Origin of the sequence: Micromonospora jinlongensis, from assembly GCF_013410645.1 — a bacterium.
GTDB lineage: Bacteria > Actinomycetota > Actinomycetes > Mycobacteriales > Micromonosporaceae > Micromonospora > Micromonospora zamorensis.
Genome location: NZ_JACCHK010000001.1, coordinates 1,711,777 through 1,767,908, shown reverse-complemented (window position 1 = coordinate 1,767,908; position 56,132 = coordinate 1,711,777). Strand labels below are relative to the sequence as shown.

Annotated in this window: 55 protein-coding genes and 1 riboswitch (2 of these 56 only partly in view); of the genes, 33 read left to right on the top strand and 22 right to left on the bottom strand. The window is 71.1% G+C overall.

Annotated features, from left to right (window positions below; translation table 11 throughout):
• Positions 1–1,786: the 3' portion of an LLM class flavin-dependent oxidoreductase gene (locus HNR22_RS07525; RefSeq protein WP_179779726.1), read on the top strand. The gene continues 491 nt to the left of window position 1, outside the view; only the last 1,786 of its 2,277 coding nucleotides appear in the window; its start codon lies beyond the left edge, outside the window; it ends in the stop codon at positions 1,784–1,786.
• A gap of 9 nt (positions 1,787–1,795) precedes the next feature.
• On the opposite strand, the gene HNR22_RS07520 is transcribed toward HNR22_RS07525, so the two are convergent.
• Positions 1,796–2,506: a DNA alkylation repair protein gene (locus tag HNR22_RS07520; protein ID WP_179779725.1), complete on the bottom strand. Its 711-nt coding sequence runs from the start codon at positions 2,504–2,506 to the stop codon at positions 1,796–1,798.
• A gap of 228 nt (positions 2,507–2,734) precedes the next feature.
• Here HNR22_RS07520 and HNR22_RS07515 point away from each other — a divergent pair, with 228 nt between their 5' ends.
• Positions 2,735–3,448, top strand: a complete 714-nt coding sequence (locus tag HNR22_RS07515) for a GAF and ANTAR domain-containing protein (protein WP_179779724.1) — start codon at positions 2,735–2,737, stop codon at positions 3,446–3,448.
• A gap of 104 nt (positions 3,449–3,552) precedes the next feature.
• Here HNR22_RS07515 and HNR22_RS07510 read toward each other — a convergent pair whose 3' ends face one another.
• Together HNR22_RS07510 and HNR22_RS07505 are read right to left on the bottom strand one after the other, a co-directional pair.
• The gene (locus tag HNR22_RS07510) at positions 3,553–4,134 is read right to left on the bottom strand and encodes a hemerythrin domain-containing protein (RefSeq protein WP_179779723.1); all 582 of its coding nucleotides are present in this window, start codon (positions 4,132–4,134) and stop codon (positions 3,553–3,555) included.
• The gene (locus tag HNR22_RS07505) at positions 4,127–5,341 is read right to left on the bottom strand and encodes a hypothetical protein (RefSeq protein WP_179779722.1); all 1,215 of its coding nucleotides are present in this window, start codon (positions 5,339–5,341) and stop codon (positions 4,127–4,129) included. The genes HNR22_RS07510 and HNR22_RS07505 overlap by 8 nt, the downstream gene beginning before the upstream one ends.
• Positions 5,342–5,675: 334 nt before the next feature.
• Between HNR22_RS07505 and HNR22_RS07500 the strand changes: the two genes are divergently transcribed.
• Positions 5,676–6,209: a hypothetical protein gene (locus HNR22_RS07500; protein ID WP_179779721.1), complete on the top strand. Its 534-nt coding sequence runs from the start codon at positions 5,676–5,678 to the stop codon at positions 6,207–6,209.
• 63 nt (positions 6,210–6,272) lie between these two features.
• The gene (locus HNR22_RS07495; protein ID WP_179779720.1) at positions 6,273–7,157 is read left to right on the top strand and encodes a pyridoxal-phosphate dependent enzyme; all 885 of its coding nucleotides are present in this window, start codon (positions 6,273–6,275) and stop codon (positions 7,155–7,157) included.
• An 11-nt stretch (positions 7,158–7,168) separates the two neighbouring features.
• On the opposite strand, the gene HNR22_RS07490 is transcribed toward HNR22_RS07495, so the two are convergent.
• Positions 7,169–7,807 (bottom strand): HD domain-containing protein, encoded by a 639-nt coding sequence (locus tag HNR22_RS07490; RefSeq protein WP_179779719.1) that lies wholly within the window; start codon positions 7,805–7,807, stop codon positions 7,169–7,171.
• 162 nt (positions 7,808–7,969) lie between these two features.
• On the opposite strand from HNR22_RS07490, the gene HNR22_RS07485 reads away from it, so the two are divergent.
• Both HNR22_RS07485 and HNR22_RS07480 read left to right on the top strand, forming a co-directional pair.
• Positions 7,970–8,953, top strand: a complete 984-nt coding sequence (locus tag HNR22_RS07485; protein WP_343059723.1) for a GlxA family transcriptional regulator — start codon at positions 7,970–7,972, stop codon at positions 8,951–8,953.
• A gap of 138 nt (positions 8,954–9,091) precedes the next feature.
• Positions 9,092–9,721, top strand: coding sequence for a VOC family protein (locus tag HNR22_RS07480; RefSeq protein WP_179779717.1), 630 nt, complete (start codon positions 9,092–9,094; stop codon positions 9,719–9,721).
• A 30-nt stretch (positions 9,722–9,751) separates the two neighbouring features.
• Here HNR22_RS07480 and HNR22_RS31810 read toward each other — a convergent pair whose 3' ends face one another.
• Positions 9,752–10,360, bottom strand: a complete 609-nt coding sequence (locus HNR22_RS31810) for a TetR/AcrR family transcriptional regulator C-terminal ligand-binding domain-containing protein (RefSeq protein ID WP_179779716.1) — start codon at positions 10,358–10,360, stop codon at positions 9,752–9,754.
• A 115-nt stretch (positions 10,361–10,475) separates the two neighbouring features.
• Between HNR22_RS31810 and HNR22_RS07470 the strand changes: the two genes are divergently transcribed.
• The gene (locus HNR22_RS07470) at positions 10,476–11,486 is read left to right on the top strand and encodes an aldo/keto reductase (RefSeq protein ID WP_179779715.1); all 1,011 of its coding nucleotides are present in this window, start codon (positions 10,476–10,478) and stop codon (positions 11,484–11,486) included.
• A gap of 8 nt (positions 11,487–11,494) precedes the next feature.
• Here the strand turns inward: HNR22_RS07470 and HNR22_RS07465 are convergent, their stop codons facing one another.
• On the bottom strand, positions 11,495–12,322 hold the full coding sequence (locus HNR22_RS07465; RefSeq protein WP_179779714.1) for a GNAT family N-acetyltransferase: 828 nt from the start codon (positions 12,320–12,322) through the stop codon (positions 11,495–11,497).
• Positions 12,322–13,923, bottom strand: a complete 1,602-nt coding sequence (locus HNR22_RS07460) for a helix-turn-helix transcriptional regulator (protein ID WP_179779713.1) — start codon at positions 13,921–13,923, stop codon at positions 12,322–12,324. The genes HNR22_RS07465 and HNR22_RS07460 overlap by 1 nt, the downstream gene beginning before the upstream one ends.
• Before the next feature lie 355 nt (positions 13,924–14,278).
• On the opposite strand from HNR22_RS07460, the gene HNR22_RS07455 reads away from it, so the two are divergent.
• The gene (locus tag HNR22_RS07455; protein ID WP_179779712.1) at positions 14,279–14,476 is read left to right on the top strand and encodes a hypothetical protein; all 198 of its coding nucleotides are present in this window, start codon (positions 14,279–14,281) and stop codon (positions 14,474–14,476) included.
• Positions 14,477–14,489: 13 nt separating this feature from the next.
• Entirely contained in the window at positions 14,490–15,623 is a 1,134-nt protein-coding gene (locus HNR22_RS07450; RefSeq protein WP_179779711.1) for a cupin domain-containing protein, read from the top strand.
• Positions 15,624–15,687: 64 nt separating this feature from the next.
• On the opposite strand, the gene HNR22_RS07445 is transcribed toward HNR22_RS07450, so the two are convergent.
• The 4 genes from HNR22_RS07445 to HNR22_RS07430 form a co-directional block, all read right to left on the bottom strand.
• Positions 15,688–16,254, bottom strand: coding sequence for a copper resistance CopC family protein (locus HNR22_RS07445; RefSeq protein ID WP_179779710.1), 567 nt, complete (start codon positions 16,252–16,254; stop codon positions 15,688–15,690).
• A 22-nt stretch (positions 16,255–16,276) separates the two neighbouring features.
• The gene (locus HNR22_RS07440; protein WP_425488095.1) at positions 16,277–17,491 is read right to left on the bottom strand and encodes a Dyp-type peroxidase; all 1,215 of its coding nucleotides are present in this window, start codon (positions 17,489–17,491) and stop codon (positions 16,277–16,279) included.
• A gap of 23 nt (positions 17,492–17,514) precedes the next feature.
• Positions 17,515–18,114 (bottom strand): copper chaperone PCu(A)C, encoded by a 600-nt coding sequence (locus HNR22_RS07435; RefSeq protein WP_179779708.1) that lies wholly within the window; start codon positions 18,112–18,114, stop codon positions 17,515–17,517.
• A 65-nt stretch (positions 18,115–18,179) separates the two neighbouring features.
• A complete protein-coding gene (locus HNR22_RS07430) occupies positions 18,180–20,225 on the bottom strand; it encodes a copper resistance protein CopC (RefSeq protein WP_179779707.1) in 2,046 nt (681 codons plus the stop codon).
• Positions 20,226–20,356: 131 nt separating this feature from the next.
• Positions 20,357–20,571, top strand: a riboswitch (cobalamin riboswitch).
• A gap of 189 nt (positions 20,572–20,760) precedes the next feature.
• Here HNR22_RS07430 and HNR22_RS07425 point away from each other — a divergent pair.
• Complete coding sequence (locus HNR22_RS07425; RefSeq protein WP_246381549.1) at positions 20,761–21,204, top strand: acyl-CoA thioesterase; 444 nt, start codon at positions 20,761–20,763, stop codon at positions 21,202–21,204.
• 135 nt (positions 21,205–21,339) lie between these two features.
• On the opposite strand, the gene HNR22_RS07420 is transcribed toward HNR22_RS07425, so the two are convergent.
• On the bottom strand, positions 21,340–22,023 hold the full coding sequence (locus HNR22_RS07420; RefSeq protein WP_343059722.1) for a hypothetical protein: 684 nt from the start codon (positions 22,021–22,023) through the stop codon (positions 21,340–21,342).
• Positions 22,024–22,557: 534 nt separating this feature from the next.
• On the opposite strand from HNR22_RS07420, the gene HNR22_RS07415 reads away from it, so the two are divergent.
• The 3 genes from HNR22_RS07415 (at position 22,558) to HNR22_RS31200 (ending at position 24,578) form a co-directional block, all read left to right on the top strand.
• The gene (locus HNR22_RS07415) at positions 22,558–23,769 is read left to right on the top strand and encodes a helix-turn-helix domain-containing protein (protein ID WP_179779704.1); all 1,212 of its coding nucleotides are present in this window, start codon (positions 22,558–22,560) and stop codon (positions 23,767–23,769) included.
• A gap of 336 nt (positions 23,770–24,105) precedes the next feature.
• On the top strand, positions 24,106–24,285 hold the full coding sequence (locus tag HNR22_RS07410) for a hypothetical protein (RefSeq protein ID WP_179779703.1): 180 nt from the start codon (positions 24,106–24,108) through the stop codon (positions 24,283–24,285).
• On the top strand, positions 24,282–24,578 hold the full coding sequence (locus HNR22_RS31200) for a hypothetical protein (protein ID WP_343059721.1): 297 nt from the start codon (positions 24,282–24,284) through the stop codon (positions 24,576–24,578). Before HNR22_RS07410 ends, HNR22_RS31200 begins: the two co-directional genes overlap by 4 nt.
• Before the next feature lie 329 nt (positions 24,579–24,907).
• On the opposite strand, the gene HNR22_RS07405 is transcribed toward HNR22_RS31200, so the two are convergent.
• Genes HNR22_RS07405 through HNR22_RS30950 form a run of 5 tightly spaced genes read right to left on the bottom strand, consistent with a single transcriptional unit; the run spans position 24,908 to position 30,041 of the window.
• Positions 24,908–25,588, bottom strand: coding sequence for an ATP-binding cassette domain-containing protein (locus tag HNR22_RS07405; protein WP_179778422.1), 681 nt, complete (start codon positions 25,586–25,588; stop codon positions 24,908–24,910).
• Complete coding sequence (locus HNR22_RS07400; RefSeq protein WP_179779702.1) at positions 25,585–26,589, bottom strand: oligopeptide/dipeptide ABC transporter ATP-binding protein; 1,005 nt, start codon at positions 26,587–26,589, stop codon at positions 25,585–25,587. Before HNR22_RS07400 ends, HNR22_RS07405 begins: the two co-directional genes overlap by 4 nt.
• The gene (locus HNR22_RS07395) at positions 26,586–27,470 is read right to left on the bottom strand and encodes an ABC transporter permease (protein WP_179779701.1); all 885 of its coding nucleotides are present in this window, start codon (positions 27,468–27,470) and stop codon (positions 26,586–26,588) included. The genes HNR22_RS07400 and HNR22_RS07395 overlap by 4 nt, the downstream gene beginning before the upstream one ends.
• The gene (locus HNR22_RS07390; RefSeq protein WP_343059720.1) at positions 27,463–28,482 is read right to left on the bottom strand and encodes an ABC transporter permease; all 1,020 of its coding nucleotides are present in this window, start codon (positions 28,480–28,482) and stop codon (positions 27,463–27,465) included. Before HNR22_RS07390 ends, HNR22_RS07395 begins: the two co-directional genes overlap by 8 nt.
• Positions 28,452–30,041 carry an ABC transporter substrate-binding protein gene (locus tag HNR22_RS30950; RefSeq protein WP_218907370.1) on the bottom strand — a complete coding sequence of 530 codons (1,590 nt, stop codon included), beginning with the start codon at positions 30,039–30,041 and terminating at the stop codon, positions 28,452–28,454. Before HNR22_RS30950 ends, HNR22_RS07390 begins: the two co-directional genes overlap by 31 nt.
• A gap of 224 nt (positions 30,042–30,265) precedes the next feature.
• Between HNR22_RS30950 and lspA the strand changes: the two genes are divergently transcribed.
• Positions 30,266–30,766: a signal peptidase II gene (lspA, locus tag HNR22_RS07385; protein ID WP_179779699.1), complete on the top strand. Its 501-nt coding sequence runs from the start codon at positions 30,266–30,268 to the stop codon at positions 30,764–30,766.
• On the opposite strand, the gene HNR22_RS07380 is transcribed toward lspA, so the two are convergent.
• From HNR22_RS07380 to HNR22_RS07365, 4 genes are read right to left on the bottom strand one after another with little or no spacing between them, the layout of a single operon-like run.
• Complete coding sequence (locus HNR22_RS07380) at positions 30,755–31,363, bottom strand: LutC/YkgG family protein (RefSeq protein ID WP_343059719.1); 609 nt, start codon at positions 31,361–31,363, stop codon at positions 30,755–30,757. The genes lspA and HNR22_RS07380 overlap by 12 nt on opposite strands.
• Positions 31,360–32,805 carry a LutB/LldF family L-lactate oxidation iron-sulfur protein gene (locus tag HNR22_RS07375; protein ID WP_179779698.1) on the bottom strand — a complete coding sequence of 482 codons (1,446 nt, stop codon included), beginning with the start codon at positions 32,803–32,805 and terminating at the stop codon, positions 31,360–31,362. The genes HNR22_RS07380 and HNR22_RS07375 overlap by 4 nt, the downstream gene beginning before the upstream one ends.
• A complete protein-coding gene (locus HNR22_RS07370) occupies positions 32,802–33,512 on the bottom strand; it encodes a (Fe-S)-binding protein (RefSeq protein ID WP_179779697.1) in 711 nt (236 codons plus the stop codon). The genes HNR22_RS07375 and HNR22_RS07370 overlap by 4 nt, the downstream gene beginning before the upstream one ends.
• Before the next feature lie 28 nt (positions 33,513–33,540).
• Positions 33,541–34,260 carry a GntR family transcriptional regulator gene (locus HNR22_RS07365; RefSeq protein WP_179779696.1) on the bottom strand — a complete coding sequence of 240 codons (720 nt, stop codon included), beginning with the start codon at positions 34,258–34,260 and terminating at the stop codon, positions 33,541–33,543.
• 124 nt (positions 34,261–34,384) lie between these two features.
• Here HNR22_RS07365 and HNR22_RS07360 point away from each other — a divergent pair, with 124 nt between their 5' ends.
• The 11 genes from HNR22_RS07360 to HNR22_RS07310 all read left to right on the top strand — a co-directional run bounded on the left by HNR22_RS07360 (position 34,385) and on the right by HNR22_RS07310 (position 45,812).
• Entirely contained in the window at positions 34,385–35,434 is a 1,050-nt protein-coding gene (locus HNR22_RS07360) for a sugar ABC transporter substrate-binding protein (protein ID WP_218906225.1), read from the top strand.
• Positions 35,434–36,522, top strand: a complete 1,089-nt coding sequence (locus tag HNR22_RS07355; protein ID WP_179779695.1) for a mandelate racemase/muconate lactonizing enzyme family protein — start codon at positions 35,434–35,436, stop codon at positions 36,520–36,522. Before HNR22_RS07360 ends, HNR22_RS07355 begins: the two co-directional genes overlap by 1 nt.
• Positions 36,519–37,592 carry an ABC transporter permease gene (locus HNR22_RS07350; protein WP_088948838.1) on the top strand — a complete coding sequence of 358 codons (1,074 nt, stop codon included), beginning with the start codon at positions 36,519–36,521 and terminating at the stop codon, positions 37,590–37,592. The genes HNR22_RS07355 and HNR22_RS07350 overlap by 4 nt, the downstream gene beginning before the upstream one ends.
• The gene (locus tag HNR22_RS07345; RefSeq protein ID WP_179779694.1) at positions 37,589–38,539 is read left to right on the top strand and encodes an ABC transporter permease; all 951 of its coding nucleotides are present in this window, start codon (positions 37,589–37,591) and stop codon (positions 38,537–38,539) included. Before HNR22_RS07350 ends, HNR22_RS07345 begins: the two co-directional genes overlap by 4 nt.
• On the top strand, positions 38,536–40,068 hold the full coding sequence (locus HNR22_RS07340) for a sugar ABC transporter ATP-binding protein (RefSeq protein ID WP_179779693.1): 1,533 nt from the start codon (positions 38,536–38,538) through the stop codon (positions 40,066–40,068). The genes HNR22_RS07345 and HNR22_RS07340 overlap by 4 nt, the downstream gene beginning before the upstream one ends.
• On the top strand, positions 40,065–41,042 hold the full coding sequence (locus HNR22_RS07335; RefSeq protein WP_179779692.1) for an aldo/keto reductase: 978 nt from the start codon (positions 40,065–40,067) through the stop codon (positions 41,040–41,042). Before HNR22_RS07340 ends, HNR22_RS07335 begins: the two co-directional genes overlap by 4 nt.
• Positions 41,039–41,881, top strand: a complete 843-nt coding sequence (locus tag HNR22_RS07330; RefSeq protein WP_179779691.1) for an amidohydrolase family protein — start codon at positions 41,039–41,041, stop codon at positions 41,879–41,881. The genes HNR22_RS07335 and HNR22_RS07330 overlap by 4 nt, the downstream gene beginning before the upstream one ends.
• Entirely contained in the window at positions 41,878–42,717 is an 840-nt protein-coding gene (locus HNR22_RS07325) for a fumarylacetoacetate hydrolase family protein (protein ID WP_179779690.1), read from the top strand. The genes HNR22_RS07330 and HNR22_RS07325 overlap by 4 nt, the downstream gene beginning before the upstream one ends.
• Positions 42,717–44,021 carry an L-fuconate dehydratase gene (locus HNR22_RS07320; protein ID WP_179779689.1) on the top strand — a complete coding sequence of 435 codons (1,305 nt, stop codon included), beginning with the start codon at positions 42,717–42,719 and terminating at the stop codon, positions 44,019–44,021. The genes HNR22_RS07325 and HNR22_RS07320 overlap by 1 nt, the downstream gene beginning before the upstream one ends.
• 72 nt (positions 44,022–44,093) lie before the next feature.
• A complete protein-coding gene (locus HNR22_RS07315) occupies positions 44,094–44,891 on the top strand; it encodes an SDR family NAD(P)-dependent oxidoreductase (RefSeq protein ID WP_179779688.1) in 798 nt (265 codons plus the stop codon).
• A gap of 138 nt (positions 44,892–45,029) precedes the next feature.
• A complete protein-coding gene (locus HNR22_RS07310) occupies positions 45,030–45,812 on the top strand; it encodes a hypothetical protein (protein WP_179779687.1) in 783 nt (260 codons plus the stop codon).
• A gap of 130 nt (positions 45,813–45,942) precedes the next feature.
• Here HNR22_RS07310 and HNR22_RS07305 read toward each other — a convergent pair whose 3' ends face one another.
• Positions 45,943–46,728, bottom strand: coding sequence for an FCD domain-containing protein (locus HNR22_RS07305; RefSeq protein ID WP_179779686.1), 786 nt, complete (start codon positions 46,726–46,728; stop codon positions 45,943–45,945).
• A gap of 136 nt (positions 46,729–46,864) precedes the next feature.
• Between HNR22_RS07305 and HNR22_RS07300 the strand changes: the two genes are divergently transcribed.
• The 8 genes from HNR22_RS07300 to HNR22_RS07265 form a co-directional block, all read left to right on the top strand.
• The gene (locus HNR22_RS07300; RefSeq protein WP_343059718.1) at positions 46,865–48,151 is read left to right on the top strand and encodes an ABC transporter substrate-binding protein; all 1,287 of its coding nucleotides are present in this window, start codon (positions 46,865–46,867) and stop codon (positions 48,149–48,151) included.
• Between the two features lie 74 nt (positions 48,152–48,225).
• Entirely contained in the window at positions 48,226–49,176 is a 951-nt protein-coding gene (locus HNR22_RS07295; RefSeq protein ID WP_179779685.1) for a carbohydrate ABC transporter permease, read from the top strand.
• Positions 49,173–49,988, top strand: coding sequence for a carbohydrate ABC transporter permease (locus HNR22_RS07290; protein WP_088948826.1), 816 nt, complete (start codon positions 49,173–49,175; stop codon positions 49,986–49,988). Before HNR22_RS07295 ends, HNR22_RS07290 begins: the two co-directional genes overlap by 4 nt.
• 7 nt (positions 49,989–49,995) lie before the next feature.
• On the top strand, positions 49,996–51,144 hold the full coding sequence (gene dgoD, locus HNR22_RS07285; RefSeq protein ID WP_179779684.1) for a galactonate dehydratase: 1,149 nt from the start codon (positions 49,996–49,998) through the stop codon (positions 51,142–51,144).
• A 35-nt stretch (positions 51,145–51,179) separates the two neighbouring features.
• Positions 51,180–52,409 carry a D-mannonate dehydratase ManD gene (gene manD, locus HNR22_RS07280; protein ID WP_179779683.1) on the top strand — a complete coding sequence of 410 codons (1,230 nt, stop codon included), beginning with the start codon at positions 51,180–51,182 and terminating at the stop codon, positions 52,407–52,409.
• Entirely contained in the window at positions 52,399–52,965 is a 567-nt protein-coding gene (locus HNR22_RS07275; RefSeq protein ID WP_179779682.1) for a gluconokinase, read from the top strand. The genes manD and HNR22_RS07275 overlap by 11 nt, the downstream gene beginning before the upstream one ends.
• A 37-nt stretch (positions 52,966–53,002) precedes the next feature.
• A complete protein-coding gene (locus tag HNR22_RS07270; protein ID WP_179779681.1) occupies positions 53,003–54,709 on the top strand; it encodes an ABC transporter transmembrane domain-containing protein in 1,707 nt (568 codons plus the stop codon).
• A protein-coding gene (locus HNR22_RS07265) for an ABC transporter ATP-binding protein (protein WP_179779680.1) crosses the window boundary here: on the top strand, positions 54,706–56,132 show its 5' portion. 424 nt of this gene lie beyond the right edge of the window; only the first 1,427 of its 1,851 coding nucleotides appear in the window; its start codon is at positions 54,706–54,708; its stop codon lies beyond the right edge, outside the window. Before HNR22_RS07270 ends, HNR22_RS07265 begins: the two co-directional genes overlap by 4 nt.

The following is a 56,132-nucleotide window of genomic DNA, read 5'->3' as shown; positions in this document are numbered from 1 at the left end:
CGCCCCGGCCCACGACATCGACATCTGGCTCGGCGCGTACCAGCCGAAGATGCTGGCGTTGACCGGTCAGAAGGCCAACGGCTGGTTGCCGACCCTGGAATACCTGCGGTCCCCGGACCGGGTGACCGCCAACCGGCTCATCGACGAGGCGGCGGTCGAGGCGGGACGTGACCCTCGGGAGATCCGGCGACTGCTCAATCTGTTCACCGTCGACGTCTCGTCGCGCAGCCGTGGCTTCCTCCAGGGCCCCGCGGAGCAGTGGGTCGAACAACTCCTTCCGCTGGTTCTGGACGAGGGTTTCAGCACCTTCCTGATCGGCCGGGACGACCCGCGGCTGATCCAGACCCTCGGGCAGGAGATCGCCCCCGCGCTGCGGGAGGCGGTCGCCAGGGAGCGGGCGGGGACCGCGTCCGGCACCGGACCGACCCCCGCGGTCGCTGCCCGGTCCGAGCGGCACCCGGGCCTCGACTACGACGCCCTGCCCGCATCGCTGACCACCGGTGCCGTCGAGCCCGGCCATCCGGAGTACGAGGGTGTGCGCCACACCTACAGCTGGCAGGGATCACCGGCTCTGGTGATCCGGCCGCAGACCGCCGCCGAGGTGGTCGATGCCGTGTCGTACGCGCGGACCCAGGACGTCCCGTTGTCCGTGCGCAGCGGCGGGCACGGCATCAGCGGCCGGTCGACGAACGACGGCGGGATCGTCATCGACATGTCGAGGATGAACCGGGTCGAGGTGCTGGACCGGGCGACTCGCCGGATCCGGCTGGAGCCGGGCGCCCGCTGGGGGGAGGTGGCCCAGGCACTCGCCCCGTACGGCCTGGCGATGAGCTCGGGTGACTACGGTGACGTGGGCGTCGGTGGCCTCGCCACCACCGGAGGCGTCGGCTATCTGGCGCGCCGGCACGGCCTGACCATCGACCACGTCGTCGCTGCCGAGATCGTCACCGCCGACGGCCGCCTGCTCCGGGTCGACGACGAGCACCATCCTGATCTGTTCTGGGCCGTCCGTGGCGCCGGTGGCAACTTCGGCGTCGTCACCGCCCTCGAACTGGAGGCGTACGACGTGGACAAAGTCGTGTACGCCCACCTCGTCGCGGACGCCACCGACACCGCGCAGATGCTGCACCGTTGGGGCCGGCTCGTCGAGGACGCGCCGCGGGACCTGACGAGCTTCCTGTCCCTCTTCCCGGGCCGCCGTGGAAATCCCCCGATGGCCCAGGTCACCCTCGTGTACGCCGGTGACGACGTCGAGGCGGCGCAGTCCGCGCTGAGCCCGTTCCTGGAGATCGGCCCGATTCTCGATCAGCAGGCGCAACTCGTGCCGTATCCGGCGACCGTCGTGCCACCCGGCAACGACCATCGGGGTCAGGGTCTGCGGGACACCCGCAGCGGGCTGTTGCACCACGTCACACCGGAGGCGGCCGACCTCATGGAAGACATGATCCGTTCCGGCGACGTGATGATCATGCAGCTCCGATCCGTCGGCGCGGCGGTCAACGACGTCGCTCGCGACGCGACCGCCTACCCGCACCGGGAGCAGAACTTCTCGGTGCTCGCCGCCACGGTCCCGGATCGCAGGCCTCAACTCGACAAGCTGTGGGCCGAGCTGTACGCGCATCTCGACGGCATGTATCTCAGCTTCGAGTCGGACACCGACCCGGCTCGACTGCTGGATGCCTGGCCCGAGCCCACGCTGAGCCGACTGCGCGCGATCAAGGCCGCGTACGACCCGGACAACGTCTTCAACCGGAACTTCCCGATCTCACCGGCGACACCGGGCTGACCCGGTCGTCTAGAGCGTGCCGGACAGGTACTCCCTCCGTCGCTGCGGTTCGAACTTCTCGATCGCGTACCGCAGCATGACCCGGGGCATGGCGTGGTAGCGGCGGAGCAGGAACTCCTCCTCCGCCGCTCTGTCCCGGTTGCCCACTTCGCGCAGCATCCAGCCCACCGCCTTACGGACGAGGTCGTGCGGGTCGTGCAGGAGCCGGTCGCTGAGCCGGAAGGTCCAGTGGAAGTCGTCGGCCTTGATGAAGGCGAAAGTCGCCATGATGGCGATGCGCCGGTCCCACACCAGGTCGGACCCGGCCAGCCCGTCCAGGACACCGCGCTCCTTGTCGACGAGCCAGGGGCCGATGATGTACGGCGCCGACGAGTCGACCAGGTCCCAGTTGTTGATGCGGTCGGTGTTGGCCAGGACGAGGCGGTAGATCTCGCCCCGTTCCTGCTCGGGGCCCCTGGTGAACTTGCGCACCAGGATGAGAAGCGACGTCAGCCTCTCCTCGTGCACGTCGGAGTGCAGCAGCGTCGTTGTCTCGGCCAGGGAGAGGTCCCGCCAGTATCTGCCGGCCACCGTGCGCTGGTCCGGCACAGAGACGCCGATGGCCCGGTCGCCCTCGCCGTAACCGCCGGGGACCATCTGCAGAAAACGGCTCGACGATTCGGCGCGACGTGGGTCGGCGCGGCTGGCGAGGTCTCGACGGACGTCGACGCTCGTGGCCATGACCTGCAAGCTACCGTGCCGGTCGGTGCCCCGGTGCCCCGGTGCGCCGTGCACAGCGAGCCGCCGCAGCCCGCCAGGTGCCGAGCGGGGTGTGAGTGGGTGATTCGGGGGGTAGGACCAAGATTGATGACGACCGCCCCGGAGCGGAGCAGCAAGGCATCTGACGGGGTGCCGGCCATGCCGGGATGTGGCATTCCGCTGGATGCCGGTCGAGGAGGGCGTACTGCGATGACGCAGCCGACGATGGAACCCGCTGACGCGTTGGCAGAGCTGGGCCGGGTCAGACTCGACGAGATCAGCCTCGACGACATGCTGCGTCGGATCGCCGAACTTGCCAACCGGAGCATTCCCGGGACCAGGGAGGTGACGGTCACTCTGGTTCGGGGTCAGGTCGCTTCGACCGGGGCATTCAGCGGCGAACTGGCCCGTCAGTTGGACGAGTGGCAGTACGAGGAGCACCGCGGCCCGTGCCTGGACGCTTCCGCCAGCGGTGACACCGTCTCGGTGCCGGACATGGCCACTGAAGAGCGCTGGCCGACATGGGCGGACAGGGCTCGCGCCGCCGGGGTGCAGAGCTCTCTCTCGATCGGGCTTCCCATCCAGGGGTCGGTGGTCGGTGCGCTCAACGTCTACAGCGACTCGCCGAACGCCTTCGATTCGTCCTCGATCGCCAACGCGGAGGGCTTCGCCGCGTACGCGGCGGTGGCCCTGGCCAACGCGCACCTGTACGAGAACGCCGCCACGCTGGCAGCGCAGATGCAGGAGGCGATGCGCAACCGGGCGGTGATCGAGCAGGCCAAAGGGATCATCATGGGGGACCGGCGGTGCTCGTCGGAGGAGGCGTTCGCGCTGCTGTCGAAGATCTCCCAGGACACCAACCGGAAGGTGCGCGAGGTCGCGGAGGCCCTTGTCGCCCAGGCGGTCGGAAAGAAGCGCGGGTGAGTCACGCCCCGACTGCACGCTGCTCACCGACAGGGCCACCCGCGCGACGCGGGTGGCCCTGTCGATAGATCACGCGGAACGGACTACCGCCCGCCTGATTCCGGTCAGCTCTCCGACGGCTTGCGCACCGCGTCGCGTACCCGATCGATGACGGCCAGCACCGGGCCGGCGGCCAGGTTGCCCTTCGCGGACTGGGCGCTGGGATGCGGCCGCGTCGGCGCGGACGCCTCCGCCGCCCGGACGGCGGTGGCGAGGCTGCGCAGCCGGCCGACCGGGACGTGCTGGCGCAGTTGGGGGAACTCGTAGCGTTCCTCGTAACGGGCGTGGGTGAGTACGGCCTCGCGCAGCAGGACGATCCCGGTGTCGAAGCCGTCGGCGTCCACACCGCCCTTGATCAGGGTTTGCAGGGTCTCCTTCGCCTGCCGCTCCTCGTCGAGCCGGTCGTCGACCATCGCGTCACCACCCCCACCGGGCAGCGTCCGGGCGAGTGGGTGGACGACCTCCTCCTCGGCGGTCTCGTGCGCGGCGAGGAGCTTGACCAGATCGTCGAAGGCATCCCGCCGGGTGTCGCCGGTGCTGCCGATGACCAGCAGGAAGAGCTGCTCGATCTGGGCGTGCTGTGCGAGCAGCAGGTCGACCACGTCCTCCTCGGGCCCTGGCGTGGTCGGGGCGTCGGTGTCAGGCATGGCTGCCTCCTTCGGCGCGCAGCGCCTCGACCGGGTGCGGCCCCTCGGTCTCCATGCGGTACTCGTCGCCGAAGCGTTCCCGGTGCATGTCGATGACCTGCTCGCTCGGCGGCTTCTGGCCGTCGTGCAGTTGCTCCTGCATCCACTCGAAACGCTCGTGGGCCTCACGGACGTAGCCCTCACCCAGCTTGGTGAGGTCCATCTGAGTGGCCAGCAGGTGGCGCAGGTAGTCCTTGTTGGGCTCGAAGGTCAGCGGCTCCGGCAACCCGGCCGTGCCGACGATCTCCTCGGGTTCCCTGCCGTCGTGCCGGCGCAACAGGTCGGCGGCCTGCTGGAGGTGAGCCAGCTCCATCTGCAGGTGCAGCTCCCAGACCGCCTTGATCCGGGGGTCGCTCTCCTGTTGCAGGAAGGAGTAGTAGAGCCAGCACTCGTTGTACTCGTGGGTGAGCAGCCGCTCCCACCAGTTCTCGCCCGGGTCCAGCAGTGACTCGTAGTGGGTGACGTGCTCCTGCTCGATGAGGCTGATCTCCTGGTAGAGCTGGCGCGCGATCGGTTCCATGTACTGCGGGCCGACGTTCATGTAGTAGAACATCACCTGCTGCTCGGCCGAGAGGATCGTCAACGCGTGCAGCTTCGAGCGCGGGTCCACGGAGTTGCGGTCGTACGGGGTGCGGACCTCGTCGAAGGGGTGCCGGTGCTCCTGAATGGTCGGCCGACCCGGCATGACCTCGGTGAGACCGTTGACGATCTTCTCCGCCTTACGCCGTTCGACCATCTCGTAGAGGTTGGCGTAGCGGTACAGGTGGTCGAAGTCCTCCAGCACGCCGAACTCGTACGCCTGCTTGAGGTAGGGGTCGGGTTCGTGTCGGGCCACCCAGGCGGTGAGGTCGACGGCCACCTGTTCGTAGCCCAGTGTCGTCTCGAGCACGCTGGCGACGCCGGGAAGCAGCCAGTTCACCACCCGCTGCTGCTGGCTCTCCACGTACCGGACATAGGCGAGCTGCCGGCGAACCTCCTGGTCCGGACAGTTCCGGGCGAACTGGTGCGAGAAGTTGATCGCCTCGACCTCGATGCCGTTCATCGTGATGATCCGGCACCGGGTGTACGGATCGACCGCCTCCGGGTCGATCGGCTCGACGTTCAGTTCACGCCAGTTGCGGATCTGACCGTCGAGCGGGATTCCTTTGTGGTCCAGGGGATTGAACATCTCTCTCCTTAGTGGGGGAGGTGGGACGTACCCGGAGTCGCGGACGGCACGGTGCGGCGCCACCCGGGCCGCGCTGAGGACACGGCCGTGCGGTGGTGGCTGCGGAAGAGGAATCCGGTCCGTCACGCGCTGCCTCCGCCATCGACGAGGGTGCCCACCCGGCGCGGGTGGCGCGAGGCAGGGTTGACCATCGAAGGGCGCGTGTCTTGACCCGAGAATCAACCTACCCACGACAAGCGGACACAAACCACGCAGGTCCTCCGGGATCAGGACCGGCGCCCGCGCGAGGCTGGGTGCGGGTGTGAGTGCCCGTTCGCTGGGTAGGGCGTCCACCATGCTGAAGAGAGCGGTGTGGCAGGGAGTGGTGGCGGGTCTGGTGGGGGCAGCCGTGATGACGGCCGCCGAGAAGGTCGAGCAACGGGTGACAGGCCGACCCGACTCGTACGTGCCGGCCCGGGTGCTGGCACGGCTGACTGGCCTGCCGGAAGGTCCGCGGGAGCAGCCGCGGTGGCAGAACCTGGCGATGCACTACGGGCAGGGCGCGCTGGTCGGCGTGCTGCGAAGCGTCATGGCGCAGGCCGGCCTGCGCGGCACCTGGGCGTCGGGAATGTTCACGGCGGTGCGCCTGACCAGCGACCAGATCCTGGAGAACGCCACCGGTGTCGGAGCGCCCCCGTTGACCTGGCCACGTGCGGAACTCGCCATCGACATGGTGCACAAGTCCATCTACGGTTTCGCCACCGGCGCGGTGGCGGATGCGCTCGCCGCCCGCGACGGCGCCGGACCTGGGCAGCGGCACGCGGCGCTCCGGCCCGGTCGCCACTCGGACGTTGGCCCGCTCCCGCGTGCCGCAGCCCGTCGGGGCTGACGCGTCGCCTGCCACTGTCGGCCAGGTGCTGCGCGCGGGGCAGTGGGGTGATTAGCTGCACGGATGATCGCCCCCGTTTCCCTCGGCACCTGGCCGACTCCGCTGGAGGCCGCGCCCCGGCTCGCCGCCCGGCTGGGCCTGGCCGAGCTCTGGTTCAAGCGTGACGACCTCAACGGCCTCGGCGGGGGCGGCAACAAGATCCGCAAGTTGCAGTACACCTGCGCCGAGGCGCTCGCCGTCGGCGCCACCACCGTGATCACCTCCGGTGCGCCGCAGAGCAACCACGCCCGGCTCACCGCCGCGGCGGCGGCCCGGCTCGGCCTCGCCTGCGTGCTGGTGCTCGACGGCCCGCCCCCGGACGACCAGCGCGGCAACCTGCTGCTCGACGGGCTTGCCGGCGCCGAGATCGTCTGGGGCGGGCACCGACCGCTCGCCGAGGTGGTGGCGCACGAGGCGGAGACGCGATCGGCGTACCTCATCCCGTTCGGCGGCACCTCGCCCGCGTCCACCCAGGGTTACGTGGACTGCGGTCGGGAGCTGCGCGCCCAGGTGCCGGACGTCGAGGCGGCCGAGGTCGTGGTCGCGCTCGGCTCCGGTGGGACGATGGCCGGCCTCGTACGGGAACTGGGTGCCGAGCGGGTGATCGGGGTGAGTGTCGGGGCCGTGCCCGACCCGCGCGCGACTGTCGCCGGGCTGCTCGTCGGCGAGGTCGAGCCGGACGCGCTGCGGATCGACGGCTCCCAGGTGGGCGCCGGGTACCGCACGTTCACCGACGCGGCACGGGCGGCGTTGGAGACGACCGCGCGCGACGAGGGGGTCTTCCTGGACCCCACATACACCGGTCGGGCGATGGCTGCGCTGCTGGCCGGCAGCTTCCCGCACGGCGACCGGGTGATCTTCCTGCACACCGGCGGCCTTCCCGGTCTCTTCGGCCACCCGCAGGTCTAGGGCCCCGGGCCTCATTCGGGCCAGGCGGACTCCTCGATGACCCGGACGAAGTCGATGTGGCGGTAGCCGGGCACCCGGTGTTCCAGCACGTCGCCGTTGACGGTGCCGAAGGTGGTGTCCGGCCGGTGCCGGAAGCCGTCGGCGAACGCGTCGACGATGGCTCGCTTGAAGTTCGGCCGCGGGTGCGCCGTGGTGACCGCCGCGATGTCGGCGGGTGACAACGCGTGGTATCCGATGCCGAGCACGTCCGTCTCGACCCCCGCGGTGACGAGGGCGACCTCGGGCTCCAGGCGGTACGGGACCTCCGGTGTGGTGTGCAGGGCGATGCCCTCCCACACGAGCCGCGCCTCGTGCTCGCCGATGCCGTTCGACCGGAGGAAGCGGCGTGCCTCGTCCGCGCCGTCGAGTTCGAAGCGCTGATCGTCGCGGCGGTAGCGTTCGGTCAGCCCCAGGTCGTGGAACATCGCGCCCACGTAGAGCAGCTCGGGGTCGGCCCTCAGGCCGAGCCGCCGACCCTGGAGCGAGCCGAAGACGAAGACCCGCCGGGAGTGATGGAACAGCAGGTCGTCGGTGGCCTGGCGGACGAGCTCGGTGGCGTCGTTGGCGAGCCGCGAGTCGGGGATCTCGATGCCGGCGATCGTCTGGCTCATGGAGGTTCCTGTCGGTCCGGGAGCCCGGCCGGGCTCCGATGCGTCAAGCGTCACCCGAGCGGACCGACCAGCGCCCCGTCCCATCTGCCATGCTTCCCTCAGATCGGGACATGGGTGAAGGGGGTCGAGGCTGTGGGGAGTCGGGCGGCAGAGTCGCACCGGGTGACGGCTCTGGTCTTCGACGGCATGAAGCTGCTCGACCTGGCCGGACCGTTCGAGGTCTTCGCGGAGGCCGCCAGGTTCGGCGCACGGTACGAGCTGGAGGTGCGCTCCAGCGACGGCGCCGCGGTGCGCGCCTCGACGGGTATGCGCGTCCCCGTGGACGGCGACGTCGACTCGGCGACCGACGTCGGGACCGCCCTCGTGGTCGGCGGCGATGCGCTCCCGACGAGCCCGATCAGTGCTGAACTCACCGCCGCCGCGGCGGCTCTGTCACGCCGGGCCGCTCGTACGGCCTCGGTCTGCACCGGTGCCTTCGTGCTGGCTGGCGCCGGCCTGCTGGACGGCCGGCGCGCGACGACGCACTGGCAGCACGCCCGACTGCTCGCTGCCGCGTTTCCGCGGGTGCGGGTGGAGCCCGATGCCATCTTCGTGCAGGACGGGACGATCTTCACGTCCGCCGGGGTGTCCGCGGGCATCGACCTCGCGCTGGCCCTGGTGGAGCGCGACCATGGCGAGGAGATCGCCCGGTCGGTCGCGCAGTCACTTGTCGTGTTCCTGCAACGGCCCGGCGGTCAGTCGCAGTTCAGCCCTTCGCTGGCCCTGCCCCGACCGGGCACCCCGGTGCTGCGACAGGTGACTGACGCGGTGGCGGCGGACCCGGCCGGCGACCACTCGGTGACCGCCCTCGCCAGCCGGGCTCATGTCAGCCCGCGTCACCTCTCCCGGCTGTTCCGGCAGGAGTTGGGCAGCAGCCCCAGCAAGTACGTGGAGGGCGTGCGGGTCGATGCGGCCATCCGCCTGCTGCACGCGGGTCAGTCGGTCACCGCCTGCGCCCAACAGGTCGGCATCGGCAGCCCGGAGACGTTGCGCCGGATGTTCCTGGCCCGGGTCGGAGTGTCGCCACGGGCCTACCAGCAGCGGTTCCGCACGACGGCGCGTGACTCGGCGACGGTGCTGGACGACGAGGACCTCGTCGAACCGTGACGTCGGAGAGCCGTCATTTTCTCGTCTGGCCGCCTTGCCGGGGTGCGTAGGGCCGGGAAGGTGTCGTCCGGCTGATGTCGGGAACGCGGCATCCCGCAGAGACGCAGGCGGTTCCGTGGTGATCGGGAAGGGGCAGCGATGAGCCCGAAGAGTGCTCAGGGCGACGCGAGCGGCATGTCGGGCGTCGAGGGCGTCGACATGAAGCTGGAGGTGATCGTCATCCCGGTGTCGGACGTCGACCGCGCGAAGGCGTTCTACGTACGCCTCGGGTGGCGCCTCGACCAGACACCGCCGGGCATCGTCCAGCTGACGCCGCACGGCTCCGGGTGCTCCGTGCAGTTCGGCCCCGGGCTCACGCCAGCGGCCCCCGGCTCGGCCATGGCCTACCTCGTCGTGTCCGACATCGAGGCGACCCGGAACGCCCTGGTCTCCGCCGGGGTCGAGGTCGGCGGCGTCTTCCACGTCAGCCCGGCCGGCCCGGTCGACGGGCTGGACCCGGAACGGCGTAGCTACGTCTCGCGCGCCACGTTCCGCGACCCGGACGGCAACACCTGGCTGATGCAGGAGATCACGAACAGGCTTCCGGGTCGGATCGAGAGTGGGCTGACGTCGTTCGGCTCCGCGACCGACCTGGCGAGCGCGATGCGACGCGCGGCTGCCGCCCACGGCGAGCACGAGGAGCGCACCGGCCAGCGGGACGAGAACTGGCCCGACTGGTACGCGTCGTACATGGTCAGTGAGCAGTCGGGGGCCACGCCGCCCGAGTGAGCCCCGCGACGCGAGGCGGCGGTCGGCCGGTCAGCGCAGCCCGCGGACGAGGTTGTCGACCAGGGTGCGGGCGAAGTCCTCGGTGAGCGGCAGATCGGGGACGAGGAGCCGGTGGTAGCAGGCGCCCCAGAGTTGGTCGACCACGGACTCCGGGTCGATGTCGGCGCGTAGCTGCCCGCGGGCCATGGCTCGGGTGAGGGCTTCCACGGCGAGCGCCCGGCGGGGTCCCGAGTAGCGCTGCCGATAGGCGTCGGCCAGCTCGGGGTCGGTCTGCGCCTGCGCGATGAGGTGGGCGATAACCCGCCCGGCGGGGGTGTCGCGCACGAGGTGGACGAAGGCGACGAGCTGGTTGGTCAGGTCGGCGACGATGTCGGCGGTGTCGGTGAAGGCCAGCGTGGGCGCGACCACGGTGAAGTAGCCGTCCAGGGCGAGTGCCCCCTTGGAGGGCCACCACTTGTAGATCGTCATCCGGCTCGCCCCGGCCTTGGCGGCGACCTTCTCGATGGTGAAGCCGGCCATGCCCTCGGCCAGCAGCAGATCTCCGGCGGCCGTGAGGATCTCCGCGCGTACCTGGTCGGCGGGTCGGCGGCCACGGCCACGCCGGGGTGGCGTGTTCGCATCCGGGGTGAGCTGAGCCACTGGTCCTCCGGTTATATGGACAGAGTGTCTTCGTGGTGGTTATATGGACACAGCGTACACATCGGTGCCCCGACAGCAGGACGCACCGCGACGACGACCGAAGGAGACGAGGAACATGACGGGTCTACGACGGCGACGGTTGGGTGCCTCCGGGCCGGAAGTGTCGGTCATCGGGCTCGGCGCGATGGGCATGTCGGACCTGTACGGGCCGGCCGACGAGGCGGAAAGCGTCGCGACCTTGCACGCGGCGATCGACGCCGGTGTGAACCTGGTCGACACCGCCGACTTCTACGGGTCGGGCCACAACGAGATGCTGATTGGCCGGGTGCTGCGGGAGCGTCGCCGGGAGGAGATGGTGGTCAGCGTCAAGTTCGGCGCGCGCCGGACACCGGACGGCGGGTTCCAGGCGGCACCGTACGACGTGTCGGCGGCGGCGGTGAAGGACCGGCTGGCGTACTCGCTGCGCCGGTTGGGCACCGACTACATCGACATCTACCGGCCGTCACGGCTGAACCCGCAGGTGCCGGTCGAGGAGACCGTGGGCGCGCTGCTCGACATGCAGCAGGCCGGCTACATCCGGCACATCGGCCTCTCCGAGGTGGGCGCGGACAGCATCCGTCGGGCCGCCGCGGTGGCACCGATCAGTGACGTCCAGATCGAGTACTCGCTGCTGTCCCGTGGGCCGGAGGCCACGATCCTGCCGGCGCTGCGCGAGCTGGGCATCGGCCTGACCGCCTACGGTGTGCTGTCCCGAGGTCTGCTCAGCGGGCACTGGTCGGCCGACCGTGAGCTGACCGGCACGGACTTCCGGGCGAACAGCCCACGGTTCCAGGGCGAGCACCTGGCCGCCAACCTGCGCCTGGTGGACGCGCTCGGCCGGGTCGCCCAGCGGCTGGGGGCGACCACGAGTCAGGTCGCGATCGCCTGGGTGGCCGCGCAGGGCGAGCAGATCGTGCCGTTGGTCGGCGCGCGGCGGCGGGATCGGCTGGCCGAGTCGTTGGCCGCAGCCGACCTGACGCTGGATCAGGAGACGCTGGAGGAGATCGAGCGTGCCGTGCCGGCCGGTGCCGCCTCCGGCCAGCGGTATGCGGCGCCGATGATGGACCTGCTGGACAGCGAGAAGTGACGGCCACGTCAGGGACTTGACCGCCAGACCCAGTTACGGCGTTCGTAGAGCGGCACCATCCCGGCGCGGCGCATGTTGTTCAGCGACGGGTTCTGCGTACCGGGTGCGGGCTTCCCGGTCTCGGCGAACAGCCACTGGCATCCGGCTTCGGCCGCGGCTCGGGCGCGGGCGGCGATCAGCGCCGACTGCGCACCGAGGCCGCGGTGACCCGGTGCCGTCGCGGCGGCGTTGAGCGACGCGGCCCCGTCGTGCAGGAACAGGTTGCCGCCCGCCACGAGCTCCGCGTCGTCCCACGCCGCGTACGGTCGCCAGGCCGGCTCGCCCACTGTCGCCGTCAGCATGTCGGTGAGCCCACCGGCCGGCATGCCGAAGCCGGAGAGCAGCACGTTCGCCCAGCGCTCCGCCTCGGCCGTCGGCACCGGGCCGACCCGCAGGCGGGTCGGGGCCGCGGCGACGTCACCGGGCCGGGCGGCGAGCTTGACCCAGGTGCTCCCCGCTTCGAGCCCGCGTGCCGCGGCGATCCCGTCGAAGCCCGCGGGCAGCACCGCCGGGACGAGCTGGAGGACGGCCTGAGCGACGCCCTGCTCCCGGTAGAAGTCCAGGACACCGTCCAGGGTCCGCGCGGTGAACGGCTCGGTGATGCCGAAGCCGAGCGCCTTGCTCCAGTACCCACCGGAGGGGTCGTTGCGCATCGCGAGGGCGACACCGCCGCCGATGCGCGTGGTCGCGATCCCGAGATCGGTGTACGCGGGCTCGGGCGCCCGCGACTCGTAGGAGTACATGAATTCGCACTCCACGCCTTCGGCCAGCGGGGTCAGGTCGGATGGCTCGGTCATCAGCCGATTATCGACTTGTACCGGTCCCAGGCTCGCACCAGCTGCATCCGGTTGTTGATACCCAGCTTGTGGTAGATGGATCGGAGCTGGGTGTCCACCGTGTGGAACGAGACGAAGAGGTGCCCGGCCGCCTCCTTCTTGGTGGCACCGGCGGCGAGCATCTCGGCCACCCGCTCCTCGGCGGGCGTGAGCGCGTCGATGCCGGTGCGCGGCGACTCGTCGGCCGACGACCGACGGCGTGGGGTGGCCGCGAGTTCGGCGCATCGCCGGTCGGCGGTCGCCTGGTCGCCCGGCGCGCCGATACGGGCGTAGAGGGCAGCCGCCTCGTGCGCGGCGTCCCACGCCTCGGTCGGATGCAGCCGAGGGTTGTTGGCGAGGTCGAGCAACGCGTCGGCCAGGGCCGGCCACGCGGTGGTGGTACGCAGCCCGGCGATCGCCGACCGGAGTGCGTCGGGGTCGCGATCGAGCAGCCCTCTGGTCTGGTCCGCCAGTGCCTGCCACAGCGGGACCGGAGTCCGTGTGGCCACCAGTGCGACAAGTTCGGTGACCCGGCGGGCCGCCTGCGTGTCGCCGGCGGCCACCGCCACGCGGACCAGGCGGGGGCCGAACTGCGGCACCGGCAGGAGCGACCGCACCGACCGGTGCAGGTCGGCGACGATGCTGTCGAGGAGGCTCGACGGCTCGCTGAGGTCCGGATCGCGCACGGCGACGCAGAGGGCGGGAGTCCACACCGTACTGTCCGGCCACCGTCTCCGGGCGAGGCAGGCCCGGAGGACGGCGCGCGCCGCGTGGTGATCGCCCCGGCGGTGGTGCACCTCCGCGATGACAGTGACCAGCAGGGCACGTGTCTCCTGGCTGATGTTCAGCGAATCGGATCCGAGCCTGGTGGCCGCGAGGGCGGCAGCCTCGGGCAGCTCGCCCACCGCGACCATCCGCAGGCAGTCCAGGGCGGTCAGGGTGCCGCTGAACGGCGTACCGCTCGACGTCGTGTCGTCGAAGGCCTGACCGGTCGCCGTCCGGGCGTCCTGGTGCCGGCCCAGGCCGAGCTGCACCAGGATTCCTTCGGCTCGGACCGGGGTGGCGTCCCGTCGGGCCGCCCTGGCGTCCGGGTCCATAGCCGTCAGGACGGCGTGCGCGCCGGGCAGGTCCCCGTGCGACAGCGCGCGGGCGGCCCGCCCGAGGGCGAGGTGGCGGGCGGATGACCGGTCGCCGGATGTGGCGTGCGCGGTGCCCGCCTCGCGCAGCAGGGCATCGGCGTCCGGATGTCCGGTGCGGGCAGCGATGGTGGCGATGACGGCAAGCAGAGTGGCTCGGCTCGGCGCGTCCAGCCGTTGGTTCAGCGACTCCCGTAGGCCCGCGAGGGCGATCGACGGTGGCTCCAGCGCCGCGATCTGTGCCAGGCGACCGAGCAGCAGGGCACGGTGTCGCTCACCGCGGTCATTCGCGGCGATCTCCACTGCCAGGACGCGCAGTGCAGCCTGGCCGCGCCCGTCGAGCCGGAGCTGATCCGCCACGGCGAACAGCCACCGTTGTCGTTGCTCGGCGTCGGCGGCGATGTCGTCAGCCGGGGTCGCTCCGGCGTTGAAGGATGATTCGGACAATGGCGTTCTCCCCGGTGGTTACCCGGCGCGTCGAAATGCCGTCCTGGGACCGAGCCTAGCCATGGCGGCAGAGGCGGGCGACCAGATCGCCGAACCGGCTTGCTTGCGCCGAATGGCCCACCCCGTCCGGGATTCGATGTGCCGGAATGGCGCGATCACGTGATGCGACGGCGCCGGCCCGGCCCCGATCATCGAAAGCATGGTCCACTCCACGCCGCCCCTTGATCGTTGGCTGCCGCGCAGCGCAACGCGTCGGCCCGACTGCTACTCGACAGCCAATGATCGGCGCGAGCACCCGGGGCGGACCGGGCTTCCGGGCGTGCACCGGCTCCGGGTCGTACTGCTTACTCTTGTCGTGTTCGCCAGCACCGGGGCGGGTGGCCACGCTCCGCCGTGGACCCGCCTGGTGGTGGTGGCGACGGCGGTGGCGGTTCCCGCCGCGATCGCGGTCCAGTACGGATGGTCCTCGGTACGCACCCTGCTGGGGCTGCCGTCCCGGGCACGCCTGCGAGGCGGATCCGTGTCCGCGCCCGAGCCGGCCCAACCGGAGTGAGGAGACAGCGATCATGGCGAACAGCGACCCCCAGCCGCGACGTGGCGACCAGGGCGGCCCGCCCATCCCGGGCCGCAACATCGAACTTGAGCGGCAGAATCCCGATCTGGTGGTGCCGCCGACGACCGACAGTCGACTGGTGCCCAATCTGAAGTTCTCGTTCTCCCAGGCGCACACCCGGGTGGAGAAGGGTGGCTGGACCCGCGAGGTCACCGCCCGGGATCTGCCGATCGCCACCCAGTTGGCCGGCGTCCAGTTCGGTCTGGAGCCGGGCGGGTACCGCGAGATCCACTGGCACCAGCAGTCGGAGTGGGCGTACATGCTCAGCGGCAGTTGCCGGATCAGCGCGGTCGACCACGAGGGACGCAACTTCATCGAGGACGTGAAGGAGGGCGACCTGTGGTTCTTTCCGCAGGGCGTACCGCACAACATCCAGGCGCTGGACGAGGGCGCGCAGTTCCTGCTCGTCTTCAACGACGGGGCGTTCTCGGAGAACAACACCTTCCTGCTCAGCGACTTCTTCGCCCACACGCCCCGGCACATCCTCGCCAAGAACTTCGGCTGGACGATGGAACAGATGGAGAACCTGCCCGAGCGGGAGAAGTACATCTTCCAGGGCGACGTTCCACCGCCCCTGCAACAGGACCGGGTGGTCAGCCCCACCGGTGACATCCCGCGCAGCTTCAAACACCGGATGACCGCCCAGACCCCGCAACGCTTCCGCGGCGGGACGGTACGGGTCACCGACTCGACCAACTTCGCCGCGTCCGTGACCACCGCCGCCGCCCTCGTCGAGGTCGAGCCCGGGGGAATGCGCGAGCTGCACTGGCACCCCACCACCGACGAGTGGCAGTACTACATCTCCGGCACCGGTCGGATGGGCGTCTTCGCGGCCCAGGCCGCCGCCCGGACGTTCGACTTCCAGGCCGGCGACGTGGGCTACGTGCCGTTCGCGTACGGGCACTACATCGAGAACACCGGCGACGAACCGCTGGTGTTCCTGGAGATGTTCCGGCACCCGCGCTTCGAGGACATCTCGGTGATGCAGTGGATGGCCAACACGCCCCACGAGATCATCGCGGACACGATCAACGTGCAGAAGTCGATGGTCGACGCCTTGCCGACCACAAAACAGACGGTGGTCTGACCACTGTGACCGGCCCTCGCGGATCAGCTTCCGACGGGTGCCGGAGAGGCGAGAGCGGGTCGGGTCAGCGACGGGCGGCCCGCCGCCACAGCAGCCCAGCCGCCACCACGACGAGAGCGGCCAGCACGGCACCCGCGACGAGCACGCCCGCACCCGGGCCGCCATCGGTCTTCACCGCGCCGACGGCGGACGGGGCGGCGGCCGACGTACCGGGGTCGGCGACCGGCGCGGCGCTGGACGCCGGGTCGGCCACCGTGAACGAGTACGACCCCTGGACCGGGTGCCCATCGGCGGAGACGACCCGGTAGGCGACCGTGTACGTCCCGTTCGGCAGTGGGTCGGTCACCTGGACCGTGCTCTTCACCCCGACGACCACCGGGTCGCCGGTGGCGAGCTTCCGCCTGGCGGCGTCGGTGAGCACGATGGTGGTGAACGTCGGGTCGAGCGGCTGCATGAATTCGAGGGTGACCTCGGGCGGTGCGCTCGGCACTGTCGCGTCCCGGGCCGGCGTCGCCGACTTGAGCGAGTTGTGCGCCCAGGCCGGGGCGGCCGGGACGAGCAGTGCCACGATGACGGCGAGCACCGCCGCGCCGAGCCGGACGGCGGTGGGGCGGGACGGCGGCACGGTCATGACGAGTCTCCGGTTGGCGTGATCATCCGAGCACCTGCTCGCCGATCCAACCGTCCGGTGGACATCCGGGTGGGATGGCGAAGACGGCGGACCCGATCGGCGTGGTCCATTCGTTGAGCAGGTCCCGGTCGGCCAACCGGCGTTGGATGGGCAGGAACTGCCTGGCGATGTCGGCCTGGTACGAGGTGAAGATCAACCCGCTGTCGGCGTGGCCCTGGGCGGTCGGCACCCCGTCGTAGTTGTAGGGCCGGCGCAGGATCTTCAGCCGGTCGTCGGTGACATGCGCCCGGGTCAGGTGCGAGAAGTCGGGGATGACGGTGAGCCCGTCGGGGCCGGTGGCGGCGAAGTCGGGCTCGTCGTGCTCGGCGGTGCCGGTGAGGGGAGCGCCGGTGTCGAGCCGCCGTCCGACGGCGAGTTCGCGATCGGTGCGGCCGAGCAGGTCCCAGGTCTCCATGTTCATGCTGATGCGCCGCACCACCAGTGTGGTGCTGTCGCGCAGCCACGCCGGGCCGTCCGGCACCCAGAGGGCGGTGTCCAGCGGTGTGCCGGGCCGGGGGTTGGCGGTGCCGTCGAGCTGGCCGAACAGGTTGCGTTGGGTGTGGCCGCCCGGCTCGACGCCGGGGCTGCGCCGGAAGCCCTGCTGGACCCAGCGGACGGTGGCGAAGGGCCGACTGTCCTTGATCAGGACTCGTTGGGCGTGGGCGACGGTGATCGCGTCGTCCGCGCAGATCTGCAACAGCAGATCACCGCCGGACCAGGCCGGCTGGAGCCGGTCGACGCGGAACGACGGCAGATCGACCACCGAGGCGGGCCGCCGGTCGTCGACGCCGGCGGCCCGGTACAGGCCGGGCCCGAAGCCGAAGGTCACCGTCAGTCGTGCCGGCAGCAGCCCGAGTTCGGCCTCGGTGTCGGCCAGAGCGGGTTGGCCCCGGCTGAGCCGGGCCGCGTCGTCGGTGAGCAGCCGCAGCATCCGCCCCAGCGCGGCCCGGTCGGTGCCGGCCCGCAGGGTCAACGCGACGAATGCCGCGTGGGCCTGCGGTTCGGTGGCCACCCCGGCCTGCCGGGCGCCGTGGAACGGCTCGACCAGGCCGCCGACGGTCGCCGCCAGCGTCGTGTCGGCAGCGCTCGCCGCCGGTGGCCTGGTCTGCCCGGCACGGGTCGCGGCGATCGTGGCCCCGCCGGCCACGGCACCGCCGACGGCGAGAGCCCCGCCGGTGAGCAGGCCACGCCTGCTCACCGGCCGGACGGGTGACGTCTCGGTCACGATGCCGGGCTCATGCTCATCCCCGGCGTAGCGCTCATGCCGGGCATGGGCTCGCCGTGCCCGGGGGCGTAGCTCTCCTGCGCGCCGGTGAACGGCTTGGCCACCGCGCGGAACTGCTGGGTCCTGCCGTCGGCGAAGGTCAGGGTGAAGGTCACCTCGTCACCGGCCTGGACCGGCTTGGTGAGGTTCATCAGCATGAGGTGGTCGCCACCGGGCTCCAACGCGTGCGTGCCCCTGGCCTTGATCACGATGCCGCCCTGCTTCTGCCGCATGACCATCGTGCCGTCCTTCATGGCCATCTCGTGCAGCTCCATCGGCGACACCGAGGTCGTGGCGCTGGTGAGGGTGACATCGCTGTCGCCCTCGTTGACCAGCGTCCCGAAGGCCGCCGTCATCCCCTTGTCGGCCGCCTTGACCCACGGGTCACGAATGCCGATCACACCGGCGTCCGGGTTTGCCGAGGCCGACACGGACGGGCTCGGCTGCGCTGCCGACGAAGAGTCGGACGCGCCGCAACCCGCGGCGCCCACCGCCAGGATGGCGGCGGCGAGGACGGTGGCCGAGCGGCGTGAACCGAGCGGGCTGGTGGTGCGCATGTGTTCTTCCTCCGTTGATTGCTGCTGGCTGGATGGTCGGCCGCAGCAGGGAGAAAGTTCCGGTCTCAGGGCACGTTGATCGTGAACTCGGCGGTGTGCACCTTGCCGGCGACCTGGAAGTCGAAGAACGCCCGGTACCGGCCCGAACTCGGGGCGGTCAGCCAGAACTTGACCGACCCGTCGACCAGCTCCAGCTCGGGGTGGACGTGCACGTACCCGAGGTCGCCCTCCCGGACGACGACCAGGTGCCCGTACGCGCCGAGGTACCGCTCCAGCGCGGGTGCGTTGACCTGGAAGTGCATCGGCGCCGTCACTCCCACCGTCGGGGTGCCGTTCATCGACACCGCGTACGGCCCGGCCGTCGCCTGGGCCTGCACCGGCGGCAGCGCGGTCGGGGTGTGCGCGCCGGGCACGGTGTGGTCGACGCCCAGCACGAGAGGGACCTGTGTGCCGTTGGTCGCGGTGACGGAGAAGTCCGCGTAGACGCGGTAGCCGCCGGGCCGGGCCAGCGTCACCGGGACGCTCCAGGTGCCGTCGGGCGCCATCGTCGGGTGCAGGTGCTGGTAGCCGGACAGGTCGCGGCCCACCACGATCAGGTGCAACGGCTTGTCGTGTACGACAGCGAAACGCGTCGCCGGCTGCCGGTCGGTCCCGACGATGCGGAAACGGTAGTCCGCGCGTACACCAAGCGGTTGGGACCGCTCCAACGGTTGCAGGGCGTACCCACCGGCGCTGACCGTCGTCCCGGTCGCCAGCGTGTCGCCCGTTGCGCCGTCACCGCGATGCGTGTGCGGCCCGGTGCCCGCCGGGTGTTGGTGCCCGTCGGTCGCGGACTCCGCCTGCCCCGGGGCAGGCGGACCACCCGCGGCCTGTCGGGCGGTGCCGCCCGTCGGGCTCTCGTCGCCGGTCCCGACGCGAGCCAACCCGAACCCGGCCAGCAGGGCGATCACCAGCCCACCGACGAGCAGCGCCAGATGGGTGTTGCTCAGCCGGGACCCGGGTGTCACGGCGGCGAGGTCCGCGTCGGGCCTCGGGTCGGGGTCGACCGTCGGCGCGCCGTCCGTGGTGGCGGAGGCCTTCGCCGCCTGATCGGTCGCCGTCGAATCGACTGCGACGCCCGTGCGGGCCGTGACGACCGCGTTGCTCTTGCGTGCCGCCGGCACGGTGGTGGGTCGCCGCTTGTCGCCCGTGGTCTGCGCCACGGTCGCCGCGCCGACCGTGCCACCGTTGGCCCTGCCACTGCTGGCCCTGGCACCGCTGGCCTTGCCGCCGCTGGCCTTGCCCGCGGCGGCCTTGTTCGTGGTACGGGCACCGCCGCCGCGTCGACCGGAGGTCGCCGACGAGGTACGGCCCCGGCCGGTGGCTCTGCCTGTGGAAGCCGATCGGCGACGCCAGAAGAAGAACCCGGCCACCGCCCCGACCGCCACCGCCAAGCCGGCCCAGGCCAGTGCTCCGGGGCCGCTTTCATCGCTCGACCCGGTCGGCGGGGCCGCCGCAGCCGCGGACGGCGGGGCCGCCGACTCGACTGCGGTGGTCGGAACCGCTGAGCCCTGCCCAGATGATCCGTGCTGCTCGGTGGCGGCCACCAGCGCCGGGTCCGGCTGCGTCGACGGCGCACTCCACCCCTGCGGCGCTGCCGTCACCCGCCCGTTGTAGCGGAAGGTCAACGTGCCCCGCACGGTGTCGCCGTCCGAGGCGACCGACAGGTAGCTCACCGAGTACTGGCCCTTGGCCGGCAGGTGGGAGACGGGCACCACCACGGGGAACCCCGTCGTGTACTCCCGTGGCTCGAACTGTCCGTTGACCAGGAAGTACTCCCGCACCGGCTTGTCCAGCGGCTTCGGCTCCCCGTACGACCAGCCGTTGTCGACCCGGACGCCGCCCGGTGCGGTGATCGTGAAGAACGCGTTGGCGGCGGCCTTCTCGGTGAAGTAGAGCCGCACCGACGTCAACGGCTCGTTCACCGTGGCGCCGCTCGCTGGCGTGGACATGGCGAGAGTCCCGTGAGCTGCGGCGGGTTGGGCGGACGCGAGGAGGGCGACCGCCGAGGCGAGGAGGAGCGCGAGGAGGCCCGAGACCACCCGCCCGCAAGTCTGAGGGAGACGACGCATTTGAATATCCTCACCGCCGTGAGACTTTTTTCAAGAGGTGGCGATCTTTTTCCTCAGATGGCAAAAGTTGACGATGAGGACGCCGTGCCGCCGCAGCACGCCGCGCCGAATGGACGGAATCCCTGGCCAGCTATGCTGCCGACGGCGCTGGTTCGCCCCGTCGTGACCGACTGGGCGTCGTAAGAGGGAACCCGGTGGAAATCCGGGGCTGCCCCGCAGCGGTGAGTGGGAACGACCGCCGTCATCAGCACTGGGCCAGCAGGCCTGGGAAGCGACGGCCAGTAGGGGACCGGCGCGACCGGTCAGGCCCGCGAGTCCGAAGACCTGCCGGCGCCGCGTACACAACCGTGTGCGCTGCCGTCGGCCTCGCGGGTGGGCTGAGCGGGTGACGGGCCGTGCGTGTGGCGCGTCCTCGTCAGCGTGTGCCCGCGACCCGGCGGTGTGGTTTCCCGAGGGACGGACTACCGCTGTGCACGACACCACCACGATCGCCGGCCGAGCGCCGTCGGCGTCGCACCTGACCCTGTCGCAGATCATGGACCAGCACCACACCAACCTGATGGGTACGGTGCACGGCGGCCGGATCCTCAACCTCATTGACTCCGTCGCCGGTGTGGTCGCCGCCCGGCACTCCGACGGGCCGGCGGTGACCGCCGCCATCGACGAGACCGCGTTCCTGCGCGCGGTACGGGTCGGCGACGTCGTGCACGTCGACGCCCGGATCACCTGGGCCGGCCGCAGCTCGATGGAGGTGGCCGTCAAGGTGACCGCCGACCGGTGGGACCGTGCGGTGCCGCCCACCGACGTGGCCACCGCCCACCTGGTCATGGTCGCCATCGACGACGACGGTCAGCCCCGTACGGTGCCGCCGCTGCTGCCGGAGACCGACGGGGACCGGCGTCGGTACCGGGAGGCGGAGATCCGTCGGGAGCACCGGCTGGCGCTACGGCGCGCGCTGCTCGACGGCGCCGACGGCTGAGAAGCGCTCGGTCCGTCCGTCGCGGCGCTGGCCAGTCCGAGGAGCAGCCCACCCCCCAGGAGGGCGGGTCGGCGGCAGACGGGATGGCAAGGTCAGCGGGGTGGGGTTGGACCCACAGCACGGTCGCCGCCGCGATTATCGGTCCCACCGATCGGCGTAGGGTAGGACAAGCAGCCGGATGTAGTCGTGTAATTCGATCGACGCGTCGTGCTCCCGCAGTACGGCCGGCGCGTGTCGTAGCACCCACAGCGACAGCGTCGGGCACCACGTGTCCTCGTTGTGCCAACTCGACCAAGGGAGCGCATCGCCCAGCAGGTCGTCCATCCACTCATCCACGGCTGTGACCAGCCGCCGCCGCGCCACCGCGTCGACCAGCAACTCTGCCCAGATAGCCAACCACGGGGCGAGCTTGGTGGTGGCCTCGGCGAGGAGTGTTAGGGCCTCATGGGCGGGCACCTTTGCATCGGGCTCGACCAGGACGTGCAGCCACCAGGCGTCCACGAATTCCCGCAGGGCGTCCTGTTGTCCGGTGGGCCACTCCTGCCAGCGGCCGGCGGTGAACAACAGCCCAAGGCTCTCCATCCCGGCCATTGGCTCTACGCGGCCCGCCACGAGGCTCTGGGTCAGTTGGGGCAGGATCCGGCGCAGCAGCGGGCCGGGGTAGTGCCAGTCTGTGGTCCAGTACGTGCGGCGGAGCAGGTCGTCGTCAAGCGGCACGTCCGGGGTCTTGAGCAGTGCCAGTTCCTCCGCGCTGCCCCAGTGACACTCGCAGTTGGACTCCTGCCGGTGGGCCGTCATGCCCTGGAACGTGGCGGCCACACCCGCCAGCGCCCTATCCAGGCGGCCGCTTACATCAGTCCGATCAGGGATCATGGCGAATCCGCCTTCGAGGACTCCGGAGGCGTATCACCTGCCGAAGAGAAGGATCTTAGAGCCATACGAACCCCGCGCGTGCCTGGGGTCAAGGAGGCTTGGGCTGGGTGACCAACTGGGTGACGACGGGTGCGGGCAGCGCCGGACGTCCATGGACTCTGGTGGACCGTTGAGACAGCTCAGCCCTGCTGCTTTGATGACGGCTATCAGACTGTCGACAGCAACAGTGACAGCACTGGCCTCGAACGAGGACCGCCGCGGACGGCGAAGTGCGGATCGCCGCCCGAGGTCGCGTGCGAAGACGGATGTCGCCGCACGAAGCGCCCCGAACTTACAAGCGAGGAGGCCAGGGCTTTGGGCGTCGGCGTGGAAGGCGACGCGCGGCGTGTGAGGGGTTATGAGGCGGCAGGCAGGCCGGTAGCGTTGGGTGGCGGCGGCCTGGGCGCCGACGGTGCGTCCCGCGCTATGAGGAGGTCCGGGATGGATTTCTTGCCGGAGTTGACTTTCGGACAGCGGTTGAAGGTCTACCGGGAGCGGTCCGGGAAGACCCGTGCGGTGCTCGGGGGGTTGGTCGGGCGCAGCGCCGAGTGGGTCAAGGCAGTGGAGACCGATCGCATCTTGCCGCCGCGCATTCACATGCTGGATCGCATCGCGCGTGCTCTCAAGGTCGACGTGTCTGCCTTGGCCGGGGAGTTGAGCGCCCGGTCTGCTGTCGTCAACGGGCCGGAGCATCCGGCGCTGGCGTCCGTCCGTGACGCCGTGAACCGCTTCGCGATTTCTGACGAGGCTTCCCCGGAGTCGTTGACGAGCCTGAGGGAGCGGCTTGCGATGGCGTGGCGGGCGCGTCATCAGGCGTCGGATCACCGCACGGTGTTGGGCGGGTTGTTGCCGGGGATGCTGCGCGACGTGCAGCGCGCCGCGTTGGCGTACGAGGGTGATGAGCGTCGGCAGGCTCAGGCCCTGTTGGCCGAGACGTTCGGGCTGACGCAGATGTTTCTTGCCTACCAACCCGCCGCCGAGTTGTTGTGGCGGGTCGCGGACCGAGCGATGGTGGCGGCACAGGAGTCCGGCGACCCGGAGGCGCTGGCGTGCGCGGGATGGTTCCTGTGCCAGGTACATCGGGATGCCGGTGACTGGGACACCGCGATGGCGGTGACCCTGGACCTCCTGTCGGCGCTGGAGCCGCGCACCGCCGACGGCAACACGAACCTCCTGGCGCTTTGGGGTGCGTTGAACTTCGAGGCTGCCTACACCGCCGCCCGCGCTGGTGAGGAAGGTCGAGCCTGGCGGTACTGGGACCGCGCGGACCGGGTGGCGCAGCGCCTGCCGCAGGGCTTCTATCAGCCGCAGACATCGTTCTCACAGGTCATCATGGGCGCTCATGCGGTGACCGTGGCGGTGGAGTTGCAGAAGTCAGGTGAGGCGGTGCGACAGGCACGCCGTCATGATTCCGCGGCGATCCCGTCGAGGCCGCGCCGGGCACGCCATCTCATCGAGGTCGCACGGGCGCACTACGGCAAGGACGACAAGGAAGCGGCCGTGATGACCCTCCGGCAGGCGTACGAATCGGCCCCGGAGACGATCCGCTTCAACGGGTACGCCCGCCAGATCACCTTGGACCTGCTCGACGGCCCGCGTTCCGCCCGTGACGACGCCCGTGACCTTGCGATCAAGGTCGGGCTGCTCTCGTGATCCAGGGGTAGAAACCTTACCCATTCCGCTCCACGACCCACCGTAGCTTCTTGCTCACGGGATGCGGCGGGCGGTGCGGGTATCGCCTGGTCGCCGCGTCCCCTTCAGCTTCGAGGGCAGGAAGCCGTCCTCGTGCTCGAACGAGGGAGGGGCCGTGCGGCGCGTCTCGTATGACGAATACCTCTCGGCCACCGCGCTGACTCTCGCCCGCAGGCATCGGCCGGTGTGGTCGTGGCAACTCTGGCGGCATATCTGCCGCTGCGGAGCCGACCTACCCTGCCGTGCCCGGCACCGGATACCGATCAATCGTGGCCATTGGCCACAGGAGGGTGAGCAGTGAGTAGCGGGCAGCAGGAGGCGATCATCGCGTCGCACGTCCGAGGGCTGGACGGCATGTGCAGCGGCTGCCGGGCGTGGTGGGCGCGGCTCACGCCATACCCGTGCTGGCAGGTCGAATGGGCGACCAGCCGGCAGGCACGGGCGATCACCGTTCGCTTCCTGACGGATGTGCGGTGACCGTCCACGGCCCGGTCATGCCGATCTGGAGCTGCGGTGGCTGCGGCCTGCCCTGGCCCTGCCTGACCCGGAAGCGCGAGCTGCGGGCGGAGTATGCGGATGCTCCCGTGTCGCTGGCACTCTACCTCGGGTCCTACCTCGTTCAGGCGACCGAGGACATGCCTTGGACCCCGGCCGGCGTGCTGCACCGCCGGTTTCTCGGATGGACCAGGGAGGCCAGGCTGTCGAAGCCAGCAGTACAGCAGCGAAGTACAGCAACGCTGCCAACCGAACCGAGCCGGGAGGCGCGCTAGCAGGCCGTCTGACCTCGCATCAAGCTCAAGCCGACCGGGTTGACGAGAGTTCACACCGAAGAGGTCGTTGTGCAGGAGTCAAGTTGTCCACTTCGATCGACTACGCCCCCCGAAATTGGCTAACAAACCCAATTTCGGATGGGCTGTGCGGGTGACGGGCCGTACGTGCGAAGCGGGGGCGTGTCCTCGTCAGCGTGTGCCCGCGACCGGTGGTGTGGTTTCCGAGGACGGACTACCGCTGTGCACGACACCATCACGCTCGCGGGTTTTCAATCCGCGCTCAAGGTCGACCCGGATCGGCGCCGCGCGCCAGCGCGTCGGTAGAAGACTCAGGTCACGGCCGATGCCGTTCCGACCAGGTCGACGACCCGGTCGGCCCAGCGGTTCAGCAGGATCTCATCGTGGGTGACGATCAGGACTCCGGCGCGCTGCGCCCGCTGGTAGTCGCGGATGACGGCGGCGACGTGCGCCTGGGTCGAGGCGTCGAGCATCGCCGTGGCCTCGTCGCAGAGCAGGTAGTCGGGGCGGTGTACGAGCGCCCGGGCGAGGCAGGCCCGTTGCAGTTGCCCGTCGGACACCGCGTGTGGCCGCCGGCCGCGCAGGTCCGGGGTGAGGCCGACGAGTTCGGCGAGTTCGGCTACCCGCTCGCGGACCGCCGGCTCGGGCGTTCGGATCGCGCGCAGCGGTTCGGCGATCAGGTCGTCGAGGCTCAGCCGGGGATCGGCGGCGGCGCGAGGGCTCTGGAAGAGCACGGCGACGCGGGTCCGCAGGTCGACCGGCACGGCGTAGCGCACACCGCCGACCGGGGTGCCGTCGATGCTGACCCGGCCGCCCTCGGGGCGGCGCAGGAGCGCCAGGACCCGGACCAGTGTCGACTTGCCGCAGCCGGACGGGCCGCGAAGGCCGACCGTCTCGCCCCGGTCGATGCGCAGCGTGACGCCGTCGAGCACGACCTGCCGGCCGTACCCGACGGTCACCTCGTCGGCGAGCAGATGCGGCGAGCTGGTCACGTGACGGCTCCGGTGGTGATCGGGTGGTGGCAGGCGACCGTGCCACCTCCGGTGAGCGGTGTCGGCGGTGGCTGGCTCGCGCAGAGGTCGGTGCGACGTGGGCAGCGGGGCGCGAACGAGCATCCCGGGGGCAGCGCGGTGAGCATCGGCGGGTCGCCCGGCACCGGCCGGAAGGCGCGGTCGGGCAGGGCGTCGAGCAGCGCCGCCGCGTACGGGTGGGTTGGTGCGGTGAAGAGCTGGCCGGCGTCCCGGTGCTCCGCGATGCGGCTGGCGTACATGACGGCGACCGTGTCGGCGACCCGCTGCGCGGCGGCCAGGTCGTGGGTGATGAGCACGACGGCCGAGCCGTCGTCGCAGCGGCGTCGCAGCAGATCGAGGGTGTGGTCCACCAACGGGCGGTCGAGACCGGTGGTGGGCTCGTCGGCGATGAGCAGCGACGGGTCGGGTGCCAGCGCGAGCGCGGTGACCAGGCGCTGCGCCATGCCGCCGGAGAGTTCGTGCGGGTAGCGGTCCAGGTCGGCCGGGTCGAGCCCGACGTCGACAGCGAGCCGATCGCAGTCCTCGCGGCCCCGGCCGTGCGCCCGCAGCGTCTCGGTGAGCAGTCGTCGTCCGGTGCGGACCGGGTTCAGCGCGGTGGCCGGGCTCTGCGGCACCAGCCCGACCCGGCGACCGCGTACCCGGCGGGCCAGGTGGCGCTGACCGCAGGTGACCAGGTCGACCGGGTCGGCGTCCGGGTAGTGCAGGACGGCGTGGCCGGTGATCGTGGCGTTGCCCGGCAACAGGCCGAGCAGGGCGTGGGCGAGCACGGACTTGCCGCAGCCGGACTCACCGACGATGGCCAGCAGTTCGCCGGCCCGTACGGTGAGGTTGAGGTCGGTGACGGCGTGCACGCTGGTGTCGCGGAGCCGGAACTGGACGCCGAGGTCGTCAACGGTGAGCAGCGGCCGACGCACGGCGGCGCGGTCCGGTGCCGGGGCGGTGAGGCGTTCGGTGGTGGTCACAGGTGCAGCTCCGCTCGGACCCGGGGATCGAGGCGGTCGCGCCAGCGGGCGGCGAGGACCGCGATGGCGAGGGTGACGACGACGATGACCGCCCCCGGCGCCAGACTGGCCCACCAGGCGCCGGTCAGCAGCGACCCCTGACCGTCATTGATCATGTTGCCCAGTGAGGCGAGGTGCGGCGGCAGCCCCAGGCCGAGGAACGACAGCGCGGTCTCGTGCCACACCGCGTGCGGGATCATCAGGGTGGTGGCCAGCGCCAGCCGGGGCAGCACGTGCGGCAGCAGGTGTCGCATCAGGACCCGACCCCGACCGGCTCCGCCGTTGATGGCGGCGTCGACGAACGGCCGGGTACGAAGGCTCAGCAGCTCGGATCTCACGATGCGAGCGGTGGAGAGCCAGTGGGTGAGCCCGACGGAGGCGATCACCGCGCCGAGGCTGGGGCGCAGCATGGCGACGATGAAGATGCCCAGCAGCAGGTGCGGCATCGCGGCGATGGTGTCCACGATCCGCATCAGGATCCGGTCCACCCGGCCGCCGAGCGTGCCGGCGATCCCGCCCACCACGCCGCCGAGGACGGTGGCGACGAGCGCGGCGACCGCACCGACGAGCAGCGAGACCCGCAGCCCGTAGACGGCACGGTGGGCCACGTCCCGGCCGAGGTCGTCGGTGCCGGCGAGGTGCGCCCAGGACGGCGCCAACCGGGTCTGGCCCAACGCGACAGCGCTCTGGTCCAGCGGCCAGAGGAGCGGGGCGAGAAGCGAACCGACGACGGCGACGAGGAGCACGAGGCCGGCAGCGACGACACCGGCCTGGCCGGGCCGCAGCCGCAGCCGGGACCGGGCGATCCGGAGCAGCGCCGGTCGGGCAGCGAGGTCAGCCATCGAGTCGTACCCTCGGGTCGGCGGCGGCGTAGGCGAGGTCAGTCACGAGGTTCGCGGCCAGCACCACAGCGGTGGTGACCAGCGTGATCGCCGCCAGCAGCGGGAAGTCGCTGCCCAGCGCGGCGGCGACCGTGACGGCGCCGAGGCCCGGCAGCGAGAAGACCGTCTCGACCAGCACCGCCCCGCCGACCAGCTCGGGCAGATGCGTGCCGACCAGGGTGAGGAACGGCAGCAGCGCGGTCCGCAACGCGTGCCCGAACAGCACCGTCCGCCCCGGCAACCCGCGGGCCCGGGCCGCGAGCACGTGGTCGTCGCGCATGCTCTCCGCGACCGCGTCCCGGACGAACAGCACGAACCACGGCGCCTGGGACACGGCCAGCACGCCGACCGGCAGGATCAGGTGGTGGGCCACGTCGGACCAGGACGTGCCGGTCGCGGTGACGTCGGTGAGCCCGCCGGCCGGCAACCATCCCAGGGCCAGCGCGAACACGGCGATCGCGGTCAGCCCCAACCAGAACACCGGCATCGACTGGACCGCGTAGGCCGCCGTCCGCAACGCGCGGTCGAAGAGCCCACCCCTGCGGTACGCGGCCAGCGCGCCCAGCAGCAGACTCGCGACCAGGACGAGGGCGAGACTCACGCCGATCAGCAGCAGCGTCCAGCCGGCCCGGGCGGCGAGCACCGAGGCGACCGGCTCGTGTCGACTGGTCGACCAGCCCAGGTCGCCCTGGACGAGGTTGCCGATCCAGCGCAGGTACTGCACCGGCAGCGGGTCGTCGACGCCCCAGTTCGCGCGGATCTGCGCCAGGTTCTCCTCGGTGGCGGTGAAGGCTGCCGCGCCCGCGTACTGTTTCGCCGGGTCGACCGGCGACGCGGCGCCCAGGGCGAACATCCCGATGCTGGTCGCGGCGAGCACCGGCACGGCGACGAGGAGTCGGCGTCGGACCACCGCGCCGGCCCCGGCCAGCCGGCCGGAGCGGGTCACGACCGGGTCCAGGTGTCGATGTTCCACCAGATGCTGTTCGCCACCCCGTGCTCGTGCGCCTCGACCCGGGGGGCCACGCCCCGCACCGAGGACTTCAGCACGTAGGTGTGCCGCAGGTAGGTGAGGAACAGCCACGGCACGTCGGCGGCGAGCTGCTGCTGGAACTGCGCGTACGCGGCCTTGCGCTGGGCCGGGTCGATCTGGTCCCGGCCGTTCTGCAGGGCCCGGTCCACCGCCTCGGAGCGGTACGAGCCGGGGTTGAAGTAGCCCTGCCCGGCGAACGTGGAGCCGAACAGCTTGTACGAGACGAAGTCCGGGTCGTACGGCGTGCCGTAGCCCATCAGCAGGGCGTCGGACTTCATCCGTGGGTCGATGGCGTCCCAGGTGAGCCCCGCCGGGGTCACCTCGATGCCGATCTTCTTCACGTCGGCGGTCACCGCGAGGGCCAGGTCCTTGCGCAGGGTGTCGCTCGCCGGGTACATCAGCGTGAACCGGGCCGGCCGCCCGTCCCTGGCGCGTACCCCATTCGGACCGGGCGTCCAGCCGGCGGCGTCGAGCAGTGCCGCCGCGGCCGTCGGATCGGCGGTCGGCGCACCGACGACAGTGGGATCGGCGAACTCCGAGGTCGGAGGGATCGGCCCGAACGCCGGTTCGCCGGCGCCGCCGAGGATGCCGGACACCATCGCGGACCGGTCGACGGCCAGGCTGAGCGCACGGCGGACCGCCGGGTCGGCGAGGACCGGGTTGCCCGTCGGCAGCATCACGCCGCGGTAGTCGGCGGTCGGCACCCGCTGCACCCGGTACGTGGTGTCCTGGTCGAAGGCGGCGGCGAGCTTCGGCGGCAACTCGGCGGCGTCGAACTCGCCGGCGCGCATCCGCTGGGCGCGGACGTTGTCGTCGGCGACGAACGCCACCACGACCCGGTTGTTCGCCGGCCGGCCACCGAAGTAGCGCTCGTTGGCCGTGAGCACCAGCCGGTCGCCCGGCGTCCAGGACTCGACGGCGTACGGCCCGGTCCCGACCGGCTTGCGGTTGAACCCGGCGGTGTTGATGTCCTGCCCGCTGAGCAGCGTGGCCGGCACGATGCCGAGGGTGAGTCGTTGCAGGAACGGCGCGTACGGATAGCGCAGTCTGAACACGACCGTCGCCTGGTCGGGTGCGGTCACCGACTCCACCATGTCCAGGTCGGAGCGCAGCGTCGAGTCGACAGTCGGGTCCAGGACGGCCTGGTACGTGAAGACGACGTCCTTTGCGGTCAGCGCGGTGCCGTCGTGGAAAAGGACCTCGTCGCGGAGCTTCGCGGTCACGGTCCGCCCGTCGGGTGACACCGTCGGCAACGCCGCCGCCAGGCCGGGGACGAGGCGGTTGTCGCTGTCGCGGGAGACGAGCCCGTCGAAGATCAGCGCGGCGCCGTCGACGCCGTAGTTCAGCACCGGGTTCAGTGCGTCCGGCTCGTCGGAGGTGGCGACGACCAGCGTCGTGCCGCCGGCCGGGCCCTCGGAGGTGGTCGGGGCCGAGCAGGCGGCGAGGACGAGTGTCCCGGCCGCTGCGGTCGACGCCACGAGGCGCCGGAAGGTCGGACGCATCCGGGTCACAGAACGCTCCTGTGGTGTGGGAAGAGGTCGTGGTCGGGTGGGCGGGGGCGCCGCAGCCGTTGATCATCACGGTGGCATAGTTGCCAGCCTTTTGCAATTGCCACACACCGGCATTATGCAGTTGTTCACGCCGCGGCCCGACCGCCCTCGCCCCACTGGTGCCCGGAGCCATCCGACGCTGGTGACGGCCCAGGTCGAGCGGTTAGGGTTCCGGGATGTTCCGCGCCGTCGTGTTGATCGCTGCTGTGGTGCTCGCCGCGGATCAGCTCACCAAGTACTGGGCCGAGTCCGCGCTGTCCGACGGTCAGACCATCACCGTCGTCGGCGAGCTGCTGCAACTGCGACTCGTCTACAACCCGGGTGCCGCCTTCTCGATCGGCGCCGCGTACACCTGGATCTTCGCGGTGTTCGCGGCCGCGGCGGTGGTCGCGGTGACGGTGGTGGCGCGGCGGGTCACGTCGCGCGCCTGGGCGGTGGCGTTGGGGCTGGTGCTCGGCGGCGCGACGACCCACCTGCTGGACCGTCTCTTCCGCGAGCCGGGGTTCGCCCGGGGGCACGTGGTGGACTTCATCGACTACGCGGGGTTCTTCGTCGGCAACGTCGCCGACATCGCGCTGGTGGTCGGCGTGGGTGTCGTCATGGTGCTGAACCTGCGGGGCATCCCGCTGCGGGAGACGGCCACGTCGGGCGGCGAGCAGGTGGCGTCACGCTCCTGAGGTGTCGCCGACCAGCACGATCTCCAGCCGGCGCGGTCCGTGCACACCCTCGACCCGGTTGAGCTCGATGTCGCTGGTCGCGGACGGGCCCGAGATCCAGGTCTGTGCCGCGCGCGGGTCCAGCCGGGTCAGCGCCTCCGGCAGCAGGCCGACGACCTGGTCTGCGCGGACGACGCAGATGTGCCGGTCGGGCACCAGGGTGAGCGCTCGTCGCCCCTGCGCCGGGCCGGCGTCGAGGATGATGGTGCCCGTCTCGGCGACCGCCACGGCGCAGCCGGTCAGGACCGCGTCCATCGCGTCGAGGTCGGCCGGTGTCAGCGGGGGAGCGTCGCGGTGCACCTGCCCGGCGTAGCCGGTCAGCCAGCCGGCGGGGACGTCTACGGGCACGGCGAGCCGGTCCACCCCGGTCAGCAGCTCGGGCAGAGCGCCGATGCCATGGTGGACGACCGCCCGGTAGTCCTCCAGCCGGTCGACGAGGATGGCGACCGGGTCGGGGCGGTCACCGACCCGGCGGTACCGGCGGGGCACCTCCACGGGCGGCGGGTCGTCGGCCAGGGCCGTGCGGAGCCGGGCCAGGATCTCGTCACGCGCGGTCACTGCTTTCCCCACCACTCTCGGAAGGTCTGCGCCGCGGGCAGCGGCAGGTCACGCGACCGGGTCCACGCGGAGGCGGGCCAGGGCAGCCGGCGCAGCGTCCGAGCGCCGGTGCGCCGCTCGCGGTACGCCCCGAGAGGGCCCGCGCCGGTCCGGGCCAGACGCAGGGCGGCTGCCCAGCGCCGAGGGCTGCGCATCACCCACGACAGGACGCCCATGGTGGTGCGTTCGGCCAGCGGATGCGGTGCCTGCTGGCGGAGGTGGACCAGGATCTCCGGAATGTTGATTTTCACGGGACACACGTCGTAGCAGGCGCCGCAGAGGGTCGACGCGTACGGCAGCGACGCGTTGTCGGCCACGCCGGTCAACTGAGGTGACAGGATCGCCCCGATCGGCCCCGGATACACCGAGCCGTACGCGTGCCCGCCGGCCCGCTCGTAGACGGGGCAGACGTTCAGGCAGGCCGAGCAGCGGATGCACGACAGCGCCGGACGCCCGACCGGGTCGGCCAGCACCGCGGAGCGTCCATTGTCGACCAGCACCACGTGCACGTCCTGTGGCCCGTCACCGGGGGTGACGCCGGTCCACATCGAGGTGTACGGGTTCATCCGCTCACCGGTCGACGACCGCGGCAGCAGTTGCAGGAAGACCTCCAGGTCGGTGAAGGTCGGCAGCAGCTTCTCGACGCCCACGACGCTGATCAGCGTCTCCGGGAGGGTGAGGCACATCCGCCCGTTGCCCTCGGACTCCACGACCACCAACGTGCCGGTGTCGGCGATGGCGAAGTTGGCGCCGGACACGGCGACCCGGGCCGAGAGGAAACGTCGGCGCAGATGCGCGCGGGCCGCCTCGGCCAGCGCGGACGGCTCGTCACTGAGGTCGGCCGGCACGTCGGACATTCGACGCTGGAAGATCTCCCGGATCTGCGCCCGGTTGTAGTGGATCGCCGGCACCAGGATGTGCGAGGGCGTGTCGTCGCCGAGCTGCACGATCAGCTCGGCCAGGTCGGTCTCGTACGCGGCGATCCCGGCCGCCTCGAGGGCCTCGTTGAGCTCGATCTCCTGGGTCGCCATCGACTTGACCTTCACGACCTCGTCGGCTCCGGTGGCCCGGGTCAGCTCGACCACGATCCGGCAGGCCTCGGCCGCGTCCCGGGCCCAGTGCACTGTGGCGCCGGCAGCGGTGGCGGACGCCTCGAACTGCTCCAGCAGCTCCGGCAACCGGCGTTGGACGTCCGCCTTGATCGCGGAGCCGGCGTCGCGGAGAGCCTCCCAGTCGGGTACCTCGTCGACGACCCGGGCGCGTTTGTCCCGGATGGTGCGGGTGGCCCGGTGCAGGTTGGCGCGCAGTTGGGTGTCGGCGACGGCCGGTCTGGCCGCAGTCGGGAAGGGCAGGGGCGTGCGGATGCGTCCGCCGCCGGTGGCCGGTGCGACCGGACGGTTCATGAGGCGGCTCCCGTCGCGGCGAGGATCTCGGCGTAGTGCACGGCCCGCACGCCCGACCGGTGGCGGTCCAGGCCGCCCCCGATGTGCGCCAGGCAGGAGTTGTCGGCGGCGGCGAGCACCTGCGCGCCGGTCTCACCGACCCGGGCGCACTTGTCGGTGAGCATCGCGGTGGAGACGTCCGGGTTCTTCAGGGCGAACGTGCCGCCGAAACCGCAGCACTCCTCGGCGTCGGCCAGCTCGACCAGCCGGATGCCGCGAACCTGACGCAGCAGTTGCAGCGGCCGGTCACCCAACCGCAGCATCCGCAGGCCGTGGCAGGTGGGGTGGTAGGTGACCGTCTCCGGAAACTCGGCGCCGACGTCGGTGACGCCGAGGACGTCGACGAGCAGCTCGGACAGCTCGTAGGTGCGGGCGGCCACCGACGCCGCGGGCGGGTGCAGGTGCGGGTACTGGTCGCGGATCATCGCGGTGCACGACCCGGACGGCACGACGACCGCGTCGTAGCCGTCGAAGACGTCGACGTAGTTGCGCACCATCGGCATCGCCTCGGCCCGGTAGCCCGTGTTGGCGTGCATCTGCCCGCAACAGGTCTGCCGGGTGGGGAAGTCGACGGAGTGGCCGAGCCGCCGCAGGATGCGGGTGACCGCGATGCCGGTGGCCGGGTAGGCGACATCGTTCACGCAGGTGATGAAGAGGGCGATGCGCATGGCGACTCCTCGCGTGTCGGGGGCGGGGTCACACCGGGTCGCGCGGTGTTCCGGGGTCGGGAAGCTGGTCGAAGGCGGGCAGGTGGCGCTCCCGGGCGGCGGTCAGGTGGGCCCGCATCGCCTCGGCGGCCGCCTCGGAGTCACCGTCGGCGATGGCGGCGGCGATGCGTTGGTGCTCGGTGTTGGTGTCCGGGGCGCCGGTGACCGGAAAGTACAGCCGGTGCAGGTGCAGGTGCGAGTGCAGCCGGGTGACGCTGTCGCGCAGCAGTGGGCTGCCGGCGACCTCGGCGATCAGGTCGTGGAATCTCGCGTCCAGCGCGGTGAAGGCGGCGTGTCGACGGTAACCGTCGCCGGCCTCCACGTCGATGCTCGCCGCGGCCTCGGCGGTGATCCGCTGTCGTTCCTCGGTGGAGGCGTGTGTGGCGGCCCGGCCGGCGGTGGCGCCTTCCAGCAGCAGGCGGACGTCGAACAGGTCGTCGAACTCGGCGCGGCTCAGCAGGGGCGTGGTGGAGTAGCCGGACAGGGGGCGCTTGCGGACCAGTCCGTCGGCTTCCAGCCGGGCGAGGGCCTCGCGGACCGGTGTGGGGGAGACGTCCAGCTCGCGGGCGAGAGCGTCTATGTTGACCCGCTCCCCAGGGGGAAGGATGTGGTCCATGACCAGGGTCTTTATCGACTCGTAGACGTCCTCGCTGAGGGTGAGTCGACGGGCGGGACGGAGTCGACCCTCGCGTGCTTCCTGCTGGGCCATCTCGTCTCCTAAGCAACCCCTTGACTGTGCTGGTGTGAGCGAGTACACACTAGCAAAGCAACATCCTATAGGAAATAGGTTCCTCCGCCGCCGTCTCACCACCACCGCCCCCGAGGAGACGAACATGTCGCGCAGAATGCTGTCCCGGATCGGCTCGGGCCTCACCGTCCTGGCCCTCGCCACGACCACAGTGGCCTGCACCAAGAAGAGCGACACCACCGACACCGAAGCCGGCGGCCGGGAACCAGCCCAGGTCAAGGTCGCGCTGGTGCCCGGCGGTTCGCACCCGTACTTCCAGCCCTGGAAGGACGCCGGAGCCGCCGCGAAGTCGGAACTCTCGCTCGGCGACGTCACCTTCAACGAGACGGCCGGCTGGGACCAGACCAAGCAGAACGACGTGCTCAAGTCCCTGGCCGCGCAGGGCTACAACGCCTTCGGCGTCTTCGGCGTCTCGCCGGACAACATCAACTCCACCTTCGAGGACCTCAAGCGGCAGGGCTTCGCCGTCGGCTCCCTGGCGTCGTGCCCCGCCGGGGCCAACAAGGCCGACTTCTGTCTCTCCACCGACGTGGAGGTCGCCGCGTACAAGGGCGCCAAGGCAGCCATCGACGCCATGGGTGGCCAGGGCAACCTGGTGCACCTGACCGGCAACAAGGTCGACTCCAACACCCAGCGCCGGATCAAGGGCGTGGAGAAGGCGGTCGCCGAGACCGGCGGCAAGGTGGTGCTCGTCCAGAGCGTCACCGACATCGACAAGGACCTCCAGAGCGCCCAGAAGGCGGTGGCCGACCTTCTCGCCGCCAAGGGCCGCCAGATCCAGGCGATCGTCAACACCGCCTACAACCCTGCGGTCGCCTCCGCCGAGGGCGTACGCCAGTCGAAGCTCCCCATCAAGGTGATCGCCATCGACGACGACCCGACGGTCCTCGACGGACTGCGGGGCGGATCGGTGGCCGCCACCGTCCTGCAGAACCCGGTCGGCCAGGCCCGGGTCGGCTCGTACGCGCTGATGAAGCTCAGCGGCGGCTGCACGATCTCGGAGCCCGGCGTGACGATCGACTCCGGTTCGTTCGTGGTGACCAAGGACAACCTGGACGGCTACGAGGCAGACCGCACCGCGACCACCGAGGCACTGCGGAAGAAGTTCGACGGCGACCTGCTCAAGTGCAACTGATGTCGAAGATCACGAAGGCCGAGGCGTACCTCGTCGACATCCCCGTCGAGACCGTCCGCACCGACGCGGTGCAGGCGTTCCTCAAGCAGGAGACGGTCTTCGTCGAGGTACGCACGGCCGACGGCGGGCACGGCACGGGCTACTCGTACACGATCGGGACCGGCGGCACCGCGGTGCTCGCGCTGCTGCGCGACTACCTGCTGCCACACCTGGTCGGCCGCGACGCCGCGCGGGTGGAGGCGATCTGGCGTGACCTGCACGCCGCCACCCGCGCCACCGCCGTCGGCGCCGTCACCTCGCTGGCGCTCGCCGCGGTCGACACCGCACTGTGGGATCTGCGCGCCCGGGCCGCCGGCCTGCCCCTGTGGGTGCTCGCCGGCGGCGCCAAGGACCGGATCCCGTTGTACGACACGGAGGGCGGCTGGCTGCACCTCACCGAGGACGAGCTGGTCGCCGGCGCGAAGGTTTCCCAGGCGGCCGGCTGGCCCGGCGTCAAGCTCAAGGTGGGCAAGCCGAACCCGGCCGAGGACGCGGCGCGGATCGGCGCGGTCCGGGCGGCCCTCGGCGACCACTTCGACGTGATGGTCGACGCCAACCAGTCCCTGACCGCAGCGGAGGCGATCCGCCGGGCCCGGCTGCTCGAACCGCACCAGGTCGCCTGGTTCGAGGAGCCGCTGCCGGCCGACGACGTCGCCGGGCACGAGCTGCTCGCCCGCGCGACCAGCATCCCCGTCGCGGTGGGGGAGTCGCTGTATTCCATCGGCCAGTTCGCCGAGTATCTGCGCCGCCAGGCCGCCGGCATCGTCCAGGTCGACGTCGCGCGGATCGGTGGCATCACCCCGTGGCTGAAGGTCGCGCACCTGGCCGAGGCGTGCAACGTGGTGGTCTGCCCGCACTTCCTCATGGAGCTGCACGTGAGCCTCTGCGCGGCCGTGCCCAACAGCCGCTACGTCGAGCACATCCCGCAACTGCGCGCGATCACCCGGGCCGAGGTCGCGATCGTCGACGGCCACGCGCTCGCCCCGAGCGAGGCCGGCCTCGGCATCGACTGGGACCGCGACGCGATCGAGGACAGGAGGGTGGCGTGAAGACCGAAACCGCGCCGGAGGCGCCGGCGGCGCCTCCGGCCGCCGAGGCCCGGCCTCCCACCCGGGTCCTGCCGGTCTGGGCGAACCCCCGACTCGGCCTGCTCATCGTCATCGCCGCGCTGGTCGTGCTCTTCTCGTCGCTGACCCCCGCGTTCCTCGACCCCCGGCTCACCCTCGCGCCGCTACAGGCCGACATCAGCGTGTACGTGGTGGTCGGTCTCGCCCAGCTCGCCGTGCTCTCGCTCGGGCACATGAACATGGCGGTCGGCCGGATGGCCGCGCTGTCCACCTTCGCGATGGGCCTGGTCTACGACCGGCTCGGCGTACCCCTGCTGGTCGGGCTGCTGGTGGGTCTCGCCGTCGGCGCGGGCATCGGCGCGCTCGCCGGCCTGCTCATCGCCAAGACCGGCGTCAACTCCTTCGTGGTGACCCTCGCGCTCGACTTCGGGCTGCTGGGCCTGGTCACCATCCTCTACACGTGGGCCACCGGCGGGGTGTCGTTCGCGGTGCAACCCAGCGGGCTGTCCGCCCTGCGCTTCGACACCTTCGCCGACTACTGCATGGGTGACGTCTGCGGACCCCGGATCCCGCTGGTCGTGCCGATCGCGGTTGCGGCGGCGCTCGGCGTCGGGCTGCTGTTCCGGCACGCCCGGCTGGGCCGGGAGATCCTGATGACGGGCTCCAACACGGTCGCCGCCGAGCTGTCCGGCATCCCCACACACCGTCGGATCGTCGCCGCGCACGCGGTGAGCGGGCTGCTCGCCGCACTGGCCGGGTTCCTGCTGGCCGCCAACAACGGGGCCTTCTCCGCCAACATCGGGGAGTCGTTCCTGCTGCCGTCGTTCCTGGCCCCGGTGCTCGGCGGCACACTGCTCGCCGGAGGCGCGGTCAGCGTCCTCGGCACCGCACTCGGCGCCACCCTCACCCAGGTCATCTACAAGGGCCTCAACCTGCTCCAGTTCTCCCTGGAGGAGCTGAAGCTCTACATCGGACTGGTCCTGCTCGCGGCGCTGTCGCTGGACCGGCTGCGAGCCGTGATCGCCGAGCGAAGGGCGGTGTCGACATCATGAGGAGCCTGGTCCGGACCAACGAGTTCACCCTCGCGGTGATCGCCGCCCTCGGGTTCGCCGCGCTCGCGGTCGCCACCGACTTCAACCTGCTCACCGCCGGCACGCTGGACGCGTTCCTGCGCTTCCTCGCCCTGCCGATCGTCATCGGCCTGGCCCAGATGGTGGTGCTCGCCGTCGGTCAGATGAACCTCTCGGTGGGCGTGCTCACCGGGTTCTGCGCGGTGGCCTCGGGCTGGCTGATGATCGACGCTGGTCTGCCGGCCCCGGTCGCGGTGCTCGCCGCGCTGGCCCTCGGCGCCACCGTCGGCCTGGTCAACGGCCTGTTGGTGATCTTCACCCGGATCAACGGGTTCATCGTCACCCTCGCCACCATGACGATCCTCGAAGGGCTGCGGTACGGGGTGAACGGCACCGGCACCTACCAGGGCTACTCACCTGGGCTGCGGGAGTTCGGGCAGGCGTCCCTGGCGGGCGTGCCCGTGGTGTTCCTGCTGGCGGTCGCCATCGCGGTCGCGGTCGCGCTCTTCTTCCGTCGTACCGTGCCGGGGCGGCACCTGCTCGCCTCCGGCGGCAACCCGTTCGCGGCCCGGTTGTCGGGCATCTCCAACGACCGGGCGCTGGTGCTGGCCCACACGCTGTCCGGGCTTCTGGCCGGGTTCGCCGCCGTGATCGTGGTGGCCGCCTTCGGCTCGGTGAACGCCTCGATCGGCGACGACCTGCTGCTGCCCAGCTTCGCCGCGCCGATCATCGGCGGGGTGGCCCTGGCCGGCGGCATGATCAGCGTGACCGGCACGGTGCTCGCGGCCTTCCTGGTAAGGCTGGTCGACGTGAGCCAGTCGCAGTTCGACATCAACCGGCGGTGGGTGGACCTCATCATCGGCGCGGTCGTCCTCGGCGCGGTGCTGCTCGGTCAGTTCCGCGACAAGCTCTCCGGAGGTCCGCGATGAGCGTCGTGCTGTCCGCGGAGAACCTGGTCAAGACGTTCCCCGGGGTGCGTGCCCTGGACGAGGCGACGCTGACGCTGACCGCCGGCAGCGTGCACGCGTTGCTCGGCGAGAACGGCGCCGGCAAGAGCACCCTGATCAAGATCCTCACCGGGGTGTACCGGCCGGACGGTGGCCTCCTGCGGCTGCCCGGGCCGGACGGCGAGCTGCGTACGGTGCAGCTCGGCAACCCGCAGGACGCCCAACGGGCCGGAATCGGTGTGGTGCACCAGGAACGGAACCTCATCCCGGCGTTCACCGTCGCGGAGAACATCTGCCTGCAACACCTGCCCCGGCGCGCCGGCCTGCTCGACCGGTCGGCGCTGCGCGTCGAGGCACGGCGGTGCCTCGACCTGCTCGACCTCGACCTGGACCCCGACCTGCCGGTGTCGCGGCTCTCGGTGGCCCAGATGCAGTTGGTGGAGATCGCCAAGGCGTTGTCGGCCGACTCGACAGTGCTGCTGCTCGACGAACCGACCGCCTCGCTGACCAACGACGAGGCCGACCGGCTCTACGGCATCGTGCGTCGACTGTCCGAGCGGGGCCACGCCACAGTGCTGGTCAGCCACAAGCTGGAGGAGGTCTTCGCGGTCGCCGACACGGTGACCGTGCTGCGCGACGGGCGCAGCGTCGCCGAGGCCGAGCCCCTCGCCGACCACACCCGCGAGCAGATCGTCGACCTGATGGTCGGCCGGGCGTACCAGCAGGTGCACCTCGCCGAGCGCACCGTCGACGCGGACACCGAACCGGCCCTGGCGCTGGATCACGTCGCGACCACCGCCGGCCACCACGACGTCAGTCTCGTCGTACGCCCCGGCGAGATCGTCGGCCTGTACGGGCTGGTCGGTGCCGGCCGCAGCGAGCTGGCCAAGGCGCTCCTCGGCCTCGACCGGATCACCGCCGGTGAGGTGCGGGTGCACGGACGCCCGGCCCGGATCCGGGACGTGGGCGACGCCCTGCACCGGCACCGGATCGGATACGTCACCGAGAACCGCAAGGAGGAGGGCCTCTTCCTCGACCAGACCGTCGCCCGCAACACGGCGGTGACGGTGTGGCGCAAGCTGGCCCGGCTCGGCCTGGTCCGGGACCGGGCGGAACGGTCCCTGGTCGACGAGTACGCCGACCGGCTGGGCATCCGCCTCGCCTCGCCCGACCAGCACGCCGGTCAGCTCTCCGGCGGCAACCAGCAGAAGGTCAGCCTCGCCAAGTGGTTGGCCGCCGACTGCGACGTGCTCATCATCGACGAACCCACAGTCGGCATCGACGTCCGCACCAAGGCGGCCTTCCACGAGTTGATCGCCGGTCTCGCCGCGCGGGGGATGGCGATCCTGCTGATCTCGTCGGACCTGCCGGAGATGGTGACCCTCGCCGACCGGATCGCGGTGATGCGGGAGTTCGCCATCGTCGGGGAGCTGGACAACGACCACGACTATGACCGGATGAGCCAGTCGGTGATCCGCTTCATCCACGACGGGCAGGGGGTGGTGGCGTGAAGGCCACGGACCAGGTGACCCTGGGGCGTACGGACCTGGCGGTGACCCGCCTCGGTCTCGGGCTCGCCCCGATCGGCGGCCTCTTCACCGCCGTCGGCGACGAGGTCGCCCACGCCACCGTCGAGGCGGCCTGGGACCTCGGGCTGCGCTACTTCGACACCGCCCCGCTCTACGGCTGCGGTCTTTCCGAACGGCGGGCCGGGGCGGTCCTCGCCGGCAAGCCGCGCGGCGAGTTCACCCTCTCCACCAAGGTGGGTCGGCTGCTCGTCCCCGGCGGCGGCGACGGGCAGGGGTTCTGGGCCGAGTCGACCGACCTGGCGCCGAGGTTCGACTTCTCCGCCGCCGGGGTGCGCCGCTCGCACGAGGAGAGCCTGGCCCGGTTGGGGCTGGACCGAATCGACATCGCGCACATCCACGACCCGGACGACCACCTCGCCGAGGCTGCGGAGGAGGCGTACCCGGAGCTGGCGCGGCTGCGCGACGCCGGTGAGATCGGCGCGGTCGGCGCCGGGATGAACCAGGCCCCGGCGCTGGTCGAGCTGGCCCATGCCGGCGACTTCGACTGCTTCATGCTCGCCGGCCGGTACACCCTGCTCGACCAGTCCGGCCTCGACGAGCTGCTGCCGCTGTGCCAGCAGAAGGGGATCTCGGTCCTCGCCGCCGGGGTCTACAACTCGGGCCTGCTGGCCGACCCGAGGCCGGGTGCCCACTACGACTACCGGCCGGCCGACGCGGGGCTGCTGCGCCGAGCCACGGCGATCCGGTCGGTGTGCGAGCGGCACGGCGTGCCACTGCGTGCCGCGGCGATCCAGTTCCCGCTCGGCCATCCGGCCGTCGCGAGCGTGGTGATCGGCGCCCAGGACCCGGAGCAGATCGCCGACAACGTGGCGATGTTCGAGTGGGACGTTCCGGACGCGCTGTGGGCGGACCTGAAGGCCGAGGGTCTGCTGCCGGGGGAGGTGCCCACGCCATGATCATCGACGCTCACCATCACCTGTGGACCGCCGACTGTCCCTGGCTCGCCGCGCCGGGCCTGGAGTCGATCCGGCGTGACTACACCATCGCCGACCTCGTACCCCGGCTCGACGCGGCCGGTGTGACGGCGACGGTGCTGGTCGAGGCCGGCCGCTGCGACGCCGCCGAGACCGCCGAGTTCCTCGCCCTCGCCGCCGCCACCCCCCGGATCGCCGGCGTGGTCGGCTGGGCGTCGCTCACCGACCCGGCCCTGCCCGCCACCCTCGCCGGCTACCAGGGCCTGCCCGGCGCGACGAAGCTCGTCGGCATCCGCGACCAGGTGCAGGCGGTCGCCGACCCCGGGCACCTCGCCCGTCCCGACGTGCGCGCTGCCCTCGCGACGATCGGGGCCGCTGGGCTGACCTTCGACCTGGTCGTGCACCTCGGGCAGTTGCCCGCCTGCGCCGAGGCGGCCCGGGCCACTCCCGGTGTCACCTTCGTCCTCGACCATCTGGGCAAACCGCGGATCGACGCGGATGGTCTCGCCGGGTGGCGCGCCGCGGTGCGCGACCTGGCCGCCTGCGACAACGTCGTCGCGAAGCTCTCCGGACTGCTCACCGAGGCCGGCCCCGGGTGGCGGGTGGCCGACATCCGGCCGTACGTCGACACCGCGCTGGAGCTGTTCGGCCCGCAGCGGCTGATGGCCGGCTCCGACTGGCCCGTCTGCGACCTCGTCGCCTCGTACGCCGAGGCGTGGACGGCGCTCGACGCCTGCCTGGCTGAGCTGTCGCCCGACGAGCGGACCGCCGTGCTGGCGGGCACCGCGACTCGTACCTATGCACTGGAGGTTGGTTCGTGAAATTCATGCGCGTCGGGCCCGTGGGGCGGGAGCGCCCCGTGCTGTACGTCGACGGGCGGCACTTCGACCTCTCGTCGCTCACCGCCGACATCGACGGGGAGTTCCTCGCCGGCGACGGCGTCCAGCGGGCACGCGAGGCCACCGACCTCCCCGAGGTCGACATCACCGGTCAGCGGGTCGGCGCTCCGGTCGCCCGCCCCGGGGTGGTCCTCTGCGTGGGGCAGAACTACGCCGCGCACGCCGCCGAGTCGGGCGCCGAGCCCCCGACCGCCCCGATCATCTTCTACAAGGCGCCCAACACCGTCGTCGGCCCCCACGACGACGTCCTGATCCCGCGGGGCTCGACGAAGACCGACTGGGAGGTGGAACTGGCGGTCGTGATCGGCCATCGGGCCCGCTACCTCGCCTCGCCGGCCGACGCCCTCGGGCACATCGCCGGGTACGCGCTGTCCAACGACGTCTCCGAGCGTGACTTCCAGCTCGCCGTCTCCGGTGGCCAGTGGTCGAAGGGCAAGTCCTGTGAGACGTTCCAGCCGCTCGGCCCGTGGCTGGTCACCGCCGACGAGATCGCGGACCCGCAGGCGCTGCGGCTGCGTTCCTGGGTCAACGGCGAGCCCCGACAGGACTCCAGCACGAAGGACATGATCTTCGACGTGGCGTACCTGGTCTGGCACCTGTCGCAGTACACCGTCCTGGACCCGGGCGACGTCATCAACACCGGCACTCCGCAGGGGGTGGCGCTCTCCGGCCGGTTCCCGTACCTGGCCGCGGGCGACGTGATGGAGGTCGAGATCGACGGTCTCGGCCGGCAGCGCAACACGCTCGGGAGCGCCTGATGGCGGCGATCACCTCCGTGAACACGTACGACGTGCGGTTCCCGACCTCGCGTGACCTGGACGGTTCCGACGCGATGAATCCGGACCCCGACTACTCGGCCGCGTACCTGGTGCTGAGCACCGACGACGGGCCGGACGGGCACGGGTTCACCTTCACCATCGGGAGGGGCAACGAGGTCTGCCGGGCGGCGATCGAGGCGCTGGCGCCGTACGTGGTCGGGATCGACCCGGACACCGTCGACCTCGGCGCGTTCGCCCGCTCGCTCACCCAGGACTCGCAGTTGCGCTGGCTCGGCCCGGAGAAGGGGGTGATGCACCTGGCGACGGCGGCGGTGATCAACGCGATGTGGGACCTGGTCGCCAAGAGGGCGGGCAAACCGGTCTGGCGATACCTGGCCGACCTCAGCCCCGAGCAGATCGTCGACCTGGTCGACTGGCGGTACCTCAGCGACGCGCTGACCCCCGACGAGGCGCTGGAGATCCTGCGGGCGGCACAGCCGGGTCGCGCCGAGCGGATCGTCCGGCTCACCGAGCGGGGATATCCCGCGTACACCACCTCGCCCGGCTGGCTCGGCTACCCCGACGAGAAGGTGATCCGGCTGGCCAAGCAGGCGGTGGCCGACGGGTTCACCCAGATCAAGCTGAAGGTGGGCGTGGACGCCGCCGACGACGTGCGCCGCCTCCGGATCGCCCGCGAAACGGTCGGCCCGGACATCCGGATCGCCGTCGACGCCAACCAACGCTGGGACGTCGCCGAGGCGGTCGCCCGGATGCGGGAGCTGGCGCCGTACGACCCGTGGTGGATCGAGGAGCCGACCAGCCCTGACGACGTGCTCGCCCACGCGGCGATCCGGTCGGCCCTGTCGACCAGCGCACCCGGTGGCGGGCCGATCCGGGTCGCGACCGGCGAGCACGTGGCGAACCGGGTGGTGTTCAAGCAGCTGTTGCAGGCCGGCGCCGTCGACGTCGTGCAGATCGACGCGTGCCGGGTGGGTGGCGTCAACGAGAACGTCGCCATCCTGCTGCTGGCCGCGAAGTACGGGGTGCCGGTGTGCCCACACGCCGGGGGAGTCGGCCTCTGCGAGCTGGTCCAGCACCTGTCCATGTTCGACTTCGTGGCCGTGTCCGGCTCCACCCGTGACCGGGTCGTCGAGTACGTCGACCACCTGCACGAGCACTTCGTCGACCCGGTGGTGATCCGGGACGGGCACTACGTGGTGCCGACCGTCCCTGGGTTCTCCGCCGCGATGCGCCTGGAGAGCCTCGCCAGGTACGCGTACCCCGACGGGCCGGCATGGGTCTGACGAGCCTCGACCTGCTCGACCGCACGGCCTTCCTGATGGCGGTGCGGCACCTACTCGCAATGGGAGAGAAACATGCGGTGTGACGGCCTCGTGGCGGTGGTGACCGGCGGTGGCTCGGGGATCGGCCAGGCCTGCGTACGGGCGTTCGTGGCCGCCGGTGCCCGGGTCGGCGTCCTGGACCTGGACCTGTCGGGCCTGCCCGACGATCCGTACGTCCATGGCGTCCGGGCCGACGTCGCCGACCGGTCCTCGCTCAGCAGGGCCGTCGCCTCGGTCGCCGAGGCCTTCGGGGGCATCGACATCCTGGTGAACAACGCCGGCATCTCCGCCGTCGGCACGGTGGAGGAAAACGACGACGAGCAGTGGAGCAGGGTGCTCGACGTCAACGTCACCGGCGTGGCCCGCACCAGCGCTGTCGCCCTGCCGTACCTGCGTCGGTCGTCGTCGGCGGCGATCGTCAACATCTCGTCGATCGCGGCGACCGTCGGCCTGCCCCGACGCGCCCTGTACTCGGCGTCGAAGGGTGCCGTGCACGCCCTCACCCTCGCCATGGCCGCCGACCTGGTGACCGAGGGGGTCCGGGTCAACTGCGTCGCCCCCGGCACCGTCGACACGCCCTGGGTGGCCCGCCTGCTCGCCGGCGCGGCCGACCCGACCGCGGAGAAGCGGCAGCTCGCGTCCCGCCAGCCGACCGGCCGTCTGGTGACCGCCGACGAGGTGGCCGCCGCCGTCGTCTACCTCGCGTCGCCCAGCACCGGGTCGGTGACCGGGGCGTCGCTGGCGGTGGATGGTGGCATGTCCGGCCTGCGACTACCCGCCCAGGTGCCACCTGCCGCTGGTCAGGCCCGCAGTGCCGGATCGGGCGCGTGACATGATTGCGTCATGGGGAAACAGCAGGACGTCGGCGAGCCCGACCGTCACAGCGGGTCCGACGCCACCGCCCACCGTCCGATCGGTGGCGATGCTGACGCGCGGCTCGCCCTCGCACAGGACCCCACAACGCCACAAATGACCCTTATCGACCTGGCGTCCGACCCGTCGGCGGTGGTCCGCAAGGCGGTCGCCGCTCGGGCCGACGCACCCGCGCAGGCCCTGCGACCGCTCACCAGGGACCAGGATCGTCAGGTCCGGGAGGCCGTGGCGAGGAACCCTTCCACCTCGATCGCCAACCTCCTGCGTCTGGTCAAGGACGACGACCGGTGGATCCGCTGGGCGGTCGCCAGCAACCCGGCCTGCGACGAGTCGGTCCGCCGGGCCATGGCGCAGGCATCGGACAAGGAGCTTCGCGGCCTCCTCGCGGAGAGCCGGGAGCTGGAGCCCGAGCTGGCCGCCAAGCTGACCGACGACGTCTCACCCGAGGTACGGGAACGACTCGCCACCCACACCCACGACCTCGACGTGATCAACACCCTGCTGGCCGATCGCACCGCCCGCGTACGCAAGGGGGTTGCCCGCAATCCGCGGACCACCGCCGCGCAGCGCAGCGCGCTCGCGGCGGACCCGGTGGTCGACGTGCGTGCCGCGCTGGTCCGCTCGTTGGAGTTGGACGAGGCCGATCTGGCGCGCCTGGTCGACGACCGGTCGGTGCAGGTCCGCCTGGCGATGGCGACATCCGAGGTCGTGCCGCCGCACATCCGGCAGCAGCTCACCCGCGACCCCGACGAGATGGTGGCCAGCGCGGCACGGGACTTCCGCCCCGGCACCGGCAACGCCTCCGCCGTGCGGGCTCCCCGCATCGCGCACCGACCCTCCGCCGGTGCGGGTCGATCGGGTCGCGGCACCACACGCTGAGATCAATCCGTCGGTGCCACCCGGCCACCCGGCCACCCGCCCGATGATCGACTCGGTTTTCAGGAAGTCGGGGTGTCCGGGGTGGCCCGATACCGCGACTTCACGAAAACCGAGTCGATCATCGGCCGGATCAGCGGCTGGTCGAGCCGGGAGGCGCCTCCCGGTCGGGCATGCCGGTCTGCTCCCACAGTGACTTCATCTCGCCGAACGCCTGCTCCATCAGCTGCACCATCGCCTGCCGGGCGCGTGCGCCGTCGCGTCGTTGGATCGCCTGGGCGACGTCCGCGTGCATCTGGAGAGCCTGCTCGTGCGGGTGGTGTGGCATGAGGTGGTGTTTGTGCCGGCCGGTGAGCACCTCGGCGACCAGATCCTGAAGCCGGACGAACATCTCGTTGCCGGAGGCGAGCAGGACGCGCCGGTGGAACTCGATGTCGAGGTGCAGGAAACGTTCCTCGTCACCGGCCTCGCCGGCCGCCCACATCTTCGCCGCCAGCCCGACCAGGTCACTCGCTTCGTCGTGACCGATCCGGTTGGCCGCCAGGTAGGCCGCGTGCGGCTCGACGGCGGTGCGTAGCTCGGTGATCGACCGGAGCTGGGCCATCCGGCCAGCCGAGGCGAGTCGCCAGCGGATCACCTGCGGGTCGAAGACGTTCCACGCGCTGGCCGGCAGGATCATCACCCCCACCCGGCGGCGTGCCTCGATGAACCCGATCGATGCCAGGACGCGCAGCACCTCGCGGACGACCGAGCGGGAGACGGCGTACCGGTCGACCAGTTCGTCGATGTTGAGGATCGCGCCAGGTGCCAGCTCGCCGCCGCAGATGGCGGTGCCCAGGTGGTCGAGGACACGGGCGTGCAGCCCAGCCTCGGCAGGGGCGGTCTGAGCGGCTGCAACCTCTGATGAGGACGGTTCCACTCAAAGATCATATCATTTACATCAACCTCTTGAAGTAATCCGTCTATTCGGCCTAGCATCCCGATGTTAAGCGGATGTAACACCGAGGTAGCGGCTCTTCCGAGGGGCGGCGGCCACGACAGAAGGAGAGACAAGCGTGCGACGTCGATCGATAATCGGCACTTCTCTGGCCGTGGTCACCGCCATGAGCCTCACCGCCTGCGGTGGCGGCGATGGCGGCGAAGGTTCCAAGACCATCCGCGTGACGCTGGTGAACCACGTCTGGACGGAGAACATCAAGAAGGCCCTGCCGGAGTTCGAGAAGCAGACCGGCCTGAAGGTCGAAGTCACCCAGCTCGGTGAGGACCAACTGTCCGACCAGTACAACGTCAAGCTGAACGCCGGGTCCACCGACCTCGACGTGATGATGTACCGGCCCCTACAGGAGGGGAGGCAGTTCGGCAAGAACAAGTACCTCGCCGACCTGAGCGAGAAGGTCAAGTCGGACAGCGCCTTCGAGTTCGGCGACTTCCAGGCCGGGCCGGTGCAGGCGACGACCTATGAGGACAAGGTGGTCGGCCTGCCGATCATCACCGAGCAGGAGGTCCTCTACTACCGCAAGGATCTGCTGACCAAGTCCGGCTTCACCGCACCGCCCAAGACGCTCGACGAACTCAAGACGCAGGCGGCGAAGGTGGAGGCCGACAACCCCGGCGTCGCCGGTTTCGTCGCTCGTACCGGCAAGGCCGCCGCCGTCACCCAGTTCTCCAGCTTCCTCTTCAGCTTCGGCGGCGACTTCGTGGACAGCAGCGGAAAGGCCACTGTCAACACCGAGCAGGCCAAGCAGGCGTACGCCTTCTACGGCGGTCTGCTCCGGGACCACGGCCCGGAGAACATCAGCACCGACATGAGCTGGTCGGAGGCGATGGCGATCTTCACGCAGGGCAAGGCCGCCTTCTACACCGAGGCCAACTCGCTCTACAAGAACGCCACCGACCCGACCAAGTCCAAGGTCGTCGACTCCGTCGGCTTCGCCGCGTTCCCGGCCGGCCCGGCCGGGTCGAAGCCGTACAACATCCCCTCCTGGGCGCTCGGCATGAACGACAGCTCGGAGAACAAGGACAACGCCTGGAAGTTCATCCAGTGGGCGGCCGGCAAGGAGCAGGCGCTGGCGCAGCAGACGGCCGGCGTACCCGGTGCCCGTACCTCCGTCTGGGCGAACCCGGCGAGCACCGCGACCCTGCCGAAGGACCTGGCCGAGGCCAACACGGTCAGCACCGCGAACGGCGTCGGGCACGACCGTCCGCTGGTGGTCAAGGTGGCTGAGGCGCGGGAGATCGTCGGCCAGCCGATCGTCGACGCGATCACCGGCAAGGACGCCGCCAGCTCGGCGGACGCGGCGAACGCGGCGTTCCAGAAGTTCCTCGACGACGAGGCGAAGTAACCCACGCGCCGGGCGGCGGAGCCGACGTGCTCCGCCGCCCCGCCGGGACCTGGCCCCCGAACCCGGAGATCTGAATGTCAGCCGTCACCGCACCCCGCACCGATTCGCCCAAGGCCCCCATGGCGTCCCCGGAGTCGTCGGCCTGGTCGCAGTGGGCCAACAAACATCGCAAATGGCTCTTCGCGGCACCCGCCATGGCGTTCGTCGCCGTGCTGATCATCTTTCCGGTGGCGTGGACGGGCTATCTGAGCCTGACCGACGCCGAGGGTTCGGTGCGTGCCGAGTCCGAGTTCATCGGGTTCCAGAACTACCTCGACGTGCTCACCGACACCGACCGGTTCTGGCCGGCGGTCTGGCGTACGGTCCTGTTCACCGGCGTCGTGCTGTTCTTCGAGGTCGTTCTCGGCATGGCGATCGCCCTGCTGCTGTGGCGGCCCTTCCGCGGCGAGAAGTGGGTCCGCGTCGCGATCCTCCTGCCGCTGGTGGCCACTCCGGTCGCGGTCGGCATGATGTGGCGCCTCATCTTCGACCCCAACATCGGGATGGCCAACCAGCTGCTCGGCTGGATCGGCATCGGCCCCCAACCCTGGCTGGCCGGGCAGCACTCAGCCCTGCCGACGACGATGTTCATCGACATCTGGCAGTGGACCCCGATGGTCGTGCTGATCCTGCTCGCCGGGCTCACCTCACTCTCCGACGAGCCCCAGGAGGCGGCCCGGATCGACGGCGCCAGCAGCTGGCAGCGGTTCCGGCACGTCACCCTTCCGCTGTTGATGCCCACGGTGATCGTCGCCATCCTGCTGCGCGGCATCGACGCGCTCAAGACGTTCGACATCCTCTATGCGACCAAGGGGCGCGGCGGCGGGTCGTTCCACGAGGTCGAGACCCTCAACGTGTACGCCTACGGCCTGAGCTTCGACTACAACGACTACGGCGTCTCGTCGACCGTTCTCATCATCTTCTTCCTGATCATCATCGGGGTGATGTGGGCCCTCACCTATCGCAAGAAGGGGCTGGGCCGATGAAGCCGAGCAAGCCGTACCGCGTCTTCCGCACGTCAGCCCTCGTCGTCGTGGTGTTCGGGCTGATGGCGCCGCTGCTCTGGATGATCGCGGCGTCCTTCAAGACCAACGTGGACATCTACGACACCGCCAAGGCGTTCGTCTTCTCACCCAGTCTGAAGAACTACGAGACCGTCCTCCAGCAGGCCAACTATCTCGAGTTCATCGGCAACAGCCTCTGGGTGGCGTTCGCGGCCACCACGCTCTCGCTCCTGCTGGGGGTGCCCGCCGCCTACTCGATGAGCCGCTTCAACATGAAGAAGTCGGCGCTCGTCGTGCTCATGGCCCGGGTCATCCCGGGCGTCTCGCTCCTGGTGCCCTGGTATTACGTCTTCTCGAACCTGAAGCTGGTCGGCGGGTTCAGCGTGCTGATCCTGAGCCACATGTTCGTGTCGCTGCCGCTGATCGTCTACATCATGATGGGCTACTTCGACGGCCTGCCGACCGAGTTGGAAGAGGCGGCGTTGGTCGACGGTCTGACCCACATCGGCGCGTTCCGGCGGATCACCCTGCCGCTGTCGGTGCCCGGCGTCGCGACGGCCGGCATCCTCTCGTTCATCTTCTCCTGGAACAACTTCATGTTCGCCCTGGTGCTCTCCGGCTCCGACACGAAGACGCTGCCCGTGGCGATCTTCGACTTCGTCGGGTACGCCAGCATCGACTGGGGCGGCCTGATGGCAGCCGCGACAGTGGTCACCCTGCCGATCATGCTGATCGCCCTGTTCGTGCAGAAGTACGTCGTCTCCGGCCTCACCGCCGGTGCCACGAAGGGCTGACAGCTCGATGACGAAGATCGCAAAGGTGGAGACCTTCCTGGTCGCGCCGCGCTGGCTGTTCGTCCGGGTCGAGACGGAGTCCGGCATCGTCGGCTGGGGCGAGGCGACCTGCGAGGGCCGGTCCGAGACCGTACGCACGGCCGTCCACCAGCTCAGCGAGCTGCTCATCGGTCGGGACGCGCTGCGCATCGAGGACCACTGGCAGGTGATGACCAAGGGCTCCTTCTATCGGGGCGGCCCGATCCTGGCCAGCGCGGTGTCCGGCCTGGACCAGGCGCTCTGGGACATCGCCGGGAAGCACTACGGCGCCCCGGTGCACCAACTGCTCGGCGGGCCGGTCCGGGACAAGATCCGGGTCTACGGCTGGGTCGGTGGCGACGAGCCCGCCGAGATCCGCGACCAGATCAGCGCCCAGGTCGAGGCGGGCCTGACCGCGGTGAAGATGAACGCGTCGGGACGGATGGGCGCGCTCGCCTCGGTTGCCGAACTCGACGCGGTCGTGCAGCGGGTGGCCGTCGCCCGCGAGGTCCTCGGCGACGACCGCGACGTCGCCGTCGACTTCCACGGGCGATTCACCCTCGCCAACGTCCGGCGGGTGGCCCCACTCCTGGAGCCGTACCGGCCGTTCTTCCTCGAAGAACCGGTGGTGCCGGAGAACTCGCACCTGATCGGCGAGGTCGTCCGCTGCACCACCACCCCGGTCTCGACCGGGGAGCGGCTCTACAGCCGGCAGGAGTTCCTCCCCGTGCTGCAGGCCGGCATCGCCGTGGCCCAGCCGGACCTCGCGCACGCCGGCGGCATCACCGAAGTTCGCAAGATCGCCACGTTGGCCGAGGTGTACGACGTGCAGCTCGCCCCGCACTGCCCGCTCGGGCCGATCGCCCTCGCCGCCTGCCTCCAGGTCGGCTTCGCGACGCCCAACTTCCTGATCCAGGAGCAGAGCGTCGGCATCCACTACAACCAGGGCGCCGAGGTGCTCGACTACTGCCTCGACAAGACCCCGCTGACCTTCGTCGACGGGTGCGTGCAGCGGCTGACCGCACCCGGCCTCGGCATCGAGATCGACGAGCACGCGGTGCGGACGGCGGACAAGCGGGGCCACGCCTGGCGCAGCCCGACCTGGCGGCACCCCGACGGCTCGTTCGCCGAATGGTGAGACCACCCCGGTTCTGAAGGAACGAAAGGCACCCCGTGAAGATCGTCGCAGCAGACATCATCGTGTCCAGCCCCGACCGGAACTTCGTCACCCTGAAGATCACCACCGACGAGGGCATCACCGGTCTGGGCGACGCCACGCTCAACGGCCGTGAGCTGTCCGTCGCCTCGTACCTGCGCGACCACGTTGCCCCGTTGCTGATGGGGCGGGACCCGCACCGGATCGAGGACACCTGGCAGTTCCTGTACCGCTCGGCGTACTGGCGTCGTGGACCGGTCACGATGGCGGCCATCGCGGCGGTCGACGTCGCGCTGTGGGACATCAAAGCCAAGGCCGCGGGCATGCCGCTGTACCAGCTGCTGGGCGGCGCGTCCCGCACCGGCATCATGGCGTACGGGCACGCGTCGGGACGGGACCTTCCCGAGCTGTTCGACTCGATCCGCCGCCACCTGGACGAGGGCTTCCGGTCGATCCGGGTGCAGACCTCGGTGCCGGGGATCAACGCGGTGTACGGCGTGGCCGCCCAGCCCAGCGCCACCGGCCAGCGGTACGACTACGAACCCGCGCAGCGCACCCCGCTGCCTGCCGAGGAGGACTGGGACACCCGCGCGTACCTGCGCCACCTGCCCACCGTGTTCGAGGCGGTCCGCGTCGAGTTCGGCCCGGAGTTGCCGCTGCTGCACGACGGTCACCACCGGATGACCCCGATCCAAGCCGCCAAGCTCGGCAAGGCCCTCGAACCGTACGACCTGTTCTGGCTGGAGGACTGCACCCCGGCGGAGAACCAGGAGGCCCTGCGGCTGGTCCGCCAGCACACCACCACCCCGCTGGCCATCGGCGAGGTCTTCAACACGGTCTGGGACTACCAGACCCTGATCCGCGAGCAGTTGATCGACTACGTCCGGTCCGCGGTCACCCACACCGGTGGCATCACCGCCATGCGCAAGCTGCTCGACTTCGCCGCCCAGTACCAGATCAAGTCCGGCATCCACGGCCCCACCGACATCTCCCCGGTGGGCATGGCCGCGGCGCTGCACCTGGACCTGGCCATCCACAACTTCGGCATCCAGGAGTACATGAAGCACACCCCGCTGGCCAACGAGGTGTTCCGGCAGTCGTTCACCTTCACCGACGGCTACCTGCACCCGGGCGACCAGCCGGGTCTCGGGGTGGAGCTCGACGAGGAGGTGGCGGCCCGCTTCCCGTACGAGCCGGCCTACCTGCCGTTCAACCGGCTCAAGGACGGCACGATCCATGACTGGTGAGGGGCGGGGCGACGCCCAGCCCACCCGGCACGTCGTGGTGATGGGCGTCTCCGGTGCCGGCAAGACCACTGTCGCGCGGGGGATCAGCGCGGCCACCGGGCTGGCGTTCGCCGAGGCGGACGAGTTCCACTCCCCGGCGAACGTGGCACGCATGCGCTCCGGCGTACCGCTGGACGACACCACCCGCTGGCCCTGGCTGTCCGACATCGCCGCGTGGATTGCCGATCGCGGCGCGGAGGGCCGATCGACGGTGCTGGCCTGCTCGGCGCTCAAGCGCTCGTACCGGGACGTGCTGCGCCAGGGCACGCTCCGTTTGGATTTCGTGCATCTCGCCGGGCCGGCGGAGGTCATCCGGGCCAGGATGGCCCGGCGCGAGGGGCACTACATGCCGGCGAGCCTGCTCGAATCGCAGCTCGCCACGCTGGAGCCGGCGGAGCCGGACGAGTCGGTGCTCGTGCTCGACGTCGCGCTCACCCCGGAGGCTCTGGTCGCGGCGGCAGTGGACGGCCTCGGCCTGCACCCTACCGCCGTCCAGACTCGCAGCGGAGCATGTTAGGTTAGCCTGCCCTAATCGATATCGGAGTCCGCCTCGCATGTCAGTCGCCGAGACCAGCGGTGGCGTGGTGCTTCGTCGCGCGCTGCGCCGACAGCGTGGCCGGGTGCTGCTCGGCATCGCGCTGCTGTGCACACACCAGGCCACCGAAGCCCTCGTCCCCGTCGCCATCGGGGTGGTCATCGACCGGGCGGTCGCCACCGGTGACGTCCGCGCCCTGCTGCTCTCACTCGCCGGGCTGGCCGCCCTGTTCACCGTCCTCGCCTTCGCCTACCGGACCGGCGCCCGGATGGCGTACGCCGCGGTGGAGCACGAGGCACACGCGACGCGGGTCGAGATCGCCCGGAGCGCCCTCGACCCGCGTGGACACAGTTCCGGCATGCGCGACGGAGAACTGCTGTCCGTCACGGCCTCCGACGCCGAGCTGTCCGCGCTGGTCGTGCGGGTCGCCGGGCTCACCGCCGCGGCGTTCACCGCCATCGTGGTCGCGGCCGTCGCGCTGCTCGTCGTCGACGTCCCGCTCGGGCTCGGAGTGCTCCTCGGCGTACCCCTGCTGGTCGTCGCCCTGCAACGGATGGCGCCGCTGCTCACCCGGCGCAGCACGTCGCAGCAGGAGGCCCTCGCGGCCACGACCGCGCTCGCCGTGGACCTCGTCACCGGCCTGCGCGTGCTGCGCGGCATCGGCGCGCAGGACCACGCCGCGCGCCGGTACGCGGGCGCCAGCCGCCACGCGCTCGACGTCACCCTGCGTGCCGCCACGACCAAGGGCCTGCACCTCGGGCTCACCACCATGGTCAACGGTCTGTTCCTCGCGACGGTCGCCGGCGTGGCGGGCTGGCTCGCGCTCCAGGGCCGGCTCACCATCGGCGAACTCGTCGCCGTCGTCGGGCTGGCCCAGTTCATCGCCGAGCCGGTGCAGACGCTCGGGTACTGCGTACAGCTGTTCGCCATGGCCCGGGCCTCCGCGGGGCGGGTCGCCCGGGTCCTCGGCGCGGCGCCGGTCCTGGCGCCGGGCGACGCCGGGCCGCCCGCACCGACCCCGTCCCGGCTGACCCTCGACGGGGTCGGTCACGCGGGCCTCGAGAATGTCAGCCTGCACGTCCGCGCCGGCGAGATCCTGGGCGTGCTCGCCTACGACCCGAGCGACGCCGAGGCGCTGGTCGCGGTGCTGGCCGGCCGGGTGCCGCAACCCGACCGCCGGGGAACGTTGTACGTCGACGGCGTGCCCGCCGAAGAGCTGCACATCGACGCCCTGCGCGCTGTGGTCCTGGTGGAGCAGCATGACGTGGCACTGTTCGAGGGCACCCTGCGCGCCAACCTCAGCGCCGGCGCCCAGGTCGACGACACGGTCCTGCGTGCCGCGGTGCGGGCTGCGGCGGCCGAGGACGTGCTCGCCGCGCACCCGCACGGCTTCGACCGCCAGCTCACCGAGCGGGGGGCGAACCTGTCCGGCGGGCAGCGGCAGCGGATCGGGCTGGCCCGGGCGCTCGTCGCCGACCCCCCGGTGCTGGTGCTGCACAACCCCACCACGGCGGTCGACGCGGTGACCGAGGGCCTGCTCGCCGAAGGGCTGGCCTCGGCTCGCGGAGCGGACACCCACGGCACGGTGCTGATCACCACCAGCCCGGCGTTGCTGCGGGTCACACACCGGGTCGTCGTGCTCGACCGGGGCCGGGTCATCGCCGAGGGGCCGCACGAGCAGTTGCTCGCCAGCGACGCCCGCTACCGGGAGGAGATCCTGCGATGACCGAGCCGACCACGACCGGGGCCGAGCCCCGGCAACTGCTGCCGACGGCCACCGCCGGACAGACCTGGGCCACCCTCCGTACCGAGCTGGCCCGCCTGCCGGGGCTCAGCGCCGTCGCCGGCACGTTGCTGGTCGCCGCGTCCGCGACCGGGCTCGTCGCCCCCTGGGTGCTGGGTCGCCTCGTGGACGACGTCATCGCCGGCTCCGACACGTCGCAGATCGTGACCTGGGCGGGCGCGATCGCGGGTGCCGCGGTGCTCGCCGGCCTCCTCACCGCGGTCGGCGCCGCGGTCGCCGCACGCCTCGGCGAGACGGTGCTGGCCCGGCTCCGGGAGCGGGTCCTCGACCGTGCCCTGCACCTGCCGTCGGCCACCCTGGAGCGAGCCGGCACCGGGGATCTGGTGGCCCGTGCCGGCGACGACGTGGCAGTGGTGACGAACGTGATCGCCACCAGCGGCCCGGCCTTCCTCGGCGCGTTGCTGTCCGTCGTGTTGACCGCGGCGGGGCTCTTCGCCCTCGACTGGAGGCTCGGCATCGCCGGCCTGGTCGCCGCACCGGCGTACGCGCTGGCGCTGCGCTGGTACCTCAAACGGTCGATTCCGTACTACGCCCGTGAGCGGGTGGCCACGGGTGAACGCGCGCAGGCGACGGCCGAGGCGCTCCGCGGCTCGGCGACAGTGCGCGCCTACCGGATGGAGGACGCCCACGTCGCCCGGATCGCGGCGCGCTCCGGCGTCGCCCGCGACCTGTCGCTGGAGATCTTCGGGCTGTTCACGCGCTTCGGGCTGCGCATCAACCGGTCGGAGTTCGTGGGGCTGGCCGCCGTGCTGCTCGCCGGCTTCCTGCTGGTGCGCGACGACCTGGTCACTGTGGGAGCGGCCACCACCGCCGCGCTCTACTTCCACCGCCTCTTCAACCCCATCGGCCTGCTGCTGTTCGAGTCGGACTCCGTGCTGCAGGCCGGTGCCAGCCTCGCCCGGCTCGTCGGGGTCACCGCGCTGCCGGACACCGCGACCCCGGCCGGCCCGGAGCCCGCCCGGCAGGCGCGGCCCGAACCAGCGGCACTGGAGGTGACCGTCGCGCAGCACCGCTACGACGACGGGCCGGTCGTGTTGCGTGACGTCGACCTCCGACTCGCACCGGGGGAGCGCGTCGCCCTCGTGGGTGCCAGCGGCGCGGGCAAGAGCACGCTCGCCGGGATCATCGCCGGCATCATCGCGCCCACGCACGGGTCGGTGACCCTGCGCGGCGTGCCGCTGGTCGAGCTCGGCGAGCACCGCCTCCGCCGCGAGATCGCCCTCATCAGCCAGGAGGTGCACGTCTTCGCCGGGCCGCTCGCCGACGACCTGCGGCTGGCCGATCCGGACGCCACCGACGACGAGCTGACCGCCGCCCTCGACCTCGTGGGTGCCACCCACTGGTT

Bases quoted from the DNA above. Each gene is read 5' to 3' on its own strand.
- HNR22_RS07295 (WP_179779685.1), top strand. From the start codon at position 48,226: ATGTCAGCCGTCACCGCACCCCGCACCGATTCGCCCAAGGCCCCCATG.
- HNR22_RS07435 (WP_179779708.1), bottom strand. From the start codon at position 18,114: ATGCGCACCACCAGCCCGCTCGGTTCACGCCGCTCGGCCACCGTCCTC.
- HNR22_RS07505 (WP_179779722.1), bottom strand. From the start codon at position 5,341: ATGTTCAATCCCCTGGACCACAAAGGAATCCCGCTCGACGGTCAGATC.
- HNR22_RS07520 (WP_179779725.1), bottom strand. From the start codon at position 2,506: ATGGCCACGAGCGTCGACGTCCGTCGAGACCTCGCCAGCCGCGCCGAC.
- HNR22_RS07270 (WP_179779681.1), top strand. From the start codon at position 53,003: ATGTCAGTCGCCGAGACCAGCGGTGGCGTGGTGCTTCGTCGCGCGCTG.
- HNR22_RS30950 (WP_218907370.1), bottom strand. From the start codon at position 30,041: ATGCGTCCGACCTTCCGGCGCCTCGTGGCGTCGACCGCAGCGGCCGGG.
- HNR22_RS07510 (WP_179779723.1), bottom strand. From the start codon at position 4,134: ATGCCTGACACCGACGCCCCGACCACGCCAGGGCCCGAGGAGGACGTG.
- HNR22_RS07290 (WP_088948826.1), top strand. From the start codon at position 49,173: ATGAAGCCGAGCAAGCCGTACCGCGTCTTCCGCACGTCAGCCCTCGTC.
- HNR22_RS07310 (WP_179779687.1), top strand. From the start codon at position 45,030: ATGACCCTTATCGACCTGGCGTCCGACCCGTCGGCGGTGGTCCGCAAG.
- HNR22_RS07500 (WP_179779721.1), top strand. From the start codon at position 5,676: ATGCTGAAGAGAGCGGTGTGGCAGGGAGTGGTGGCGGGTCTGGTGGGG.
- HNR22_RS07370 (WP_179779697.1), bottom strand. From the start codon at position 33,512: ATGCGCATCGCCCTCTTCATCACCTGCGTGAACGATGTCGCCTACCCG.
- HNR22_RS07355 (WP_179779695.1), top strand. From the start codon at position 35,434: ATGTCGAAGATCACGAAGGCCGAGGCGTACCTCGTCGACATCCCCGTC.
- HNR22_RS07415 (WP_179779704.1), top strand. From the start codon at position 22,558: ATGGATTTCTTGCCGGAGTTGACTTTCGGACAGCGGTTGAAGGTCTAC.
- HNR22_RS07345 (WP_179779694.1), top strand. From the start codon at position 37,589: ATGAGGAGCCTGGTCCGGACCAACGAGTTCACCCTCGCGGTGATCGCC.
- HNR22_RS07320 (WP_179779689.1), top strand. From the start codon at position 42,717: ATGGCGGCGATCACCTCCGTGAACACGTACGACGTGCGGTTCCCGACC.
- HNR22_RS07315 (WP_179779688.1), top strand. From the start codon at position 44,094: ATGCGGTGTGACGGCCTCGTGGCGGTGGTGACCGGCGGTGGCTCGGGG.
- HNR22_RS07445 (WP_179779710.1), bottom strand. From the start codon at position 16,254: ATGACCGTGCCGCCGTCCCGCCCCACCGCCGTCCGGCTCGGCGCGGCG.
- HNR22_RS07480 (WP_179779717.1), top strand. From the start codon at position 9,092: ATGAGCCCGAAGAGTGCTCAGGGCGACGCGAGCGGCATGTCGGGCGTC.
- HNR22_RS07365 (WP_179779696.1), bottom strand. From the start codon at position 34,260: ATGGCCCAGCAGGAAGCACGCGAGGGTCGACTCCGTCCCGCCCGTCGA.
- HNR22_RS07275 (WP_179779682.1), top strand. From the start codon at position 52,399: ATGACTGGTGAGGGGCGGGGCGACGCCCAGCCCACCCGGCACGTCGTG.
- HNR22_RS07425 (WP_246381549.1), top strand. From the start codon at position 20,761: ATGGACCAGCACCACACCAACCTGATGGGTACGGTGCACGGCGGCCGG.
- dgoD (WP_179779684.1), top strand. From the start codon at position 49,996: ATGACGAAGATCGCAAAGGTGGAGACCTTCCTGGTCGCGCCGCGCTGG.
- HNR22_RS07360 (WP_218906225.1), top strand. From the start codon at position 34,385: ATGTCGCGCAGAATGCTGTCCCGGATCGGCTCGGGCCTCACCGTCCTG.
- HNR22_RS07330 (WP_179779691.1), top strand. From the start codon at position 41,039: ATGATCATCGACGCTCACCATCACCTGTGGACCGCCGACTGTCCCTGG.
- HNR22_RS07490 (WP_179779719.1), bottom strand. From the start codon at position 7,807: ATGAGCCAGACGATCGCCGGCATCGAGATCCCCGACTCGCGGCTCGCC.
- HNR22_RS07470 (WP_179779715.1), top strand. From the start codon at position 10,476: ATGACGGGTCTACGACGGCGACGGTTGGGTGCCTCCGGGCCGGAAGTG.
- HNR22_RS07515 (WP_179779724.1), top strand. From the start codon at position 2,735: ATGACGCAGCCGACGATGGAACCCGCTGACGCGTTGGCAGAGCTGGGC.
- HNR22_RS07450 (WP_179779711.1), top strand. From the start codon at position 14,490: ATGGCGAACAGCGACCCCCAGCCGCGACGTGGCGACCAGGGCGGCCCG.
- HNR22_RS07375 (WP_179779698.1), bottom strand. From the start codon at position 32,805: ATGAACCGTCCGGTCGCACCGGCCACCGGCGGCGGACGCATCCGCACG.
- lspA (WP_179779699.1), top strand. From the start codon at position 30,266: ATGTTCCGCGCCGTCGTGTTGATCGCTGCTGTGGTGCTCGCCGCGGAT.
- HNR22_RS07465 (WP_179779714.1), bottom strand. From the start codon at position 12,322: ATGACCGAGCCATCCGACCTGACCCCGCTGGCCGAAGGCGTGGAGTGC.
- HNR22_RS07430 (WP_179779707.1), bottom strand. From the start codon at position 20,225: ATGCGTCGTCTCCCTCAGACTTGCGGGCGGGTGGTCTCGGGCCTCCTC.
- HNR22_RS07495 (WP_179779720.1), top strand. From the start codon at position 6,273: ATGATCGCCCCCGTTTCCCTCGGCACCTGGCCGACTCCGCTGGAGGCC.
- HNR22_RS07340 (WP_179779693.1), top strand. From the start codon at position 38,536: ATGAGCGTCGTGCTGTCCGCGGAGAACCTGGTCAAGACGTTCCCCGGG.
- HNR22_RS07395 (WP_179779701.1), bottom strand. From the start codon at position 27,470: ATGGCTGACCTCGCTGCCCGACCGGCGCTGCTCCGGATCGCCCGGTCC.